Annotated in this window: 51 protein-coding genes, 1 tRNA gene and 2 pseudogenes (2 of these 54 running past the window's edge); 17 read left to right on the top strand and 37 right to left on the bottom strand. The window is 69.7% G+C overall.

What is annotated here, in order from left to right; translation table 11 throughout:
- The 11 genes from ETAA1_RS12885 to ETAA1_RS12835 form a co-directional block, all read right to left on the bottom strand.
- Positions 1-333: the 5' end (the start) of a hypothetical protein gene (locus ETAA1_RS12885; protein WP_145238612.1), read on the bottom strand. It extends 855 nt beyond the left edge of the window; 333 of the gene's 1188 nt are visible here — the first part of the coding sequence; the start codon lies at positions 331-333; the stop codon falls past the left edge of the window.
- A gap of 27 nt (positions 334-360) precedes the next feature.
- Positions 361-1692, bottom strand: coding sequence for a DUF2252 domain-containing protein (locus tag ETAA1_RS12880; protein ID WP_202920860.1), 1332 nt, complete (start codon positions 1690-1692; stop codon positions 361-363).
- 458 nt (positions 1693-2150) lie between these two features.
- Complete coding sequence (locus ETAA1_RS12875) at positions 2151-3854, bottom strand: FAD-dependent oxidoreductase (RefSeq protein ID WP_145238606.1); 1704 nt, start codon at positions 3852-3854, stop codon at positions 2151-2153.
- Positions 3851-4525 carry a carboxymuconolactone decarboxylase family protein gene (locus ETAA1_RS12870; RefSeq protein ID WP_202920859.1) on the bottom strand — a complete coding sequence of 225 codons (675 nt, stop codon included), beginning with the start codon at positions 4523-4525 and terminating at the stop codon, positions 3851-3853. The genes ETAA1_RS12875 and ETAA1_RS12870 overlap by 4 nt, the downstream gene beginning before the upstream one ends.
- Positions 4526-4569: 44 nt before the next feature.
- On the bottom strand, positions 4570-5253 hold the full coding sequence (locus ETAA1_RS12865) for a hypothetical protein (protein WP_145238600.1): 684 nt from the start codon (positions 5251-5253) through the stop codon (positions 4570-4572).
- An 82-nt stretch (positions 5254-5335) separates the two neighbouring features.
- Positions 5336-5734 carry a cupin domain-containing protein gene (locus ETAA1_RS12860; RefSeq protein WP_145238596.1) on the bottom strand — a complete coding sequence of 133 codons (399 nt, stop codon included), beginning with the start codon at positions 5732-5734 and terminating at the stop codon, positions 5336-5338.
- 144 nt (positions 5735-5878) lie between these two features.
- On the bottom strand, positions 5879-6475 hold the full coding sequence (locus ETAA1_RS12855) for a rhodanese-like domain-containing protein (protein ID WP_145238594.1): 597 nt from the start codon (positions 6473-6475) through the stop codon (positions 5879-5881).
- Between the two features lie 360 nt (positions 6476-6835).
- The gene (locus ETAA1_RS12850; RefSeq protein ID WP_145238591.1) at positions 6836-7408 is read right to left on the bottom strand and encodes a hypothetical protein; all 573 of its coding nucleotides are present in this window, start codon (positions 7406-7408) and stop codon (positions 6836-6838) included.
- Complete coding sequence (locus tag ETAA1_RS12845; RefSeq protein ID WP_202920858.1) at positions 7405-9912, bottom strand: DUF3854 domain-containing protein; 2508 nt, start codon at positions 9910-9912, stop codon at positions 7405-7407. Before ETAA1_RS12845 ends, ETAA1_RS12850 begins: the two co-directional genes overlap by 4 nt.
- 103 nt (positions 9913-10015) lie before the next feature.
- Positions 10016-10372, bottom strand: a complete 357-nt coding sequence (locus ETAA1_RS12840) for a DUF1580 domain-containing protein (RefSeq protein WP_145238585.1) — start codon at positions 10370-10372, stop codon at positions 10016-10018.
- A gap of 104 nt (positions 10373-10476) precedes the next feature.
- Complete coding sequence (locus tag ETAA1_RS12835) at positions 10477-11820, bottom strand: helix-turn-helix domain-containing protein (protein ID WP_145238582.1); 1344 nt, start codon at positions 11818-11820, stop codon at positions 10477-10479.
- Positions 11821-12237: 417 nt separating this feature from the next.
- Here ETAA1_RS12835 and ETAA1_RS12830 point away from each other — a divergent pair.
- A pseudogene (locus tag ETAA1_RS12830) lies at positions 12238-13167 on the top strand (N-6 DNA methylase); the annotation flags it as partial.
- 58 nt (positions 13168-13225) lie between these two features.
- Here ETAA1_RS12830 and ETAA1_RS32875 read toward each other — a convergent pair.
- Positions 13226-14345 (bottom strand): IS3 family transposase gene (locus tag ETAA1_RS32875; RefSeq protein WP_390621242.1). Its coding sequence is split into 2 segments (ribosomal slippage): positions 13226-14066 and positions 14065-14345, totalling 1122 coding nucleotides; the frame shifts between segments, so codons are not numbered across the junction.
- Positions 14346-14559: 214 nt separating this feature from the next.
- Between ETAA1_RS32875 and ETAA1_RS12820 the strand changes: the two genes are divergently transcribed.
- Entirely contained in the window at positions 14560-15591 is a 1032-nt protein-coding gene (locus ETAA1_RS12820; RefSeq protein ID WP_145235399.1) for an IS630 family transposase, read from the top strand.
- A 20-nt stretch (positions 15592-15611) separates the two neighbouring features.
- On the opposite strand, the gene ETAA1_RS12815 is transcribed toward ETAA1_RS12820, so the two are convergent.
- From ETAA1_RS12815 to ETAA1_RS12790, 7 genes and pseudogenes are all read right to left on the bottom strand, one after another.
- Complete coding sequence (locus tag ETAA1_RS12815; protein ID WP_145238579.1) at positions 15612-16361, bottom strand: hypothetical protein; 750 nt, start codon at positions 16359-16361, stop codon at positions 15612-15614.
- The gene (locus ETAA1_RS33815; RefSeq protein ID WP_390621241.1) at positions 16358-16657 is read right to left on the bottom strand and encodes a DUF6788 family protein; all 300 of its coding nucleotides are present in this window, start codon (positions 16655-16657) and stop codon (positions 16358-16360) included. Before ETAA1_RS33815 ends, ETAA1_RS12815 begins: the two co-directional genes overlap by 4 nt.
- Positions 16658-16762: 105 nt before the next feature.
- A complete protein-coding gene (locus ETAA1_RS12810; protein ID WP_145238577.1) occupies positions 16763-18049 on the bottom strand; it encodes a multidrug effflux MFS transporter in 1287 nt (428 codons plus the stop codon).
- A gap of 80 nt (positions 18050-18129) precedes the next feature.
- Positions 18130-19323, bottom strand: a complete 1194-nt coding sequence (locus tag ETAA1_RS12805; protein ID WP_238389433.1) for an MFS transporter — start codon at positions 19321-19323, stop codon at positions 18130-18132.
- An 80-nt stretch (positions 19324-19403) separates the two neighbouring features.
- Positions 19404-20180, bottom strand: a complete 777-nt coding sequence (gene xth / locus ETAA1_RS12800) for an exodeoxyribonuclease III (protein ID WP_145238570.1) — start codon at positions 20178-20180, stop codon at positions 19404-19406.
- Positions 20181-20191: 11 nt separating this feature from the next.
- Positions 20192-20652: pseudogene (locus tag ETAA1_RS12795) on the bottom strand (DUF1810 domain-containing protein).
- A 66-nt stretch (positions 20653-20718) separates the two neighbouring features.
- Complete coding sequence (locus ETAA1_RS12790) at positions 20719-21744, bottom strand: LLM class flavin-dependent oxidoreductase (protein ID WP_202920856.1); 1026 nt, start codon at positions 21742-21744, stop codon at positions 20719-20721.
- Between the two features lie 232 nt (positions 21745-21976).
- Here ETAA1_RS12790 and ETAA1_RS12785 point away from each other — a divergent pair, with 232 nt between their 5' ends.
- The gene (locus tag ETAA1_RS12785) at positions 21977-22261 is read left to right on the top strand and encodes a hypothetical protein (RefSeq protein ID WP_145238565.1); all 285 of its coding nucleotides are present in this window, start codon (positions 21977-21979) and stop codon (positions 22259-22261) included.
- Positions 22262-22531: 270 nt separating this feature from the next.
- Positions 22532-22816, top strand: a complete 285-nt coding sequence (locus ETAA1_RS12780; protein WP_145238562.1) for a hypothetical protein — start codon at positions 22532-22534, stop codon at positions 22814-22816.
- A 48-nt stretch (positions 22817-22864) separates the two neighbouring features.
- Here the strand turns inward: ETAA1_RS12780 and ETAA1_RS12775 are convergent, their stop codons facing one another.
- Together ETAA1_RS12775 and ETAA1_RS12770 are read right to left on the bottom strand one after the other, a co-directional pair.
- Positions 22865-23068, bottom strand: a complete 204-nt coding sequence (locus ETAA1_RS12775; RefSeq protein ID WP_145238559.1) for a hypothetical protein — start codon at positions 23066-23068, stop codon at positions 22865-22867.
- 2 nt (positions 23069-23070) lie between these two features.
- On the bottom strand, positions 23071-23283 hold the full coding sequence (locus tag ETAA1_RS12770; RefSeq protein WP_145238556.1) for a hypothetical protein: 213 nt from the start codon (positions 23281-23283) through the stop codon (positions 23071-23073).
- 246 nt (positions 23284-23529) lie between these two features.
- Between ETAA1_RS12770 and ETAA1_RS12765 the strand changes: the two genes are divergently transcribed.
- A complete protein-coding gene (locus tag ETAA1_RS12765) occupies positions 23530-23922 on the top strand; it encodes a DUF2147 domain-containing protein (protein ID WP_202920855.1) in 393 nt (130 codons plus the stop codon).
- Positions 23923-24096: 174 nt separating this feature from the next.
- Here ETAA1_RS12765 and ETAA1_RS12760 read toward each other — a convergent pair whose 3' ends face one another.
- Together ETAA1_RS12760 and ETAA1_RS12755 are read right to left on the bottom strand one after the other, a co-directional pair.
- Positions 24097-25293 (bottom strand): tyrosine-type recombinase/integrase, encoded by a 1197-nt coding sequence (locus ETAA1_RS12760; RefSeq protein ID WP_202920854.1) that lies wholly within the window; start codon positions 25291-25293, stop codon positions 24097-24099.
- A gap of 125 nt (positions 25294-25418) precedes the next feature.
- A tRNA-Pro gene (locus tag ETAA1_RS12755) sits at positions 25419-25492 on the bottom strand.
- 129 nt (positions 25493-25621) lie between these two features.
- On the opposite strand from ETAA1_RS12755, the gene ETAA1_RS12750 reads away from it, so the two are divergent.
- Together ETAA1_RS12750 and ETAA1_RS12745 are read left to right on the top strand one after the other, a co-directional pair.
- Positions 25622-26497: a HEAT repeat domain-containing protein gene (locus ETAA1_RS12750; protein WP_145238550.1), complete on the top strand. Its 876-nt coding sequence runs from the start codon at positions 25622-25624 to the stop codon at positions 26495-26497.
- Positions 26498-26560: 63 nt separating this feature from the next.
- A complete protein-coding gene (locus ETAA1_RS12745) occupies positions 26561-27304 on the top strand; it encodes a DUF4013 domain-containing protein (RefSeq protein ID WP_202920853.1) in 744 nt (247 codons plus the stop codon).
- Between the two features lie 2 nt (positions 27305-27306).
- Here the strand turns inward: ETAA1_RS12745 and ETAA1_RS12740 are convergent, their stop codons facing one another.
- The gene (locus ETAA1_RS12740) at positions 27307-27609 is read right to left on the bottom strand and encodes an HNH endonuclease (RefSeq protein ID WP_145238544.1); all 303 of its coding nucleotides are present in this window, start codon (positions 27607-27609) and stop codon (positions 27307-27309) included.
- A 77-nt stretch (positions 27610-27686) separates the two neighbouring features.
- On the opposite strand from ETAA1_RS12740, the gene ETAA1_RS12735 reads away from it, so the two are divergent.
- Positions 27687-28721, top strand: a complete 1035-nt coding sequence (locus ETAA1_RS12735; protein WP_145238541.1) for a TolB-like translocation protein — start codon at positions 27687-27689, stop codon at positions 28719-28721.
- Between the two features lie 244 nt (positions 28722-28965).
- On the opposite strand, the gene ETAA1_RS12730 is transcribed toward ETAA1_RS12735, so the two are convergent.
- Positions 28966-30279, bottom strand: coding sequence for a Gfo/Idh/MocA family protein (locus ETAA1_RS12730; protein ID WP_145238538.1), 1314 nt, complete (start codon positions 30277-30279; stop codon positions 28966-28968).
- A 108-nt stretch (positions 30280-30387) separates the two neighbouring features.
- Between ETAA1_RS12730 and ETAA1_RS12725 the strand changes: the two genes are divergently transcribed.
- The 3 genes from ETAA1_RS12725 (at position 30388) to ETAA1_RS12715 (ending at position 33435) form a co-directional block, all read left to right on the top strand.
- Positions 30388-31194, top strand: a complete 807-nt coding sequence (locus ETAA1_RS12725; RefSeq protein WP_145238535.1) for a 3-keto-disaccharide hydrolase — start codon at positions 30388-30390, stop codon at positions 31192-31194.
- 73 nt (positions 31195-31267) lie between these two features.
- Entirely contained in the window at positions 31268-32164 is an 897-nt protein-coding gene (locus ETAA1_RS12720; RefSeq protein WP_145238533.1) for a ThuA domain-containing protein, read from the top strand.
- A 5-nt stretch (positions 32165-32169) separates the two neighbouring features.
- Positions 32170-33435, top strand: coding sequence for a glycerate kinase type-2 family protein (locus tag ETAA1_RS12715; protein ID WP_145238530.1), 1266 nt, complete (start codon positions 32170-32172; stop codon positions 33433-33435).
- 50 nt (positions 33436-33485) lie between these two features.
- Here the strand turns inward: ETAA1_RS12715 and ETAA1_RS12710 are convergent, their stop codons facing one another.
- Entirely contained in the window at positions 33486-34058 is a 573-nt protein-coding gene (locus tag ETAA1_RS12710) for a hypothetical protein (protein WP_145238527.1), read from the bottom strand.
- Positions 34059-34620: 562 nt separating this feature from the next.
- Here ETAA1_RS12710 and ETAA1_RS12705 point away from each other — a divergent pair.
- On the top strand, positions 34621-34827 hold the full coding sequence (locus ETAA1_RS12705; protein ID WP_145238524.1) for a hypothetical protein: 207 nt from the start codon (positions 34621-34623) through the stop codon (positions 34825-34827).
- 33 nt (positions 34828-34860) lie between these two features.
- Here ETAA1_RS12705 and ETAA1_RS12700 read toward each other — a convergent pair whose 3' ends face one another.
- The 3 genes from ETAA1_RS12700 to ETAA1_RS12690 all read right to left on the bottom strand — a co-directional run bounded on the left by ETAA1_RS12700 (position 34861) and on the right by ETAA1_RS12690 (position 38351).
- Entirely contained in the window at positions 34861-35418 is a 558-nt protein-coding gene (locus tag ETAA1_RS12700) for a GNAT family N-acetyltransferase (RefSeq protein WP_202920852.1), read from the bottom strand.
- Between the two features lie 235 nt (positions 35419-35653).
- On the bottom strand, positions 35654-37924 hold the full coding sequence (locus ETAA1_RS12695; RefSeq protein ID WP_145238521.1) for a DUF11 domain-containing protein: 2271 nt from the start codon (positions 37922-37924) through the stop codon (positions 35654-35656).
- A 46-nt stretch (positions 37925-37970) separates the two neighbouring features.
- Entirely contained in the window at positions 37971-38351 is a 381-nt protein-coding gene (locus tag ETAA1_RS12690; RefSeq protein ID WP_145238519.1) for a nucleotide pyrophosphohydrolase, read from the bottom strand.
- A 245-nt stretch (positions 38352-38596) separates the two neighbouring features.
- On the opposite strand from ETAA1_RS12690, the gene ETAA1_RS12685 reads away from it, so the two are divergent.
- The gene (locus tag ETAA1_RS12685; protein WP_145238516.1) at positions 38597-40288 is read left to right on the top strand and encodes an SGNH/GDSL hydrolase family protein; all 1692 of its coding nucleotides are present in this window, start codon (positions 38597-38599) and stop codon (positions 40286-40288) included.
- Positions 40289-40345: 57 nt separating this feature from the next.
- Here the strand turns inward: ETAA1_RS12685 and ETAA1_RS12680 are convergent, their stop codons facing one another.
- The 3 genes from ETAA1_RS12680 to ETAA1_RS12670 all read right to left on the bottom strand — a co-directional run bounded on the left by ETAA1_RS12680 (position 40346) and on the right by ETAA1_RS12670 (position 45053).
- Positions 40346-41653: a DUF1552 domain-containing protein gene (locus ETAA1_RS12680; RefSeq protein WP_145238512.1), complete on the bottom strand. Its 1308-nt coding sequence runs from the start codon at positions 41651-41653 to the stop codon at positions 40346-40348.
- A gap of 29 nt (positions 41654-41682) precedes the next feature.
- Positions 41683-43989 (bottom strand): DUF1592 domain-containing protein, encoded by a 2307-nt coding sequence (locus tag ETAA1_RS12675; RefSeq protein ID WP_145238509.1) that lies wholly within the window; start codon positions 43987-43989, stop codon positions 41683-41685.
- A gap of 242 nt (positions 43990-44231) precedes the next feature.
- Positions 44232-45053 (bottom strand): CPBP family intramembrane glutamic endopeptidase, encoded by an 822-nt coding sequence (locus ETAA1_RS12670; protein WP_145238506.1) that lies wholly within the window; start codon positions 45051-45053, stop codon positions 44232-44234.
- Between the two features lie 85 nt (positions 45054-45138).
- On the opposite strand from ETAA1_RS12670, the gene ETAA1_RS12665 reads away from it, so the two are divergent.
- Together ETAA1_RS12665 and fdhD are read left to right on the top strand one after the other, a co-directional pair.
- Positions 45139-47415: an FdhF/YdeP family oxidoreductase gene (locus ETAA1_RS12665; RefSeq protein ID WP_145238503.1), complete on the top strand. Its 2277-nt coding sequence runs from the start codon at positions 45139-45141 to the stop codon at positions 47413-47415.
- Positions 47412-48251, top strand: coding sequence for a formate dehydrogenase accessory sulfurtransferase FdhD (gene fdhD / locus ETAA1_RS12660; RefSeq protein ID WP_145238500.1), 840 nt, complete (start codon positions 47412-47414; stop codon positions 48249-48251). The genes ETAA1_RS12665 and fdhD overlap by 4 nt, the downstream gene beginning before the upstream one ends.
- Here the strand turns inward: fdhD and ETAA1_RS12655 are convergent.
- Complete coding sequence (locus ETAA1_RS12655) at positions 48194-49411, bottom strand: sulfatase-like hydrolase/transferase (protein WP_145238497.1); 1218 nt, start codon at positions 49409-49411, stop codon at positions 48194-48196. The two genes, fdhD and ETAA1_RS12655, sit on opposite strands and share 58 nt — an antisense overlap.
- A 77-nt stretch (positions 49412-49488) precedes the next feature.
- Here ETAA1_RS12655 and ETAA1_RS12650 point away from each other — a divergent pair, with 77 nt between their 5' ends.
- Together ETAA1_RS12650 and ETAA1_RS12645 are read left to right on the top strand one after the other, a co-directional pair.
- Complete coding sequence (locus tag ETAA1_RS12650; RefSeq protein WP_145238494.1) at positions 49489-51294, top strand: ABC transporter permease family protein; 1806 nt, start codon at positions 49489-49491, stop codon at positions 51292-51294.
- A 39-nt stretch (positions 51295-51333) separates the two neighbouring features.
- Positions 51334-52470 (top strand): C45 family autoproteolytic acyltransferase/hydolase, encoded by a 1137-nt coding sequence (locus ETAA1_RS12645; RefSeq protein WP_145238492.1) that lies wholly within the window; start codon positions 51334-51336, stop codon positions 52468-52470.
- Position 52471: 1 nt separating this feature from the next.
- On the opposite strand, the gene ETAA1_RS12640 is transcribed toward ETAA1_RS12645, so the two are convergent.
- From ETAA1_RS12640 to ETAA1_RS12625, 4 genes are all read right to left on the bottom strand, one after another.
- The gene (locus ETAA1_RS12640; protein WP_145238490.1) at positions 52472-54037 is read right to left on the bottom strand and encodes an acyl-CoA carboxylase subunit beta; all 1566 of its coding nucleotides are present in this window, start codon (positions 54035-54037) and stop codon (positions 52472-52474) included.
- Positions 54038-54044: 7 nt separating this feature from the next.
- Positions 54045-54230: a hypothetical protein gene (locus ETAA1_RS12635; protein WP_145238486.1), complete on the bottom strand. Its 186-nt coding sequence runs from the start codon at positions 54228-54230 to the stop codon at positions 54045-54047.
- Between the two features lie 64 nt (positions 54231-54294).
- The gene (locus ETAA1_RS12630; protein WP_145238483.1) at positions 54295-55338 is read right to left on the bottom strand and encodes an NAD-dependent epimerase/dehydratase family protein; all 1044 of its coding nucleotides are present in this window, start codon (positions 55336-55338) and stop codon (positions 54295-54297) included.
- 21 nt (positions 55339-55359) lie between these two features.
- On the bottom strand, positions 55360-56049 hold the 3' portion of the coding sequence (locus ETAA1_RS12625; RefSeq protein WP_202920850.1) for a class I SAM-dependent methyltransferase. Its footprint extends 147 nt past the window's final position; only the last 690 of its 837 coding nucleotides appear in the window; its start codon lies beyond the right edge, outside the window; its stop codon occupies positions 55360-55362.

Here is a 56049-nt window from a genome sequence, read left to right as displayed (position 1 = left end):
GACCAGGCCGCCGTGCACGAACTGTAACCCCGCCCCCCGGAGGCGCGGCCCCACGACCAACTCCGCGATGATGAGGAGGGGCACGGCCACGAAGAACCGCACGTACGTGGCGAAGTCCTGGAGCAGTGACTCCTTCGGCGAGGCGCCGAGGGCGCGGCCCTCAATCAGGGCGAACAGCAGTAGCGGGACCCAGGTGAGGACCAGGAACCCGAGGATACGACCGCGGAGGGTCAAGTCCACGCGCAGGCGCAGGGCGAGCCGGTGGAAGAACCGCTGGACCGGCCCGCCCCGGTCGAAGTACAGCTCGGCCTCGTTCGCCAGGACGCCGCCCATGTCGGTCCCTCTCACCCCGGCGCCACGCTACCGCCCCTCTTCGACGACGACTTCCAACTTGCCCGCGCGTGCCGCCTTCACCAGGATCTCGTGGTCGCGTTCGCTCTGGTCGGCATACGCGGCCGCGAAGTCGGCGACGGCCTCGTCGAACTTGTCGCCCTTCCCCAGGTAGCCGCTGATGGCGGCGGGCTCGCCGGAGCGGGCGTGCGCGTGGGCCAGCGCCCAGCCGCAGAAGTCGGCGTACTGCACCATGACGCCCGGCGTGAAGGCCTCGACCACCGGCTTGATCTTCATGTCCCGGAGCTGGCGGACGTAGTAGTGCCGCCCGGCCTCCCCCTTGACCCAGCCCAGAAAGGTGTCGCTGGCCGACTGTAGCATCCGGCAGCCGTGCACGACGCGCTCGCCGTGGTTGGCGTGCGGGTCCTTACCCGCGTAGGGTTCGAGGACGGACGGGCGGGCCTGCTTGACCTGAAGGAACAGGGGGTCGTGCTCGCCCGCCATCAGCAGTAGGACGGCACAGTACGTCCCGACACTCCCGACCCCGACCACCTTCGCCGCCGCGTCCTTGAGCACGAACCGGTCCAGGAGGAGCCGTCGGTCCTCCCGCAGGGACGCCCGGTAGCCGGCGAAGTGCTTCTCGGCGCTGGCCATCAGCTCCTCGCGGGCCCGGTCCGGCGGGTGGAAGATCAGCGGGGGGTTGTCCCGGATCGTCGGGGCCGGGCCGGCGTCTGTCGCGAGCTCCGGGAAGTCGTGTTCCAGGACGCTCCGCTCGCGGGCCTTCGCCAGCCGCTTACGGAGTCGCCTGGAGGCCTCCCTGTCGTCGATCACCGCGAGCAGTTTCTCGACGTCGATGCTCGCGTACCACACGTCCAGCACCCGCATGTCGCCGTACTCGGCCATGCGCTCGCGGTACGACCGCACGCAACTCAGCGCGGCGTCGCGGGCGGCGTCCTCGCGGAAGCCGTTGTCACGGCAGGCGAGCACGAAGCTGGCGGCCAGGCGCTTCACGTCCCACTCCCAGGGGGCGGGAAGGGTCTCGTCCAGGTCGTTGAGGTCGAAGATGACGCGCCGCTCGGGGGTGGCGTACGCGCCGAAGTTACACAGGTGGCAGTCGCCGCACGCCTGCACGCGGAGCCCGGTCGAGGGCGTGCCGGCCAGGTCCGCGGCCATGTTGAGGGCCGCGCCGCGGTAGAACGTGAACGGCGAGTGCAGCATGCGGCCGTGGCGGACCGGGACGAGGTGGGGCATGCGCCCCTTGTTCGACTCCTCCAACAGGGCGAGCGGGTCGGGCCGATCGGCGGCGGGCCGCCAGGCCGCGTGCGACTCGCGCGGGCACTTGTCCCGCAGGCTCTTCCCCATTGCGCGGAGCTCTTCTCGGGTCGGGTGCGGCCGGGGCGACGGGCCGATTTCAAGGGTGGGTCGGGTTCTGGCCGCGACTCGGACTTTCGCCATGGTGACGACTCGGATCCACACGCCGCGCGATGATCGTCGGCCGGTTCGTGGGGGTGGGGGTGACTGGTCTACCGCCGGACCGGTGGACGCCGGTCCGGGGTGTGGTTCGACTGACGCCAGCCAAAGTCAATAATGATCTCGATCCAAGTATTGAATCATCCCGTGACACCGGGCGGCAGGGCGGACGGTGGCGGTGATGCTGGTGGCGAGGGAGCGGACCGGCGGTCGCACCGGTTCTGCCGGCTGTGCCGTGCCAACAAGGGTCTACCGAACACGACTAGCGGGACCTTGCGAGCCGCACCGGATCACCAGGACAGCGACAGTGGCGCGAGTGCCACTCGCGTGACCGACCGACACCCCCGCCGTTACTTTGCTCCGGCAACGGCCTTCACGGCGCGCGACAGCATGCCCCCGCCGAGCGTCCGGGCCGTGAAGCCGTTCTGCAGGAGCACGCGGGTGGCGTAGTACGCCCGCTGGGCGGAACGGCAGATGACGTGGATCTCGCGGTCGCGCGGGAGTTCGCCCAGCCGCGAGCGGAGTTGCGGCAGCGGGATGTTGACCGCGCCCGGCACACTCTCCAGCACCAGCTCCGCGGGGTCGCGCACGTCGAGCAGCAGGCGACCCTCGGTCTCACCCCAGTGGCTCAGCGGCATGTCCCCGCGGAGGACGTTCGCGGCGACCATCCCGGCGAAATTCACCGGATCCTTCGCGCTCCCGAACTGGGGCGCGTAGCACAGCTCGGCCTCCTCGAGGTCGTAGACCGTCCCGCCCAGCTGGAGGGCCATCGCCAGGGCGCTGATCCGCTTGTCCACCGCCGGCCCGTCCTCGCCGATCGCCTGCGCGCCGAGGAGGCGACCGTCGGACTTCCGGAAGATGACCTTCAGGTGGATCGGCTTGGCCCCGGGGTAGTACCCGGCGTGCGAGTTCGGGAACAGGTAGACCTTCTCGTAGTCAGTGTCGCCGAGCCTGTTGAGGGTCTTCTCGCTGACCCCGGTCCAGGCGGCGGCCCCGCCGAACACGCCGATGATCGACGTGCCCTGGGTGCCGCGGTAGCGGGAGTCGCGGCCGGCGATCACGTCGGCGGCGATGCGGCCTTGCCGGTTCGCCGGCCCGGCCAGCGCCACGAGGCTCCACCGGCCGGTCACGAAGTCCTTGACCTCGATGGCGTCGCCGACGGCGAAGATGTCGGGGTCGCTCGTCCGCATGTGCTCGTCGACGCGGATGCCCCCGCGTTCGCCGACCTCGATCCCGGCCGACTTGGCGAGTGTCGTGTCGGGTCGCACGCCGATCGCGAAGATCACGACGTCCGCCGGGAACGTCTTGCCGGAGAGGGCCTGGACTTCGAGTGTGCCGTTCGCGGCCTGTTTGAACCCGGCCGCACCGTCGTTGAGCACGAGCTGTACGCCGTTTCGTTGCAGGTGCCCTTCGAGGAGGCAGGCGATTTCCGGGTCCAGCGGCCCGAGGACGTGCGGCGGCTTCTGAAGCACCGTGACCTCGAACCCGGCGTGGACCAGGTTCTCCGCCGTTTCGAGGCCGATGAACCCGCCGCCGACCACCACCGCCCGGCGCTTCGGCTTGACCATCTGGATGCCGGTGTAGTTGCTCATCCCGGCCAGGAACGCGGTGCCCTTCTCGATCCACTCGCGGATGGCACGCGCGTCGGGCACGGTGCGGACGTGGAAGATGCCCGGCAGGTCAATCCCCGGCAGCGGTGGGCGGAAGGACGGCGCGCCCGGCGAGAGGACGAGTTTGTCGTAGGACTCGGTCGTCACCGCGCCGGTCTTCGTGTCGCGGAGGTCCACGGTCTTCTTGCTGCGGTCGACCGCGACGGCCTCGCAGTTGGTCCGGCAGTCGATCGCGAACATGTTCCGGAACATGGCCTCGCTGGCCACCAGCAGGCTGGACTCCGTCTTGATCACGTCGCCGACGTAGTACGGCAGCCCGCAGTTCGCGTACGAGACGTACGGGCCGCGTTCCACCATGACGATCTCGGCCTTCTCGTCCAGTCGCCGCAATCGTGCCGCGCAAGATGCTCCGCCCGCCACTCCACCGACAATGATCACCTTCATTTGGGTTCCCCATTTTCTGCGCGTGGTCGGTGGAGACGGGCCCGCAGTTTGGCGAGGCCCAGTTTCTGCTCGATCTTGGCAGCCAGAATCACCGCGAACAACACCGGCGCGAGCGCAAGACCCATCACGCCCTGGAAGAAGCTGATGGGTTGACCCTTGCCGCGGAGGCGGTCGAGAACCGCGTCCACGGTGTTGCCGCTCAGGTTGGTCAACGTAATGAAGCGGACGTAGGCGAGGATCTCCTTCACCTGGGCGTCGCTGAAGTACTGGCGCAGGTTCTCGATCGACGCCGGGTCGTACTTGTCGTGGTACTCCGCGTAGTGCTGGGCGAAGAGCATCGCCGCGGCCTCGGCCGGGTCCTTCGCGGCCATCGACTCGTTCTGATGCCCGAGGATCTCGTTGACTTCTTCCAGGGGCACCCCGTGTGCCATCGCCCAGTGCGTGTGCCCCCACGCGCAGAAGCGGCAGTCGTTGATCGCCGTCACGGCGAGAAAGACTTTCTCGCGCAACGCAAAGGACAGCTTTGGCCTGATGAACGCCCTGAAAAGGACGGGGGACGAGGCCGCGACGCGCGCGACCGTCCTGAAGAAGTTGCCCGGTGTCAGCGTACGCTTGGCCTTGCCGGAGTGCTTCGGCGGCGTGCCGGTCGGCTCTTCGGTACTCGTTGTCACGGTCGTCCCCTTCTTCCCCATTGAGTGTGCCGGCAGCGGGCGAGCTACGGCACGTAGTTGGCGCTCGTGTCGGCGCCGTAACCACAGCCCTGGTAGGTGCAATGCAACTCGTCGCGCATGATGGCCGCCCAGCCGTCGCACCGGGCGGTGTTGAGCGATAGCTCCTTCGTGAGCACCTTGGTCTCGAAGACCCAGCCCTTGGGCAGGCTCATCAGCTTGCCGCCCACCTGGTGCAGGTTGTCGAGCGTCAGGCTCGGGTCGACGTCCTTCGTGTACTCCTGCATCACCCACACCGTGCCGTTCGGCTCGCGAATCAGGTGCACCGGCGTGCCGGCGTGCCAGATCCAGTTAGTGTTGCGGTAGATCAGGTTGGGCGCATACGGCGTCTGCATCTGGGCCGTCATCTCGGCCGCGGTCATCTCGCCGCCGTAGAGCAGATTGACGCCATCGAAGTTCACGACGTCACCGCCCTGGACATCCTGCTCGTCCATCAGCCAGTAGCGGCCACCGTTGACCATGCACATGTCGACCTCGAACTGCTTGGCCAGTCGCGCCCCGTCCATCCTCTTGTGGCTGTCTATGGTGATCTCGTCGAGATTGGCCGCCGTGTAGACATGGGCCCGTTGGGTCGCGCCCGTTCCGACGAAGGCACCGAGCCCGCAGAACGGCCGTCCGCGCGTGTTCTTGGCAGTGCGGCGATCACCGTGCAATGCGATTCTGAGTTTCATGGAGATTCTCCTTTTGGGTGATCGGGGCGCGGAAATACCGCGCCCCGATCATGGCTTTAAGGAATGCAGATCGCATCAACACTTACTTCTTCATGTGGCTCGCGACATACTCCTTGATTCTCTTGCCCTGCGCAGCCAACCCTCCGTCGGTGCTGAACTGGATGATCTCGGCTCCTTCCTTCGACTTGAAGTTGTGCGGAGCCGGCCAGAAGCACACTTCCCCAGCGCGGCATACCTCAATGGTCCCGTCAAGGTAGATGACCTCCACCGTGCCCTTCAGAACGTAAGCCCAGTGTTCGACCCCGCACAGATCGTGCTCCAGTCCCTTGCCCTTCAGGATGTCGGTGAAGTCAGTACCCGGGGCAAAGACGTGGTACGCGCACTGCATGCCGCCCCATCGCTCATCCCAGATCTTGAGGCCCGGGGTGTTCTGGGTGACGAAGTCGTCCACCGGGTTCATGTCCGTCAGTTTCTTGTGCATTCGATTCCTCCGACTTGTGCCTCACCGGACCGGCGGTGATGGCGAGTTGTTGAGAGCCAGACCCGGTCGCCTGGACAAACCGAGTTACCATCGCGGCACGGATTGCGTGCCACACACTGTCATTCGAGTGGCCCGCCCTTGACATCAAGGCTTGGGGAGCCGCATCTGCTCCGGTTCGAGGTCGTACGTCCAGGGGAGTCCGGCGTTCTTCCAGCCGTTCTTCATCCGCTTGCCGAAGAAGGCACTGTCCGGGTCCTCGACCGTGTCCCCTTCCATGCCGTCGACGATGTTGTGGACGTTCGTGAAGCCTGCCTCTGCCAGGGCGTTCACCGCCATCGCGCTGCGGCCCCCGGAGCGGCACATGACCAGGATCGTGTCGCCGGGCTTGGCCCACTCCTTCACCCGGGTGACGAACTCGGCGTTCGGCCTCACGGCGAGTTCCTTCTTGCCCGCCACCCACTGGTAGGTCTGGAGGGCGAGGGGGATGTTCCAGGCCATCTCCGCGTGGCCGACGAACACGTACTCTTCGGGGGTCCGCACGTCGAGGACCTTCACCTTCTTGGGGTCCGCCTTCCACTTCTCGTAAGCCTCCTTCGCCGTCAGGTAGAGGCGCAGGGTCGTCCGCTTCTCCTTGGGAATCTCGCGCCGGGGCGTCGATGCGGGTTCGTCACCGACGGCCGCACCGGCGGCAAACACAGCGGCCAGGGTGAAGGCAAGGCGGGCAGTCGTGGGTCCCGTCATGATCTCGCCTCATGCGCTCGCCGGGATTCGAACTGTCGCACGCTTGCACCTTGACGGCAGCGATGTTCGAACAGTCACGGCACCTGCCCGAATCGTGCGAAGCCCGGTACTGACGCGCAACAACCACAGTCCCGGGGTGAACCCCCGGGACTACGGTCGCGGCTCCCACAAGATCCGATCGCTGTGACAGAAGCCGGGAAAGGCACGATCTGTGCCGAACAAGGACTGCGAGTGTCATTCGGGGGCGCGGAACCGGATAAGCCTTCGAGAAATACACAACTATCGTGCAGTATGACTGGGGCAGGAGCACCGCATACGGCGACGAGTGGGCGGATTCGCCCACTCGTCGGTCCAGGTGTGTCAGCTTGGCGCAACGAGGCCCGCCACACGGCGGACTTCGTCTTCGAACCTACGGGCCGCGAGCCGTACCCCGTCCAGGTCGCGAGCCCGGTAGGCGATCGTAAACATCTCGGCAGCGCGCTGGATGGCTGGATCGCTCCCGGACACATCGAGCCGCTCGACGAGATCATCCCCGGCGTTCAGTAGGGCGATCGCCGCAGTCGCGTCCCAGACGGGCGGCGTGCCGCCGAGGCGGGTTGGTCCCGACTCCCTCGGTTGAACAAACAAGTCCGGCGCGCCGCTCCTCGCGCTTGCCGGGACCCTGTCCCAGCTAGAATCGCCTTCGACCCGCAGGAGCGTGACGCTTGGGGGGATCGGCTTCGCCGGGTCGAGAGCCACGATGGTTAGACGGTCGCGGGTGACAGCTGCCCCGCCCTGCCACCCCCGGCCGGACAGGACTGCCCGTACGCCGGTGTGCAAGATCTCAAGTCGGGCCACTAACCCCGCTGGCGGGTCGAGCTCAACCACGAGCTCGCCGTCCTCGACGATCGGTCGGTACGGGGCCAGCGATTCGAGCAAGGCGACCGCGGTCATTTCGCCCCCCGCTGGTCGTGCTCGCGGTCGTCGTTCTTGAACCGGCGGCGGGTCGGCTTCGCGCCCTTCGCGTTCCCCGGTTGGGCCGGATCATCACCAGTATCACCAGCATCACCAGTCGGGGCCGGTGCTGGTGATGCTGGTGATACTGGTGATGATCCGGCCCGCGCTGGCCCGCCAACGGACTTGACAATCCACCGGGCCGAGTTGTTGGAGCTGACGCCCGGGGCGCGGTCGATCATCCTCCCGCCGAAGTTGCGGCGGGCGAACGCCCGGAACCGATACCCCAGGACGCGGCCGTCCAGCTTGCCGCAGAGCTCCTCGACCGCGCTCTTGAGGTCCTCGAACCACTCGGGCGGGCGGTCGCTCGGCTTGCGTACGGCGTCGATGATGCCGGCGGCCGTCAGCCCCTTGCGGTCGGGGTCCATCCGCTCCATCGCGTCGATCATGGCGGACATCGTCATCGCGTCGCGGTCGGCGGTCGTCTGCAACGCGAGCCGGGTCTCGCCCGGGTCGGGCAACCCGGCGAACACCACCGCCTCGCGGACGACGCCGGACCACCCCTCGAACGACCCCCACGGGGCGAGGTTGTGGCGGGGCGTCCCGGCGGCGAACCACCCCCGGAGGATAGTGAGGGCGGCGGACAGCAGCGGGCCGCGGTACTCGCGGACGTGGGCCCGCAGGTCCTTGTACTTCACGTCGTCGCGCAGCTCGGGGCGTTCGTGCTGCGTTTCGATGCGGCAGTGGGAACACCGACGGGACGTGTCGGCGTGGAGCTGGACGTTGTTGCCGGTGGCGTACCACGCGACGTTCAGCGGGCCGTCGAACACCTTGTTGACACCCAGCACCCGGTCCTTCCACCGGTCGGCGGTCAGCGCCATGTCCAGCACGTCGTTGCCGACCGCGCCGGCCAGGTTGTCGAGCAGGACCAGCCGCTCGCCCTCCATCGCCAAGGACGTGATCTTCTTCCGCAACTCTTCCTTGTCGGCGGTGTACGACATGACCGGGAACCGCCGGCCGGTGACGATCAGCGCGATCACGTCCGCCAGCAGCCCCTTGCCGCAGCCGCGGGTGTTGCCGTCGATCAGGAGGAGCGGGGCGGGGCCGTCGAACGCGAACCACGCCAGCGGGGTCAGCAGACCGGCGAACCACGCGGCCCGGTGTTCGGGCTTCTCGAACGGGAAGTTCTGGATCACGTCGTCGATGGCGGCGACGGCGGCGGCCAAGTCCGCAGGGGTCGGCCGATCGGGGACGGTGATCCTCAGGCCGGCCGGCACCGACACCAGCAGCTGCGACCGCGGGTCGTACCCGTTTGCTCCGAGGATCGTGCCGTCACGCAGGATCACCGGGTGATCGACGACGGCCTCGAGGTGGCGGATGCCCGGCCACCGCTCCCGGACGTGGACGGCGGACACGCACCACTCCGGCGGATGGGCGGGGACTTCCTCTTGTTTCTCCGGTTTGCCCCTTAGCTGCACCCAGCGGGCGCAGCGGGTGAACAACTCCCGCAGCAGCGGCGGGGGCAACGGACGCACCACCGGCGAGCCCGGCGGCCGGCGGACGACGGCGTTCGGGTCCGGGTCGGTCTCCGTCCGCACGGCCCGCACCAGCATGTTCCCGCGCTGGTACACGTTGGCGCCGGCGGCAAGGGCGGCGATCGCCTCGGCATTCACCCGGTACTGGTCGGTCCCGATGATGATCTTGGGGCGGTCGTCGCCGCCGGTAGGCCGCGCCGGCGCCACCGCGGCAGCGACGAGCTTCCGCAGCTCGTCGGGGCCGTGGAGGACGAGGTAATCGTCCAGCCCGTTCTTCGAGCCGTCGGGTTCGGCCGGCAGTCGGACGACCCGGACGTCGGCCCCGCACTGGCGCAGCACGTCGGCGAGGTGGTACTCGGCCCACTGCACGTCGAGCTTGTCGGTCAGATCCGAGTCGAAGGTGATGAACACCTTCCGCCCCGGCCACGCGACGCCGTCCAGGTCGGGGATCAACTCGCGCGGCCCGGTCCCCTTGCCGTCGGCGTCGCGGTCTCGCTTCTTCTGCCACGCCCACACCCCGCCGAGCCCGACGCACGGGAGCCCGTGCTGGTCGGCGCAGAGGGCCTTTTTTTCACCCTCGGTGATGAGAAGGGCGACGGTCGGGTCCGCGAGCGCGGCCCGCGTCCACGGCGGGAGGTACGCGCGGCACGGCCCGGCCGCCGGCGACTCGTACTTGATCTTGCGGTCCTTGTTCTTCTTGTCCGTCCGCGGCGCCGACGGCTTCAGCCGCACGAAGGGGTGTTGCGTCCCGTCGCCGTTGGCGAACGTCATCGGCTCGCCGGCGGCGTCGAGGTACGGGAACGCCAGGCACGCGCCCATCTTGTTCGCGGTCGTGCGGCTCAGGTAGTCGCCCAGCAGTTCCCGCACCCGCGAGCTGTCGAGGATGCTGTGGAGGCCCGCGGCGATGATGGTGGCGTCGGTCAGCCCGCTCTTCGCGAGGTCGGCGCGGTGGCCGGGCGTCAGTGACACCGGGTTGTCACCCGGACGATTCGGGGGTATCATGCGGTTGGTCCTATGGTCTGATGGTGGGTTCACGCTCCTCGCGCCCGGCAGTTCGCGCTGCCGGGCGTCTTCACGCACCCTGGTCGATCAGCGTCTTGATTGCGGCCTTCGCCCGGCGGGCCGGGTCGGTGGTTGGGGCGATCGGCGCTGGGGCCGGCGGCGGGTCAACAGGGGTCAGTGCGGCGACGAACCGGGCCACGGCCTGGGAAGAAGTTAGCCACCTGTGGCCGACGCGGACGGCCTCCAACTTGACGGTTCGCCCGGCGAGGTTGAGCCCCTTCGTTGCCCACCTGAAAACTGTGCTCGGATCGACGGCCGGCCCGCCCCGGTGGCCGGGGAACTGACGGCCGACGCCGGACAGGGACATCCCCCCGCCGGCCCGGATCTCGGTCAGGACGAGTGGAACTTCGGAAACGCCATCGGCCATGCTGAGCCTCCCTCGCGGTTGCGACGGGGTTCAGCATGGCCGATGCGTTGCAGGGCTGGAATTGGCGTGGTGATGGCATCTTTCACGCCATCATCACGCCATCGTCACGCCACCGTTGGCGGGGCGTCGGGGCGGTAATACCCTCCGACCTTTCGGTCATTGGCCACTCGCCCGAGCTTCTTCAGAGGCGTCAGGTGGTCGCGATGGAGGCGGGACTTGTCACAGTCGAGCCGAGTCGCGAGTTCGTCGAGAGTCAAGGCCTTGGCGTCGAGTGCTCTCAGGATCTCTCGTTGTTTTTCCGTCAGTGCCTGGGGCGTGGAATCGGCCGGTGGTGTGGCGTTCTGGGGCGGATGGGCGACCGTGGTGCTGGTCGCTGGCGGGACGCGGGCCAACTGGTCGAGCATCCGGTCGATGATGCCCCTCCCTTCGACCCGGGCGAACAGTCCCGCTCGCTTCGTGTACAACCCGGTGATGGCTGCGTTCAACCCGTCCCGCCGTGGGTTCGGGTCGAGCGGGGCGCGGCGGTGGACGGTCAGCACGTCGTTGAGCGCTTCGAGGATCGCGTTCGGGTCGCCGGCGCGCCTGAGGAGGACGTCAACACTCCGGTAAGCGGCCCGTGCGGCGGCGGCAGACTCGGCCACGCGCGCGGCCAGGCGGCGGTACTGGTCCAGGTTCGACCAAAGGTAGGGGACCGAGGCGATCAGCCGAGTACATTCTCGGATGCCGACGGCGACGGTGGTAAACGCTTCGGCCAGCTCCGGGTCCAAGTGCGGGGGCGGCTCGACGCACAACTTTGACACCTGCTCGTCGATCGCCTTCGCCCACACCGGTTGCGACGGGCGAATGTCGGCGGTGTAGCACGGCGCCACGCCCGTCGCGCACTCGTCCCAGTCGTGCATGGCTGCAAGGGTATCGCTCGACAGCCGGATGTCGCACCGGTGGAGCCGGAGGCAGAGCAAGGAGCCGTCCATCTCCACCGCGTTGAGCATCCGTCTGTAGGCGGCGGTAAAGTTTGGCGCGACGCGCTCCTTGTGTACGTACAGGAGGTTGGAGAGCGCGGCGCAGACCTCCTGTCCCGCGGCCCGGGGAACGAAGGAGTACTGGTCGAGCGTGGTGAAAAACGTGACCGGCGAGGAGCCGTCGGCGATCGCGGCGGCGAGGGCGGCGAAGAACGCGTGTCCCGCGAACGCGTTACCCGGCTTCCCGTTGTCGAACTGGATGGCCCAGCGCCCGGCGCCCTGCCGGCTCGCAGGCACGTCCCCGAGACCGTTCTCCGCCAGCCGCCGTGCCAGGGCCACCACCGCGGCCGCCCACTTCTCGCGGTCGTCGAACGAGGCATCCGCGACGGCCTGGAGCGCGTCATACACGGGCTTCAAGGCGGCGTGGTAATCGGCAGCGAGTTGCTCGATGCTCGCGGCGGCGGCGCGGAGTTGGTCGAACTTGCTCACCGGGGAGCCCCCGGTGGATGATGGGCCGATCGACATGGCGTAGTTCCCGGCCGGCGGGCCAGGGCCGGGCGACGGGGGGAACTACTCACCCGCCGCCACGGCCCCGGATTTCGGCGGGTAGCTACTCCCGTCAACCGGTTGAATGGGTAGTGTACACCCGAACGGTAGCACCCGGAAGGCCGGTTACGACCCTCTCCTGGCTACCGCTCCACCCGGAGCCGGTGGCCGAACAGCTGCCACCCGCGGGTCGGTGGTCGCCGTACCTATCGGGTGTCAGGTTCCCCTGCGAAGCGCCCACTTCGCACCTTTCAGGGTCGGCGCGGTTGGACTAAACTACTTCCCCGCGACAGATTCAAGCAGGCGCGACTGGGTGTGCCCGGCGCCGCGACGGCCACGCGACCACACCGGGTTCGCCCCATGTTCGAGCAGGCGTTCAAGAACATCGACGACGCGCTTCGGAAAGAAGCCGGCTGCACGACCGAGCTCGACTACACCGAGCAAACGTCGTGGCTCCTCTTCCTGAAGTACCTCTACGGGCTGGAACAGGACCGGGCGGACGAGGCGGCGCTGGAGGGCAAGAAGTACGCCTTCATCCTCGACAAGCCGTACCGCTGGGAGAGTTGGGCCGCGCCGAAGGACAAGGGCGGGCAGATCGACCACAACAAGGCGCTCGGCGGCGACGACCTGCGGGACTTCGTGAACCAGAAGCTGTTCCCGTACCTGCACGACTTCAAGCAGAAGGCGAGCGGGCCGAACACCATCGAGTACAAGATCGGCGAGATCTTCGGCGAGATCAAAAACAAGATCCAGAGCGGGCACAACCTCCGCGACATCATCGACCACATCGACGAGCTGCGGTTCCGGTCGCAGACCGAGAAGCACGAGCTGAGCCACCTGTACGAAGCCAAGATCAAGAACATGGGCAACGCCGGGCGGAACGGCGGCGAGTACTACACGCCGCGCCCGCTCATCCGCGCCGTCGTGCGGGTCGTGAAGCCGAAGATCGGCGAGCGCGTCTACGACGGGGCGGTCGGGTCGGCGGGGTTCTTGTGCGAGGCGTTCGAGTACCTGCGGGCGAAGCCTAACCTGACGACGAAGGACGTGAAGACGCTCCAGGAGAAGACGTTCTACGGCAAGGAGAAGAAGCCGCTCGCCTACGTCATCGGGATCATGAACATGATCCTGCACGGGATCGAGGCGCCGAACATCGCCCACACGAACACGCTGAGCGAGAACGTCGCCGACGTGCAGGACAAGGACCGGTTCGACGTGGTGCTGGCGAACCCGCCGTTCGGCGGCAGCGAGCGGAAGGAGGTGCAGCAGAATTTCCCGATCCGTACCGGCGAGCGGTACAGTGGACCCCATTGTCTAGACCAAAAAGTGGCGATCCTTCGCTACTGTTTCGTCAGGCCGTCTTGGCCCCGACGCCGTACACCTCGGCCGGGGTGCGGTAGTCCAGGGACTGGTGCCGCCGCTCGGTGTTGTAGAACCCGAAGTACGCCCGCAGCCCGCCCTCCAACTCCGGCACCCGCTCGTACCCCTTCAGGTACACGTCCTCGTACTTCACGCTCCGCCACAGCCGCTCGACGAACACGTTGTCCAGGCACCGCCCCCGACCGTCCATGCTCACCGCCACCCCGGCCCGCTCCAGCCGCCCGGTCCACGCACCGGCCGTGAACTGCACCCCCTGGTCCGTGTTGAACACCTCCGGTCTGCCCCGGCCCAACGCCTCCTCCAGCATCTCCTGGCAGAACGCCCCGTCGAGCGTGTTGGACAGCCGCCAGGCGACCACGTACCGGCTGAACCAGTCGATCGTCGCCGCCAGGTACATGAACCCACCCGGCAGCGGCACGTAGGTGATGTCGGCACTCCACACCTGGTTGACCCGCTCGACCGCCACGCCCCTCAGCAGGTACGGGTAGACCTTGTGCCCACGGCCTGCCAGCGACAGTTTCGGCTTGGGGTAGATGGCCTCCAGCCCCATCACCCGCATCAGCCGCCGCACCCGCTTGCGGTTCACCTCGTGGCCCCGGCCGATGAGCCACTGCGTGATCTTTCGGCTCCCGAAGAACGGGTGGGCCGTGTACTCCTGGTCGATGAGCCGCATCAACTCCAGGTTCTCGGGCGTCTCCGGGGTCGGCTCGTAGTACCGGGTCGAGCGGTTCAGACCGACCAACTCGCACTGCCGGCGGATGCTCAGCTCGGGGTGATCCTCGTCGATCAACGCCCGCCGGGCGTCAGCCGAGGGGGGCAGATTTTTTTTTCACCCAGTCGAGTTCGACCTTGAGTCGCCCGATCTGCTCGAACAGCTCGGCCGTCTTGTCCTCCGGGGGTCCGGTGGTCTTGGCTCCCGAGGCGAACACGGCCTCGACCCCGGCCAGGAGTTGCTTCTTCCACCCGTGGATCAACGTCGGGTGGACGCCGTAGTGGGACGCCAGTTCGTTGATGGTCTTGTCACCCTTGACCGCCGCCAGGGCGACCTGAGCCTTGAACGCCGCCGAGTGGCTCTTCCGCTTGCCCGCCATCGGTTCCCCTTTCCTGGCTCGCCGGTGTAGCTTAACCGGCGGTCCAGTTTTCGGGGTCCACTATATACACCGCCATCGCTGACGCCGTCACCGAGCTTGGCAAGCCCGACGAGATTGGGAAGGCGTTCGCGGGGTTCCAGCGCTTCCTCTACGAATGGGAACCCGCTGCCTGATGCGACACTAAGCAGTTGGCCCCGATTGCGTACCATGTTTCATGATCCGCGTTCACCTCACCGTTGCGACGCAGTCCGAGTTGCAGGCTCTCCGGCGGGACCCCCTCCCGCCCCGGGTACGGGATCGGCTGGAGATGGTCCTGCTGTCCGACGCCGGGTGGTCCCCGCCCCGGATCGCCCGGCACCTCGGGTGTGACCCGCAGACCGCCCGGGCCGTGATCCACGGGTTCAACGCCCGGGGGGTGCCGGCCCTCTACCCCGGCAAGCCCGGGCCGGCCCCCAACTACGCCCGCCGGGATCAGGTGGCCGCCCGGCTGACCGACCTGCTCGGCCAGGACCGGACGTGGACGGCGGCCCAACTGGCCGACGCCCTCCGCCCCAACGGGATCCGGCTCCGTGCCCGTCAGGTCCGTCGGTACCTCGCCCGACTGCGGGCCGGGTACCGGCGGACGGCCTCGACCCTGGAGCACAAGCAGAACCGGCCCAAGGTCGCCCGGGCGGCGGCCGTCCTGGGCGGCCTGCAACGGAAGGCCCGGGAGGGCCGGCTGGTCCTGGACTATCTCGACCAGTGCGGGTTCGCCCCGTCGCTGCCCGGTGGGTACTCGTGGTGCCTGCCGGGCCAGCGGAAGCGGGTCCGGTACGAGTACCCCCAAGGTCGGCGGGTCAACGTCCTGGCCACCTACGAGCCGCTCGGCCCGGCCCCCCGCTTGGATGCCGTGCCGTTCGAGCGGACGCTCACGTCGGACGACCTCGTGGCCTACCTGCGGGGGAGGCCCGCGGTCGGGCGACCCCGGGTGGTGGTTCTGGACAACGCCCCGATCCACACCAGCAAGGTGGTCAAGGCCGCCCGGCCCGAGCTGGCGAAGTCGGGGGTCTACCTGTACTACCTGCCGGCGTACAGCCCCGAGTTGAACCGGATCGAGGCCGTGTTCAAGCAGGTCAAGCACCACGAGATCCCGACCCGCAGTTACGCCACCCGGTCCGATCTGCGGGCGGCCGTCGAGCAGGGCTTCAACTCATATGCCCAAAAGCTCCGCCCAGAACCTGGGAAACAACTACGGCCGGCTGCTTAGAAGCGCACCTCACACCGCGCCTACAGCGTTGGGCAGCCTTTGGGCTCGGCAACCACGTTCACCTGCTGCTGCGCCACGTTCATCTGACCGCCCTTCTTGACGATGACGGGGCCGCTGTGCCGCCGCATGTCGCACAAGGCGCGGAGGGTCCGCAGGAAGATCCGGTTGAACCGGTCCATCATCGTCGCGGCCTGCTCGACGGCGTCGGCATCGCTCTGCCGCGGCGGCCCCCACTTCCCCTCGTCCTGGTGCCGCCGGTCGTTGGTGACGCTCTCCAGACTGGTGCGGATCGTTAACGTCCGCAGCCACGTCAGAAAGCCATGCTGCGCCTGCGCCATGCCGTCGATGAGCTGGCGCTCGACGCCGTTGCGGGGCTGCCACTCGGCCGACAGCTCCGCCCGCAGCGCCAGGAACTGGGCCCGCTGCCAGGCGTCGTCGTTGACCGTCTCGACGGCGACGGCGGCCCGGTGGCCGGTCCGGAGTTCGTCCAGCGCGGCCCGCTTGACCTCCTCCCAGCGGGCGGTCGCGCGGTCGGGGTCCGTACTGGTGAGGGCGTGCAGGTCGAACCAACTGACCTGATCGGGTGGCCCGTGCAGCGCTCGCTCGCCTTCGTCCGCCGGTGATTCGGCGGCGCGTTGAAGCGCTTCCCCCCGCGATAGGCGATAGTGCTTCTCGTAGCTCTGCACCATCTGGCCGAACGAATTGACCAGTTCCCCGGCGATCACGCCGGCCTCGCTCGGCGCCGCTGCTGTGGTTGCGACCGCGCTCATACTGACACCTCCCGCACGACGGCCACCAGGTTCCGCCACTTACGCCACGAGTCGGCAAGCTCCTGGCGCTCCCGCTGACGGGCCGCACAGGCGGTCCGCACCGCCGCCAGGTCGGCGCGTCGGACGTAGCGCTTTCGCAGCCGGCCGCCCTCACGCCAGAACCGATAAAAGGCGAGGTGGCCTTGCCCGTTGGCGCAATGGCAGCCCGGCTTACCGCAGCGCACTCGTTGGGCGCAGACCACACCCGGCAGCGTCTTGGGTAACGGTTCCGGTGTTTTAGTTCTGCCCTGACTCACGACTGTCCCCGAACGGGTACGCTTGCGGCTCTCGGCCGATACGGCATCATACCGCCTACCGATCACACCTTGAGCACCTCGTCGCGGTCGAACTGTAGACACCCCCTACACGCGGCAGACCTCGCACTCGCCCGCCACGTTGTTGTGCTGGCAGGCCGGCTCTTCCAGCTCGGCGGGCGGGGCCAGTTCCTCCGCCACCGGGCTGGCCTCCGCCCGCCGCCGGCCCACCTGCAGAATCGTCAACCCGACCGCGGCCGTCACCCCGAACACGGCCACGATCGGCACCCGGTCGCCCGGGCTGGCGGCGCCGATCGCCGTCGAGATCACCGCCCCGGTGCCGAGCTGGAAGAACCCGAGCAGGGCCGACGCGCTCCCGGCGTTCCGCGAGAACGGGCCGATCGCCAGGGCCGACGCATTCGGGTTCGTCACCCCGACGCAGCACAGGAACCCGAACAGCACCGCCAGCGTCCCTCCGAGGCCGAGTACCCCGGCCCAGGTGCCGATCAGAAACACCGCGCCGAACACGACCTGCGCCGCCAGGAAGGCGAGGAATAGCGTCTCGCTCCGCCACCGCCGGAGCAGTACGACGTTCACCTGGCTCGCGCCGATGAACCCGCCGGCGAGCAGGGCGAAGATCAGGCTGTAGGTGCGGCCGTCCACCCCGAACCCGTCCATGAACAGTACCGGCGACCCGGCCACGAACGTGAAAAGCCCGGCGAACGAGAACGCCCCGGCCCCGGCGTAGGTGTGGAACCGCGGGTGCCGCAGGATCGACAGGTACTCGGCCACGATCGGCCCCGGCCGCAGCGAGATGCCCGGGTCCGGGGTGTGCCCCTCGGGCAGCAGCGTGAGTACGAGCGCGAGGATGCCGGCCACCACCACCGCCAGTGAGACGAACGCCGCCGGCCACCCGCCGAGCCCGATCACCAGCGTGCCGACGGTCGGGGCCAGCAGCGGCGACACGGCGATGAACAGGAACAGCCGGGACAGCACCCGGGCCGCCTGGTCGCGCGGGAAGAAGTCGCGGACCATCGCCACCGACGCCACCTGCGCCACGCACCCGCCCAGTGCCTGGACGAACCGCAGTGCGATGAGCGTGTACACGTCCGGGGCGAACGCACAGCCGACCGACGTGACGACGAACAGCGACAGCCCGACGACCAGCGGCGGCTTCCGCCCGAACCGGTCGAGGAGCGGGCCGTACACCACCTGCCCGAGGGCCAGCCCGATGAAGTAGCTCGACAGCGTGAGCGCGACGGTCGTGCTCGGCACCCCGAACCCGGCGGCCAGTTCCGGGAACGCGGGGAGGTACATGTCGATGGCGAACGGGCTGACAACGCTCAGGGCGCCGAGCAGCGAGATGACGAACAGGCCGGATCGGGTCGCGCGCAAGGGTCGGCACCTTCCGTGGGTGAGGGCGTTGGCAAATACGGCGGGGAGATTCCGGGGATAGGCCCGCCGGCGGCCGGACCTTACACGGGCCGCCGGAGGTTCGGCAGGAGCGCCGTCAGGAGCCCGATCAGCGGCAGGTACGCGCAGACCTCGTACACGAACCGGATGCTCGTCTGGTCGGCGAGCCAGCCGAGCGCGGCGGCCCCGATCCCGCCCATCCCGAACGCGAACCCGAAGAACAGCCCCGCCACGAGCCCCACCCGACTCGGCAGCAACTCTTGCGCGTACACCATGATCGCGGAGAACGCCGACGCCAGGATCAGCCCGATGGGCACGGTCAGCACGGTCGTCCAGAACAGGTCGGCGTGCGGCAGGATCAGGGTGAACGGCAGCACCCCGAGGATCGACCCCCAGATCACCGCCTTGAACCCGACCCGGTCCCCGACCGGGCCGCCGAGGAACGTGCCGGCCGCGACCGCCCCGAGGAACACGAACAGCCGCAGCTGGGCGTCCGCGACGCCCACGCCGAACGTGTCGATCAGGTACAGGGTGTAGTAGCTCGTCAGGCTCGCCAGGTAGAAGTACTTCGAAAAAATCAGGCACAACAGCACGCCGACGGCGAACGCGGCCCGGCGCGGGGACAGCGGCGACGGCGTCGCGGTCGCTCTCTTCGCGGCCCGGTCGGCCAGGTGCGCCTTGTACCACCGCCCGACGCCGACCAGGAGCAGCATCGCGGCGACGGCCGCGACGGAGAACCAGGCCAGGCTGCGCTGCCCCCACGGCACGACGACGAACGCCGCCAGCAGCGGCCCGAGCGCCGACCCGCCGTTCCCGCCGACCTGGAACAGCGACTGCGCCAGCCCGTGCCGCCCGCCGGACGCGAGGCGGGCCATCCGCGACGCCTCCGGGTGGAACACCGCCGACCCGACGCCGACGAGCGCGGCCGCGGTGAGGATCAGGGGGAAGCTGTCGGCGACCGACAGGAGTAGCAGCCCGCCGAGGGTAACGCCCATGCCGAGGGCGAGGGAAAACGGCTGCGGACGCCGGTCGGTGGCCAGCCCGACCAGCGGCTGGAGCAGCGACGCGGTGCACTGGAAGGCGAGGGTGACGAGCCCGATCTGGGTGTAGGTGAGGGCGTAGGTGTCCTTGAGGACCGGGTAGACGGCCGCGATCAGGGACTGGATGGTGTCGTTGAGCAGGTGCGAGACGCTCAGCGCCACAAGAATCGCGACCGCCGTCCCCCCGCCCGCCCGCACCGGTTCGTTCGACCCCACCACTATCCTCCTTGACCCGTCCCGTGTTCCCTACGGACCCGCCCCGGGACGCACGGGCTCACCGCAACCCACCCGCGCGCCTACACGTCCCGCAACTCGACCCACGTCGGGGCGTGGTCGCTGGTCTTCTCCCACCCGCGGACGTGCCGGTCCACGCCCGCCGCGACGAGCCGGCCCGCGGCGGCCGGGTTCAGCAGCAGGTGGTCGATCCGCAGCCCGGCGTTCCGCCGCCACGCCCCGGCCGTGTAGTCCCAGAAGGTGAACACCCGCTCGCCGGGGTTCAGGTGACGCAGCGCGTCCGTCCACCCCTGGGCGAGCAGCCGGCGGTACGCCTCGCAAGTCTCCGGGCGGAACAGCGCGTCGGCCTCCCAGCCCGCCGGGTCGTACACGTCGAGTTCCTCGGGGATCACGTTGTAGTCGCCCGCGAGGACCACCGGGTCGGGCGAGGCCACCAGTTCCGCCGCCCGCGCCGCGAACCGGTCCATCCAGCGGAGCTTGTAGTCGAACTTCGGCCCCGGTGCCGGGTTCCCGTTCGGCAGGTAGAGGCAGCCGACCCCCACGCCGCCGACCGTGCCTTCGAGATACCGGCTGTGAAAGTCGTCCGGGTCGCCGGGAAGGCCGCGCCCCGTCTCGGCCGGCTCGCCCGCCCGCGCCAGGATGGCGACGCCGTTCCACGCCTTCTGCCCGTGCCAGATGGCGTGATACCCCGCCTCCCGAATGGCCTCGGTGGGGAACTTCTCCTGCACGGCCTTCAACTCTTGCAGGCACGCCACGTCGGGCCGCGTCTCGGCGAGCCACCGGAGCAGCACCGGCAGCCGGGCGTTCACGCTATTCACGTTGTAGGTGGCGATCTTCATCGGCGGGTCCGTCAGGCCGGGTCGGGCGACGTGCCCAGGAGCCGGAGCGTCGCCGGGTCACTCTCGCCCGGGAAGTACCGGTCGAGTACCCGCTCGAACACCGAGCCGGCGGGCGACACGGCCGCGAACAGCGTGGCCGACGACCGCAACTTCAGGTCATCGGGCGAGCCGAACACGTCGAGTGCGGACGCGGGCATTGGCACCGCCGCGGCCGTCTCGGCGCACGCCACTAGCCGCGGCCCCAGGACCGGGTGCGCGAGGTACGCCTCGGCCTCCGCCCGGTTCCAGATCGCGTACCGGCGGGCCATCGAGCTGAAGCCGAGGCCGTCGATCTGCGGGAAGACGAACCACATCCAGTGCGACCGCTTCCGCCCCGCCCGCACCTCGGCGAGCGCCCGGTCGAGACGCCCTCCTGCGCGTCCACAAAGCGGGCCAGGTCGTGCGGGTCACCCGCAACGGGTTTGTCGGCCAGGGTCCCCTCGGTCGGCGGGGGTGAGGGCGAGGAAGTGGGGTCGATGTACGCCGCCCGGCACGGCGGTCAAACGCCGGCCGCTTCCCGACCGAGGCCGGCATGAACGTCAGCCGCGATCTCGAACGACCGGAGGCGGGCGGCGTGGTCGTAGATCTGCCCGGCCAGGATCATCTCGTCCGCCTGTGTCTCCTCCGCGAACCGCTCCAGCCACTGGCTCACGGTCTCGGGCGACCCGACGGCCGAGCACCGGGTCATCCGCTCGACGTGCTGCCGCTCATGCGGGAGCCATACCCGTTCCATCGACTCGACCGGCGGCGGTAGCAGCCCCGGGGTGCCGCGGACCAGGTTCAGGAACTGCTGCTGCGCCGAGGTGAACAGCCGCAGGGCGGCGGCGTCCGTGTCGGCCGCGAACACGTTCGCCGCGACCATCACGTGGGGCTTGTCCAGGCGCGCCGACGGCTCGAAGTGCCGGCGGTACAGCGCGAGGGCCTCGTGCAGGAGGTCCGGGGCGAAGTGCGACGCGAACGCGAACGGCAGGCCCAGCTCGGCCGCGAGTAGGGCCGAGAAGTCGCTCGACCCGAGGAGCCAGACGGGCACGTCCAGGCCCTCGCCCGGGACGGCGTGGACCCCGTTCCCCGGCCCGCCGGCGCGGAAGTACGCCATCAACTCCTGCACGTCGTGCGGGAACGTGTCGCCGCTGCTCCCGAGGCCCCGCCGCAGCGCGCGGGCCGTCGGCATGCTCCCGCCGGGGGCGCGGCCGAGCCCGAGGTCGATCCGGCCCGGGAACAGCGACTCCAGCGTGCCGAACTGCTCGGCGATCACCAGCGGGGCGTGGTTCGGGAGCATGATCCCGCCGGACCCGACGCGGATCGTGGACGTGCCGCCGGCGACATGGGCGATGACCACGGCCGTCGCGGCACTGGCGATGCCCGGCAGGCTGTGGTGCTCGGCCAGCCAGTACCGGTGGAACCCCAGCCGCTCGGCGTGCCGGGCGAGGTGGAGGGTGTCGCGGAACGACTCGGCCGCCGTTCCACCTTGGCAGACGGGCGACAGGTCGAGGACCGAGAACGGGATGTCGGACATTACTTTCATCACGGTGCCCCGGGGTGTGCGCCACCACGAAAGATACCGGCAGGGTCGCGCCGGGTTACACCACCGCGGGCGCGGCGACCGACGCCGGAGTCGCAACCACCCACGCGGCCGATCATCACCAGACGTGAAACCCGAATGAGGCACGGCGCCGGGCGACGCAAGTTGGCCGGGGCACTCGTTACTTCGGCGTGAAGGGAGGAACTAGACGGGACACCCGAGAGGAGACCGAGTCATGCTCCGGAAAATGATCCTGACGGCCGTGGTCGCGACCGGGACCGCCGTCGGGCTGACCAATTCCCCTGCCACCGCCTCCGCCCAGCCGCCGTTCCCCGGCCTGAAGGAGCCGCACGGCCCGGGCTTCCCCGACCGCGACGACTATTTGGTACTGGTCCGGCACCACGGGCACTGGGACCGCTACCGGGTGTTCGACGACTGGGACGACGCCCAGCGGGCGGTCTGGCGGCTGGAGCGGCAGGGCCGGGACGCCAGCATCGAGGTGGTCCGCCGCCACCGGTAAACGAAAAGACCGGCCGCGCCCCTGACTGTCGCCTATTCAGTCAGAGAGACCGCGGCCGGCCCGTCAGAGATACCTGTCCAACCCCGCGCTACTTACACGGTTCACAGGGGTGTGTCACATCCCCTTGCGATCACGTGTGGCACCGCGGTACGCTCCCGCCCGACGGGCGAGAACCGGTCGACGACGGAATCCTCCCGGCATTGACGCCATCTACAACGTGACACCTGCCTGCCGCCCCCCGTGCGGCGGAGACCATACCGGAGTGACGCCATGAGCACCATGACCACACCCCCGCCGGCGGAACCCGGGATCCCGCAGCCGGAGCCGACGTGCCGGACGCGTTCGGACGGCATCCGGGCCGAGGTGCTCGCGAGACTCGGCCGCCCGGCCGAACTGTACCGGGTGACGGTCGCTCCCCTCTGGGGGAACCGCTTCCGGGTGAACGTGATGACCGGGAGTGCGGCCGGGGTCGAGATCCCGAACAGCTACTACGTGACGGCCGACGACTCGGGGACTATCCTCGGGGCGGAGCCGCCCCTTCGGAAAGAGTACTGACCCGACCCACCGGCGCGCCGCACCCGAGATCGCCCTCGCGTGCAGTACTCACGCCGCCGCAGCGGGCCGCAAGTCCTTCATGGACTTGCCCGCCTTCCGCAGGGCGGTCGCCCTCGCCAACACCGCCCACCGTGGCACGTTCTTCCCACCCACCAACTCCCTGACCCGCTGTACCGCCTCGTCCAGAGATCCGGCCCCATTCCACGCCGCCACGAACGCCTCCTCGGGCACCTGCCACGCGCGGTCGTGCATGGTCACCCCACCTTCCGCGAGAGTGCCTGCAGCCATAGCCACACGAACGGCGGCTGGTCCTCGGTTCCCACCAAGAGGTGCCGCTCGTCGCCGATCGTGACCTGCTGGCCGGGCACCATGCCGAGCCGCTCCCAGTCGTCCAGCGAGACCCGTAGCCGCCCGCCCTCGGCGTAGGCGAACACCGCCACGCCGTTGATCCGCACCTGCTCGCTCATGCCGTCCCTCCGCGGAGCGGCTATGGTGCGGCGGGCGGCAGGTCGTCGCAAGGTGGCAGGATGGGCGAGTGCTGCGCGAGCTCGTCGCGACGGCGGTAGGGACGGAACAAGCCGGACGGGCTGAACCGACGGTCGATCATGCGAACCACCGTGCCCGCGCCGTCGCGGGGCACGCCGCCCTTTTCCGGTGGCGGTATAACAGCCCCCCCGCGGCCGGGGCGGCCGCACCCCCACGGAGGAACGATCGTGAAGCATCTCGCACTCGGACTCATGGCGGCCGGCCTGGTCGTCATGACCGGCACCACCCAGGCCCAGGACCAGGCGGCCGACCCGACCGGCACGTGGACATGGACGGTCGAGCGGAAGGGGGAGAAGCGGGACGTCACCCTCAAGCTGGCGAACGCGGGCGGGAAGCTGACCGGGACGGTGTCCACCGGCAAGGACGGCGAGTCCAAGATCGAGGACGGGACCTTCAAGGACGGCGAGGTGCGGTTCAGCGTCACCCGCGAGCGCGGCGGCGAGAAGTTCACGAGCAAGTACAGCGGCAAGCTGAGCGCGGACTCCATCAAGGGGTCCTACGAGACGACGGTCGGGGGTAAGGAGCAGAAGAAGGATTGGGAAGCGAAGAGGGCGAAGTAAGGGCGGCGACACGCGGGAAGCAGAGAACGCCCTGGTGTCGGTCGGGGCGTTCTTCGTTTCTCGGCCACGGTGCCCACGATCGGCGCTGGCGAGGGCAAGGAAGTTGAGTACCGAGGGTGGGTGACCGCGACCACGGCTGGGGGTAAGCGACTCCCAGCCGTCCGACACCAAACCTTACCCGATCTTCGCGGCAACCGTCGCGGCGAGTGCCCCGTCCCGCTCGGCGTAGACCTCGGTGACGCTCATCTTCGAGTGCCCGAGGGCAGCTCCGGCGTGCTCCAGCGAAAACATCTTCCGGGCCTTGGTGGCGTAGCTGTGCCGTAACTGGTTCGGGTGCCAGTGGGGCACGCCGGCCTTGATCGCGGCCTTTCTGACGGCCCGTGCGTAACTCGTCGCGTCGTACGCGTCCTTCGGAGTACGCTTCGGGAGCTTAACCCGCTTGGCCGCGTTGCGGGCCAGGTGCGACGGCCAGCGGGGCGTCTTCCGGGCGGCGGCCCGAGCGGCCCGCACCTCCTCAGTGGCCCGCATCGGGCTGAACAGCGGGGCGTCGAGATTGGGGACGAAGAATTCCCGCAGAAGCGCCTGCGCCTTCGGCCCGATGGCTACAACTCGGGACTTGCCGCGGTGGGAATTCTTGTGGCGCCGCGGCGTATACAGCCACACCTCGCCCCCCGTGTCGATGTCGGTCCGGCGGACCCGGCAGGCCTCGCCCGGCCGACAACCCGTCAACCGCTGGAACTCGACGAGCCCGCGAACGAATCGGTTGAGGTACGGGAGCGTCGCATCGACGACGTTCTCCTCGACCGGCCGGACAGGGTCGAGGTCGGGCGCCGCGGTTCGCCCGCGCTGGAGCGCGGCGACGGCGGCGAGCCTCTGGTAGACGGCGGGCGGGATCAGTTCCTCGGAGACCGCCCACTTGAAGATGCGGCGGACGATTCGCACCCGGCGGTTGCAGCCTGTGCGGGCGAGCCCCTCGTTGACCCACAGCTGCCGAGCGGTCTTTAGCGCCAGCGGCCCGAACTCGGCAGCGGGGGTTTCGGCGTGCAGCTCGCGCACCGCCCGGATCACGCCCTTGAGCACGCTCACTTCACTGGTCGGCGTGCCGTCCGGGTGGCGGTAGTGCTGCTTGGCATGTTCGAGGAAGGCGGCCAACACTTCCGCGACGGTGAGGCCCTCGCGGGTCGCCACGGCAGCGGTCGGAGAGACTTCCAGTTCGAGCTGGAAGCGGACGAACGCGGTCCGAGATTCAGGCGAGTTGAACAGCCCGGGAAGGAGTCTCTGCTGCCGGTTGCCGGCGGCGTCGTACCAGATGACGCGGCCGCGGCCGGACTGCTTGTGAAGGACGTACGTCGGGAAGGGATTACGGTTCACGCTCGGGCTCCGATGCGATTGTGGAATGATTCCACAGTTCGCTTGGTTCGGAAGCCGCACCCAGCGGAAGCTGGGGTAAGCGAAAAACGCTTCGGCTGCAAGGCAATCGTCACTGACCAACCGAGTCGGGGCGGCCGGATTTGAACCGACGGCCTCCTGCTCCCAAGGCAGGCGCGCTACCAGACTGCGCTACGCCCCGATACCCGCCCATCCTACCTACCACCCCGGACACCCGCCACCCCGTTCCGGTTCGCGGTTCCGGTTGACCCCCGCTCGCCACCCCGGTATGCGGCCGCGAAACCGCGTCGGGCGCTGACGGGAGGGGACCGTGCTCCGGGTACTGCCGATCGCCGGCGTCGTGGGAACGTGCGTCGCCCTCACCGGCTGCGCGTCCACCCTCGACACCGTCACCAGCCGCACGTTCCGCTCCTCCCCGTTCGACACCACCGTAAAGATGGTGCGGCCGGAAGACCCGCTCGTCGTGCTGCGGGCGAACCCGCCGCGGTCCGGCGACGACCGGGCGAAGGCGATGCTGCGGCTACAAGAGCCGCTGACCAACGGCGGCAGCCAGGCCGACCAGGACGAGATGATCGACACCCTTGCCCGCGCCGCGACCAGCGACCCGAGCCCCGTACTGAGGCTGTCGGCGATCGAGGCGCTCGCCCGCTTCCAGGACCAGCGCGCCGCCGGCGTGCTGATGCTCGCGTACCAGAACGCCCACGGCCGCAGCGAGGACGCGACCGTGCCGACGGCGCGCGTCCCCGGCGCGCGGCCGCCGCTGGCGGTGCCGACCGGGTTCGCCCCCGACACGGTCACGACGATCCGCTGCCGCGTCGTCGAGTCGCTCGGCCGCGGCGGGCGGCCGGAGACGATCGCGTTCCTGGCGTCGATCGCCGGCAGCAGCGCGCCCGGGCAGGGGCCCGAAGGCTCCGAAGACCGCGACGTACGACTCGCGGCCGTTCGCGGTCTCGGCCAGTGCCGGCACCCCGAGGCGGTGACGGCGCTGGCCCAGGTGATGACCGCCGAGCACGGCAAGGACGCGGCCGTGGTCGGTCGGGCGCACGACGGCCTCGTCAACCTGACGGGCCAGCGAATCCCCGCCGACCCGGCCCGGTGGAATCAGGTGGTGCAGGCCGGGGCGACCGTGGTGCCGGAGCCGAACGTCGTGGACCGCGCCGTGAACTGGGTGCTCGGCCCGCCGTGAGGCTGGCCGGACGGGGCGGCGGCGGGTAGCGTGGGGGCGTACCCTACCACGCCGGGGGCCGCCGTGCAGTACCAGCTCGCGTTCGGATTCTTCATCGGCCAGAAGCCGAACGGCTGGACGAATCTCCTCCTCGCCACCGTCTGCCTGTTCATCCCCGTCGTCGGCCCGCTCGTGCTCCTCGGCTACCAGGCCGAGATGGCCGAGCGCCTCGTCCGCGACCCCGACCTGCGGCGCTACCCCGACTTCTCGTTCGACCGGTTCGTCGAGCTCCTCACCCGCGGGTTGTGGCCGTTCCTTCTCAGCCTCATCGCGGCCCTCGTCTTCATTCCGGTGCTGATTGCCGCCGTGTTCGCGGCCGTCGCGGTCGGCGCCGCCGCGAACTCGCCGGGTGTCGGGGCCGCCCTCGCGGTGGCCGTGTACTTCTTCGGCATCATCGGCGTGAACGCGATCATGATCCCGGTCCAGTTCTACGCCGAGATGGCGAACCGCTTCGACCTCGGCGGGGCGGTCCGATTCACGCTGTCGTTCATGAAGCTGGTCGGTGGCCGAGCGGTCGTCGCCCTCCTGGTGCTGATGCTGCTGACGGTGCCACTGCTTTTCCTTGGCATGCTGGCGTGCTTCGTCGGCGTCTACCCGGCGAGCATCGTCGGCATGATGGCGGGGCAGCACCTGATGGTGCAGCTGTACCTCGACTACCTGGACCGCGGCGGCGAAGAGATCGTGAAGACGCCGACGGATGCCGAACGCCGGCGGCGCCGCCGGCGTGAGGAAGACGAAGAGGACGAACTGTACGACGACGAGCGGTGACCTCACACCTTCCGGCGCCGCTCCTTGTTCCGCTTCCTCCGCGACGGCGGCTGCTTCCGCACCCACGTCCGGAACGGCCCCAGCTCCGGCGCCGTCCGCAGCTGGTCGATCGTCGGGTACAGCACCGCGAGCGTCGTGTTCGTGAACGTGGCGTGAACCATGCCATGGCACTGCGAGCAGACCAGCTCCACGTCCTTGGTCGTGCCGCCCTTCGCCTTCGGTTTGCAGTGGTGCTTCGTCAGCCGGTCCGGCGGGAACGGGCGGCCGCACAGGCGGCACGGCTCCGGAGGCTTCGGCGGCGGCATCAGGGCGGCTCGCGGTGGCCGGGCGGGTCGGACAACGCAAGAATGATAGACGACGCCACCACACGCGAGGAACCGCGATGACGCCTTTGGTTCTGGCACTGACGTTCGCCCCCGGCCAGCCGCCGGCCGCGGACTGGCAGATGGCCGAGTCGCCGTACCTGAAGAACATCAAGCAGGTGACGAGCAACTTCGTCCGCGCCGGCGAGGGGTACTTCTCGCCGGACGGCAAGCAGGTCATCTACCAGGCCGAGGAGAGCGACGCAGGGAACCCGTTTTACCAGATTTTCGTGCAGGACCTGGCGACGGGGAACCGCCGCCGCATCAGCCCCGGCGTGGGCCGCACCACGTGCGCCTACTTCCGCCCGGACGGGAAGCGGGTCATCTTCGCCAGCAGCCACGAAGACCCGGACGCGAAGAAGCACCAGATCGCCGAGTTCGTGCAGCGCGAGCAGGACAAGAAGAACAACGTCCGCCGACGATACGCCTGGGACTTCGACCCGTTCATGAAGATTTACGAGGCCAACCCGGACGGTACCGACCTGAAGTGCCTGACGCCAGACTCGAAAGTATACACCGCCGAAGGGAGCTACTCGGCCGACGGCAAGAAGCTCGTCTACAGCGCCGGCACAGCGGGGAACGTGCAGCTGTTCACGATGAACGCCGACGGCACGGGCGCGAAACAACTGACGAACGTTGCGAACTGTTACAACGGCGGCCCGTTCTTCAGCCCGGACGCCACGAAGGTGGTGTTTCGCGCCGACCGCAAGGAAAAGGACCGGCTCCAGCTGTTCGTCATCAACGCCGACGGCACCGGCGAAAAGGCGTTGACCAGTGACGACAAGTGGGTGTACTGGGCGCCGTACTGGTACAAGGACGGCAAGCACATCATTTACACGGCGGCCGACCACTCGAACGAACTCGCGCGGCCGAACTACGACCTGTACTGGATGAACGTCGAGACGGGGAAGACGACCCGCATCACGCACGCCCCGGGGCAGGACGTGCTGCCGGTGTTCAGCCCGGACTACACGAAAGTGATGTGGACCACCAGCCGCGACGGCCGTAGCCCGACACAGCTTTACATCGCGGACTTCACGCCGCCGAAAGAGTGAAGAAGCGGCTCACGCAAAGGTGCAAAGCCGCCAAGAGCACTAAGGGCTGTGTTCTTGGCGGCTTTGTGCCTTTGCGTGAGCTTGCGTTGTCTTAGCGCCGACCACGCTGACCGTTCCGCGACCAGCCTTGAAGTAGAACGAGTCGCCGGGGTTGCCCCCGACGGCCCGCCTGCCTGCGACCGACCGACATCCCGCTGATGCCCGACGGAAGCCATGCGGGTGCCGCCATGCACCCCGTGTGCCGTTACATGCCGGGCACGTCCCACCCGCGGCGGTACTCACGCCGCACGAACCGGTTCGCCGCGTCGTTGTTCGTCACCCGCAGCGCCTTCGTGTCCCACGTCAGGTCCGCCTGCGGGAAGCGCGTCGCCAGGCAGCCCAGCAGCACCATCTCCGTCAGCGGGCCGGAGTAGCTGAAGGGCGCGCTCGTCGTGCCGTTGCCGCGCACGGCCTCGACGAACTGGCGGTAGTGGTCGTCTCCGGTCGTCGCAGGCATTCGGTAGTCGCGGAACTTGTCGGCCGGTAGAAGCACCGGCGGCCCGATGTACGGCGAGTACATCACGCCCGCCTCGCCGATGTAGATGGAACCCTGGTCGTTCAGCTTGCGGTCGCCGATCAGCGCGGCCACGTCGGCCGGCGGACGGGCGTTTCCGTTGTACCACGTCAGCGCCACCCGCTCGGTCGTGTGCCGGGTGCCGGGGAACACGTAGCGCACCTTCACGTCCAGCGACCAGTTGTACGCGTTCGGCCCCGGCAGCTCGGAGCGGATCGTCAGCGGGTTGCCGACGCCGAGGGCGCCGAACACCGGGTCGAGGATGTGGCAACCCATGTCGCCGAATGTACCTGTGCCGAAGTCGAGCCGCTTCCGCCAGTTGCCCGGGTGGTAGTAGCCGTTGCCGATGAACGGCCGGTCCGCCGCCACGCCGAGCCACTTGTCCCAGTCGAGCCCCTTCGGGATGTCGTCCTTGCGGTCCGGCTTCGCGGCCGTGTCGCCCCACGACTTGCCGCTCCAGGAGTGAACCTCCTTCACCTTCCCGATCGCGCCGGCGTGGACGAGCGCCACCACCTGCTTGTGGACCGGGTGCGAGTGGATCTGAATCCCCATTTGCGTGATGAGCCGTTTCTCGGCCGCGACCTCGGTCAGCCGGCGGGCCTCGTGGATCGTCTGCGTCAGCGGCTTCTGGCCGTAGACGTGCAGGCCGCGCTGCATCGCCGTCATGGCGATCGGGGCGTGCATGTGGTCCGGCGTCGAGACGTTCACCGAGTGCAGGTCGCGCTCGCGCTCCAGCAACTGCCGGTAGTCGGTGTAGACGCGGACGTCGGGGAAGCGGCGCTTCACGTTCGCCAGCCGGGCCTCGTCCACCTCACACACGGCAACGAGCTTGAGGTGCGGGCTGGCGGCGAGCGACTGGATATCGGACCATGCCATGCCGTCGGCGCCGAAGCTGGCGTGCAGGACGGTCTCGCTCGGCCGGGCCTGGGCGAAGTGGCGGAACACGAACGGCGCGGCGAACCCGGCCGCGAGCGCGGCGCGGCGGGTGGGACGGGGCGTCGGCATGAGAGACTCCGGAGGGGAACGCGGGCGGAACCCAGAGCGTAAGGGAGGGGCTGGCGGCACGCAACCCCGCGGTTTACGCTATTCACACCCGCCCGGAGAACCCACCTCATGCGCGCCCTCGCAACCTGCACCCTGTTCGCGGTGGCGGCGTTTGCACTCGCCCAGGACATCCCGCCGCCGCGGCTCGTGAAGAAAGAACCGGTGAAGTACCGGGCCGGCGACATGAAGCGGCCCCGGCCCCCGGTCGTGGAGCCGCCGGGCTGGGGGAGCGACGACGCGCCCGGGAAGCCGCCGGCGGATGCAACCGTGCTGTTCGACGGCACCAACCTTGCGGCGTGGTTCAAGTCGGGGAAGAAGGCCGGCGACCCGGACGCGGTGCCGCACTGGAAGGTCGAGAGCGGGTACGCCGAGGTAACCCGCGGCGGCGGCATCACCACGAAAGCGAAGTTCGGTGACGCCCAACTCCACATCGAGTGGGCGACGCCGAAGGAGGTGAAGGGCAACGGCCAGGGCCGCGGCAACAGCGGCGTCCACCTCGGCGGCTTCGGCGAGATTCAGGTGCTCGACTCGTTCGGGAACGACACGTACCCCGACGGTCAGGCCGCGGCGTTGTACAACCGCTTCCCGCCGCTGGTGAACGCAAGTCGCCGCCCCGGCGCGTGGCAGACTTACGACATCATCACCCGCCTGGCGCGGAAGGACGACGCCGGAAAGGTGACGAAGCCGGCACTGATCACGGTGCTGCACAACGGCGTACTGGTTCACCACGCCGTCGAGTTCGGCGGGAACGCCAACGAGTTCCAGTTGCACCTCTCGGACCACAGCAACCCGGTGCGGTACCGCAACGTGTGGGTGCGGAAGTTGAAGGACTACGACGAAGACGGCACCCCGCCGCCGGAGCCGAAGAAGCCGTGACCCCTGGCAACCATCGCGGGGGCGGGATAGGCTGTTCCCCGTGCCCACCCTCCCCCCTGCCCCGCGGACCCCAATGACCCGCCCGCTCGTCGCCGCGGCACTCGGACTCGTCGCCGCCGCCCTCGTCAGCCTCTCCGCGTCCGCCCAGCCGCCGGACCAGCTCGCCAAGGTCGAGGCGGCACTGCCCGACAAGGCGCCCGCCACCCCGAAGGCGCCGCGGAACATCCTGATCTACAGTCGCACCGCCGGGTTCCGACACAGCTCCATCGCGATCGGCACGCGTGCCATCATCCTGATGGGCGACAAGACGAAGGCGTACACCGCGTTCGCCACCGAGGACGAGTCGTTCTTCGAGCCGGAGAAGCTGGCGAAGTTCGACGCCGTGTTCATGCTCAACACCACCGGCAACTGCCTCCGCCCGAAGAGCGGCGACAAGGCCACGCAGGACGCCCGCGAGGAGGCGCTCAAGAAGAGCCTGGAGGCGTTCGTGGCGTCCGGGAAGGGGTTGATCGGCGTCCACTCGGCGACCGACACCTACGGCGGGTGGAAGGCTTACAACAAGATGATGGGCGGGGCGTTCGACGGCCACCCGTGGAACGCAGGCGGTAAGGTCGGCGTCAAGAACCTCGACCCGACGCACCCGATCAACGCCTCGTTCAACGGCGGCGGGTTCGACATCACCGACGAGATTTACCAGTTCCGCGCCGACACCGCCGTGCAGGGCGAGCGCCGCTACCTGCTGGCGCTCGACGGGGAGAAGACGAACCTGAAGATCGGCAAGCGGGCGGACGGGTTCTACCCCATCAGCTGGGTGACGACCTACGACAAGGGGCGCAACTTCTACTGCTCCCTCGGCCACAACGAGGCGATCTTCTGGAATCCCGCGGTGCTGCGGCACTACCTGGCCGGCATCCAGTACGCCCTGGGCGACCTGGAGGTCGACGCCACGCCGACGGCCGCCAAGAAGTGAGCGCGGTGCGCGACGACGCGCTGGCAATCTGGTCGGCGGCTGTCCGCGCCGCCGACCCCGAGCGGCTCGTGCGGGAATCGCTGGCGCGCGAACCGCTCCCGCCAGGCCAGCGGCTCCTCATCCTCGGCGCCGGCAAGGCCGGGGCCGCGATGCTCGCCGGCCTCGGCGACTACCTCGACGCCGCAACCGGCATCGTCAACGTCCCTGCCGGCCAGGAGGGGATGCGGGGTAGCGTTCGATTGCACGCCGCTCGCCCGGCGGGCGTGAACGAGCCGACCGCGGCGGGTGTAGCCGGTGCCGAGGAGATGCTGAAACTCCTCGCCGACGCCGGTCCCGATGACGTGGCCGTGTGCCTGCTGTCGGGCGGCGGGTCGGCGCTGTTGCCGGCGCCGGCAGCCGGTGTCACACTCGACGACAAGCTCGCCGTTACCCGGTTGCTCCACCGGAGCGGGGCGACGATCGACGAGATGAACTGCGTCCGCAAGCACCTGTCGCGGGTGAAGGGCGGACGCCTCGCGGCCGCGTTCCGCGGCAAGCTCCTTCTCACGCTGATCGTATCGGACGTGGTCGGCGACCCGCTCGACGTGATCGCCTCCGGCCCGACCGCACCCGACCCCACCACCTTCGCCGACGCCGTTGCCGTGCTGGCGCGGTACGGCCTGACCAAGCACGTGCCGCCGGCGGTGAACCAACTGCTCGCCCGCGGCACGTCCGAGACACTGAAAGTGCTGCCGCCGCACGTTGTGAACCGCGTCATCGGCAGCAACCGCGTCGCGCTCGACGCCGCGGCCGCAGAGGCCGAGCGGCGTGGCTACCGCGTCCTCGACCTCGGGGCATTCGTCGAAGGCGAGACGGCCGCGGTGGCTGCGGCCGTCGCCGGCGTGGTTCGCAGCATCCGCCGCGACGCGAAGCCGATCGCCTCTCCGGCGTGCGTCCTGATCGGCGGCGAGACGACGGTGACCCTCGGCGACCATCCTGGGAAGGGCGGCAGGAACCAGGAGTTCGTTCTCGCTCTGATGCTAAAGCTCGCCGCGACGCCCGAGGGGATGGCAGGCGTGACCGTGCTCAGCGGCGGCACCGACGGAGAAGACGGCCCCACCGACGCCGCCGGGGCGGTGGCCGACGCCGGCACCCTGGAGCGCGGCCGAGACGCCGCCGAGCACCTTCGACGACACGACGCCTACCCTTACTTCGCCGCAACGGGCGACCTGCTGAAGCCCGGCCTGACGGGCACCAACGTCATGGACGTGCGGGTCGTGCTGGTGACATAAAAAAGCCCGGGGACGGCCGTCCCCGGGCTTCGCGGCGACTCGGATTGATACTACTTGATCCGCAGCGTCACCACCTCGCCGGGGCGGATGGTGCTGCGGGTCGGCGCCGCGGCGGTGTTCGCCGACAGCAGTTGGTAGCTGAATTCGCCGGACACGACGGCGATGTCCTGCGTGGCGTTCGGGGCCACGCGGTGCGTCCGGCCGTTGACCACCATCGTGATTTCGACCGGGTACTCGTTCACCACGCGCACCGTGCCCTGTTGAGGGGCGGCGGGCGCCGGGTTGCCACCCGGCATCTGGTTCGGCACACCGGGGATCGCAGGTCCGGTGGCCGCCGGCCGCAGCGACGTGGACTTCAACGTCTCGAACTGCGACTTCAACGACGCCACTTCGTCACGCAGTTCCTTCAGCTGCCGCACGACGCCGGGGTCGGACGGCAGCACGACGCCGGTCTCGTCCTTCTTGCCCTCCAGCATCTCGGTGAGCTTGGTGAGCGACTTCTGGATGTCTTCCAGCTTCTGGTCGGTGGTCTTTGCGGCGCCCTTGTCCTGGGCGGCGGCCGGTTGCGGGAGCATCAGGGCGCCGCCGAGGACGGCCGCGGCGGCGGTCGACTTGAACATCATGGGGTCGGCTCCGGGTGTCGTCGCTACGGGTACGGCGGGCGGGGGCACGGGCAGCGCGGGTGCCACCGGGCCGGCGACCGGGACCGGCATCGGAGGCATCGTAGGCGGTGCCACCGGGCCGGCGACCGGCGCGGGAACCGGTACAGGTGCTACCGGGGTCGGTGCCGGCGGCGGGGGCAACGCGAACACGTCGCGCTCCGACGGTGGCACTGGCCCCTGAGCCGGCTTGGCCCGGTCCGCGACGCGGGGCGTCGGTGCGACCGGCGGCGCGGACTTCCACGCGGCGTCTGTTTTGACACTATTCCCCGTATCAGCCGGACGCAAGGGTGAAACCGTCTTCGACGGGGTCGGCGGTTCTGCCGGCGGGGCCGACTTTGCGGGTGGCGCGGGCGGGGTAAGCGGGAGCACCGGCGCGATCGGCGGTACGGCGGGTACCTTCGGCGCGACCGGCGCTTTGAAATCGAGTTGCACCGGCGGCGGCGGAACCGGGGGCGTCCCCGGCAGCGCGGGGAGCGGCGGGACTGGCGGTTGAAGAGCGGCGGGCAGCACGGCACTCGCGGGAATGATTGCACCCGGCGCCGGCGGAAGCGGCGTGCTTGCGGCGGCGGCTGGCGACAGCGGCGACGACGACCGCATCCACTGCGGCGGGGTCTGGGCCGTCGCGCGGCGGTCCGGGGCAAGCAGCGCGACGCCGCACGCGGCCACCACGACCGCCACAGCCGCCTTCCACCACCGCCGCGTCACCGTCCGCATGGGCGTCCCTCCCTAGACCGAAAGCCCGGGGCGGCCCCGGGCTCGGTTCCTAGCGCTCCTCGTACTGGGCAATCCGGTTGACCGGGCCGTCGTCCTCGTCGGCGTAGTCGGACGGCGCCCAGAGCTCCATCTGGAAGGCGTCCTCGCCGCTGTCCTCGTAGTAATTCCGCAGCACCTTGGTGGCGCGGAAGTCGTGGTCGCGGAAGAACACCTGGGCGTCGATGTTCCGCTCCCGCACCGCGAGCGTGATCTTGAGCCGGCGGTGCGTCGTGAGCTTGTGGACGAGCTTGCCGAGCATCTGCCCGCCGATCCCGTTCCGCCGGGCCAGCGGGTGGACAGCGAAGTTCAGGATGTGCAGGCGGGTCTTGTGGAGCTCGTAGATCATGAACCCGGCCACCCGCACGCCGGGGGCGGGGCCGACCGGGTCGTCGCTCTCGGCGACCATGCCGATGCAGTTCCGCTGGCGGAGGCAGCGGAGGAAGTCGTCCTCCGTCCACGCGTACTCGAAGCTGGCCCGCTCGGCCGCGAGTACGTCCGGCATGTCGCGCCGGATCATCCACCGGATGTGCAGCTTCTGCCGCTGGCGCTGCGCACGTCCTACGCTCATGAACGGGCTCCTTCCCCCGCCCGGGCACAACCCGGGTCGAAAGCCGCCGGATGGTATCCTTCACCCCCGCCAACCCGCAACCCCGCCCCCCAGCGGAGGTGCGCTTCCGTACTGCTCTACGTCATGCGGTGACGCGTACGTCACCGGGTTCCCGAGAAGACAGGAGGCAGGACACGGGAGACAAGAAACCCTCGGATCATTCCGCCTGGTTCCTGTCCCCTGTCTCCTGTCCCCGTCACCGCTGCTCCATGTAGAACGTCGTGCTCTCTTCCTTGACCAGCGGCGCCCGCAGCTGGTCGGACGACAGCTGCACGCGGAACGGCAGGGCGCCCGCGGCGTTCGCCTTCACCCGCACGCGGTACACGTGGTCGGCCCGGGCGCCCAGGCTCGGGATCACCTCGAACGTCACCTGCTGGCCTTGCGCCCGCACCGCCGCGGCCTGGTTCGTCGCACCGGCGGTGGCGCCCATGAACTCGGTGCCGTCGGCGAGGACCGCCACCAGTTGCACGTTCTGGCACGGGCCGGTGCCGCGGTTCGAGACCTTGATCTCGTAGGTCGCCTCGCGACCGACCATCACCGGGTTCTCCAGCACGGTCACGTCGAAGCGAACGGCGGCGACACCCTCGGCGACGATTACCGACTCCGTTCGCGCCTCCAGCCCGCGGCCGGCCGGCCGCACGGCCACGCCGGAGGCCGTCGCCCCGGCCGGCGTGACCTCGCCCGGCACCGACTGGGCCACCGTCCGCAGCGGGCTACCGTCGGTCGCGGTCGTCGCCCGCAGCCGCAGCGTCACCTTCTTGTTCCCACCGGCCGGCAGGCCCGGCAGCCGCCACGACACCGTCCGGGCGTTCCCCGTCGCCACCGCCCCGCCGTCGCTGGCGCTGGCGAAGTCGAACCCGTCGGGCAGCACCGAGTGCAACTGAACCGGGTCCGTCGCCGCGGTGCCGGGGTTGGTCAGTTCAATCTCGAAGGTCGGGTCGGTGCCGCCGACCAGGCACTTGCCCGGCCCGGCCTGCCGGACCGCCAGCATCGGCTCGATGACGTTCATCGCCGCCTTCGCCGTCGCGTCCGGGCTGCCGTCCGCGGCGGTAACGATCTGCAGGCTCTGGAGGCCGGACTTGGCCGCACCGAGCTTCAGTTCGACGGTGCGCGTCTCGCCGGCCTTCACCATCGGCAGCTCGGCCTCGATCAGCCCGCCCTTCTGGGCCTGGGCGTGGTAGAGCCCGTCGGACAGCGTGGCCTGAACGAGCACGCGGTTGGCCGGGCCGGAGCCGCTGTTCGTGACGTTGATGACGAACCGGGCGTCGTCGCCGGCACGCGCCGACTCCGGCCCGCGGACCGTCGTGGTGAGCCGCGGCCGGGTTACGTGCGTGCGGCCGGACACGGCGGCGGAGAACGTCACCGTGGCGCGGGTACGGGCCTCGCCCTCGTCTCCGGCCTTCACCTTCACCGTGAAGTGCCGCTCCGCACCCGCGTCGAGTGAACCTAGCGACCACACGAGGCGGTCGCCGTTCAACTCACCCTGCGGCTCGCAACCGACGAAGCGGGCGCCGCCGGGCAGTTCGTTCTCAACGCGAACGTGGGCCACGGCCCCGCTGCCGCCGTTACGAACGATCAGCTTGTACTGGTACTCCTGGCCGAACGACACCGATTCGGGGCAGACGGTCTCGACCACGACCGAAGGTGTGGCCCGCGGCGGCAGGGCTGCGGCCGGCGTGGCGACCGGGGCAGCGGCCGGCGGCACGGCGACGGCAGGCGTCGGCCGCGGTGTAAAGGCCGGGTTCGTGGCCGGCGGTGCTACCGGTGTGATCGGGGGCGCGGTCGGTGCGGCACCGATGGGCGGCACCAGCGGCGTGGCGACCGGCGGCACGACGGCGGGTGCCGGCGGCACGACCGGGGCCGCCTGTCCGACCGGCGGTAGCGCCGCGGGAGCGGGAATCGGGAGGGGCGTCACCGGCGCCGCCACAGGTGGGACCAGCGGCGGGGCTGGCAGTGCGACCGGGGTCGGTACGACCGGCGGCGTGGCCGGGGCGCGGCCCACCGGCGGCACTACGGGCACCGGCGGCTTCGGGTCGTCGGTCGTCGGAAGCGGGCCGAACTTCGTCAGGTTCGGCTCGGCCGTTGACGGCGCGGTGCCGCCCTTGAAGTTCGGAATATTGAGATTCGGCGGCGGCAGGTCGAATCCGCTCGCGGGACGGACACCGTCGGCGCCAGCCATCACCGGCGTGGTGAGGCGGCCCTTGTTGCCCGCCTGCGACGACTGGAGGTAACCGGGGGGCGTCGGGAGCACGCCGCCGGCAGGCTGAACGCCGCTCTGCTTCGGCGTGAAGCCCCCGGGCGGGGCGGGCGTCGGCGACCACTCACCGAACGGCCGCACGGTGGTAGCCGGCTGCCCGGCGGGCGGCAGCTTGCCGGTCGGCGGCTGCTGGGCGGTAACCGTCCCGAAGGCGGCCAGCCCGACCGCGGCGGCCGACACCGCGGCGCGGAATAGGGTTCGAGAACGCACGGCCTGGTCCCCCTGGGCGAAAAAATCCCTGTCCCCGAGTGCCGCGTCAGCCCGCGGCCGGCGTGTCTCCCCCGGCCCCGCCGCCTTCCCCCGAAGGCGGCGGGGCCGGGTACTTGATCGCGTTTTTCGCCGTCTTCGCCCGCACCGCGTCGCTCAAGTCGATGCCCGTGTGGACGCTCAGCAGGAACAGGCAGTTGGCCACGTCCGCCATCTCGTCGGCCACCGCCTCGCGTAAGCCCGGGGCGTCGTCCAGCCGCCGCGACTCGTCGGCCGTCAGCCAGCGGAACACGGTACACAGCTCGCCGACCTCGCTGGCGAGGGCCATGACGAGATTCTTGGGCGAGTGGTACGGCTCCCACCCGCGGGCGTCGGCGAACCGGCGCATGTTCTCTTTGAGCGCCGCCACCGGGGTGGTCGCGTCCGACATTGCGGGCTGTCCGGGTTAATCGGCTTCTGCGGGGTCGCCGCCGTACAGTTTCCCCCTGCGGCGGCGACCCACGTTCAGGCCGGGGACCATACCGCGGCTGCGGGTCGTGTCAACGGCTTCCGGAGCGTTCGGGCGGATCGGCGCGACTGGAGGTAGCCCGACCGCGTGAAGCGGCGCAGACTACGGGGGACGGATCGCCCACGCGGCCAGGACGCGCCCATGCCTCACCCGGCCAGGACGCGCTCATGCCCCGTCCGCCGCTCACGGTCGAACTGCTCGAAGCTCGTGAGGTTCCCGCCGCCGCGTTCGAGACGCTGCCCGTCGTACCGGCCGACGACGCGGCGGTCATCGACTCCGTACGTGCGATCGCGCTGCGGGGGCAACTCGCCGGCCGCTCCACGACGTCACTGTTGGTCGCCGGGGACAGTAACTCGGCGACGATCGGCAGCTACTACAGCGGCTTCCTGGCCGGGTACGGCAAACCGTTCTACAACCCGGCCGGCCTCGCCGCCGTGCGGCCGGACCTGGTGGCCACCGTGACCGAGTTCCGCGCCGGCGGCTCGTTCGTGCGGCCGACGACGAGCGCGGTCCCGGGCTTTCGCGCGACAGACCTGGCGGCCACGATCCCCGGCGCGTTGGCGTCCTCGAACGTCGGCGTCGCCCTGGTGATGATCGGCACGAACGACCTGTTTTGGAATCAGGCCGAGGCGTACCGCGAGCAACTGCGCGCCATCGTTCGGACGCTCACCGCGGCGGGCGTCGTGCCGCTGCTGAGCACGATCCCGCCGAACACGTACAACGGCGGCGTGCTCGCGGGTCGCGTACTGGAGTTGAACCAGATCGTCGCCGACGTGGCGGACGAGTTCCGCGTGCCGGTGTGGAACCTGTGGCGCGGCGTCGCGTCGCTGCCCGGCGGCGGCCTGGCTCCGGACGGCGTTCACCTCGTCTACGAGGGCGACGGTGCCAGTGTGAACGGGGCGTCGCAGAACGTCCGCAACCTGGAGGCGCTCGACGTCCTGGCTTGGTTCCGCCGCGTGGTGACGGCCCCGGCCGACGTGCCGGCCGCGCGGGCCTGGTCACCACTGGCAAAACATGAAGCGGTGTTTGCCACCGGTCGGGACATCGGGCAGGCCGCAGTCGTAAACGTGTTCGACGCCGCCGGTCACGTGCGGAACGAGTACCTGGCGTTCGGCCCCGACTTCACCGGCGGCGTCCGCGTGGCGACGGCCGACGTGACCGGCGACGGCGTGCCCGACATAGTCGTCGGGGCGGGCCTGGGTGGGGCGCCGGCGGTGAAGGTGTTCAGCGGCGCGGACGGCTCAGAGGCGGCAAGTTTCTTCGCGTTCGAGTCGTCGTTCCGCGGCGGCGTCAACGTCGCGGCCTCGGACCTCGACGGCGACGGCGTCGCCGAGGTCGTAGCCGGCGCGGGTGAGGGCGGCGGCCCGGCGGTGGCCGTGTACCGCGGCGGCGACTTCGCCGAAGTGGCCCGCTTCTTCGCGTACGAGTCGTCGTTCCGCGGCGGCGTCAACGTCGCGGCGGGTGAGGTGGATGGCGTTGGCCCGGCGATCGTGACGGGGGCGGGGAACGGCGGCGGGCCGGTCGTGAAGGTGTACCGCCTGGGCGAGTCGCGGCCGGTGTTCAGCTACGCCGCATACGACGCCGGAGTGCGGACGGGCGTGTGGGTCGCGGTCGTGAACAGCGACGTGGCCACTGCCCCGGTTTCTGGGGCACCGCACGTCAAGCTGACGGACGCCGCGACGGGTGCGGAGCGGGCCAGTTTCTTCGCGCCGGTGGCAGGCGCGGTGCGACTCGGCGTGCTGCGTGAAGCGGCGGACGTGTTGCTGACGGCGGGGGCGGCGCGGACGTACCGCGGCGAGCAGGGCGACGTGTTCGGGCTCAACGACGCCGGGCGCAGCTACGGGGTGTATGTGGGCTGATGGTTTTCGCCGCCTGCGGCGTAGCACCGCGGTGCTACGCCGCAGGCGGCGGAAGAGTTAGCTCAGGTTCAGCGCACCCGCGCCGCAGAACTCGCCGCTGCCGAACCGCTCGACGCGGTGCCCGAACCCGTGGGCCAGGCTCATCAGCAGCCGATTGTGTGCGACGCGCGGGAACTTCAGTGACCGGCCCGTCTTGAAGTCGAGCCCGCCGCCGACGAGCAGGAACGGGATGTTGTCCAGCGTGTGCGAGTTCCCCTTCCCCAACTCGTTCGTCCACACGATGACGGTGTTGTCGAGCATGGTGCCGGTGCCGCCCGGCTCGGGGGTGTCGGCCAGCTTGCGGGCGAGGTAGGCCAGTTCCCCGGCGAACCACTTGTTGATCCGCGTCAGCTTGTCCACCGCCGCCTGGTTGGTGTCCGGCTCGTGGCTCAGCTCGTGGTGCCCCTCGGTGATGTCGAGCCACCGCATTCGCGCCATGCCCACGGAGTTCGTGTACTGGAGCGTGGCGACGCGGCTGAAGTCGGCCTTGAAGGCGTTCACCATCAGGTCGATCTGCATCCGGCTGATCTGCGGGATGCGGTCGTTGTCCTTCCGCACGCCGGGTTCGAGCCGCGGCACCTCGTGCCCGGCCGCGGCGCGGGCGGCCCGTAGCTCCTGCTCCATCTCACGGACGAACGTGGCGTGCTCGTCGAGGAGCCGGCGGTCGGCGGCGCCCACGGCCCCCGCGACGCGGTTCAAGTCGGCGCTGACGTCGTCGAGGACACTGCCGAGCAGCTCACGGTCCTTGGTGCGGCCGTAGAGCTTGTTGAACATCTGGTACGGGTCGTCGATCGGCGCCACCGGCTTGTTCGCGGCGGTGTACACCATCCGCGTCCACGTGTCGGCGCGGTCGGGGACCATGACGCCGAACTCGAGCGAGCCGAACCGCGTGCGGGTGGCGGCGTCACGCTGCAAGAACGTGCGGATTTCCTGATCGATGGAGTTGCCGCTGGCCCAGCCTGCGGGCGTGTGCGAGCCGCCCTGGATGTTGCCGGGGAAAAGCTCGACGCCGGTGAGCAAACAGCCGATGCCGCGCATGTGCGCGTCGCCGTCGCCGCGGACGCGGTCGCAGACGCCGTTCAGGATAAGTGTCTTGTCCTTGAACGGGGCGAGCGGCGTCAGCGACTCGGGGAGAGTGAAGTCGGCCCCTTCCTCTTTCGGCCAGAACGCGCCGGGGATGACGCCGTTCGGGCTGAACATCACGACGAGGCGCTGCTTGCGGCGCGTCTGGTTGGCGAACCCGAGGCCGGGCAGGTTCCCGACGAACGGGAGCGCGGCGGCGCCGACCCCGAGGTCGCGGAGGAAGTCGCGGCGCGAGTGGACCATCGGGGGCTCCGGGCTTGGGGCTGTGGTATTTATTGTTTCGGGGGAACGGGCGGCGGTAAAGCCGAAATCACGGCGGCCCGCACAATCAGCTTCCGGACGCTGAACCCGTCACGGCTCAGGGACGCGCCGAGTTCGTCGGGCGTGCGCGGGCCGTAGGCGCGGGTCGGCTGCTTCGCCAGGTGGTGGAACAGCTGCTCGGCGAAGGCCGTGTGAACCTCCGGGCTCGTCGCCAGGAAGCGTGCGAGCTCCCCGGGGCCCGCAAAGGTCACGTCGGCGCCGGCCCGGGTGTGATAGCTGCCGCTCGAATCGACTGCCTTGCCGGCGTCGCGGTCGCGGTGTCGGCCGATGGCGTCGAAATTCTCGAGCGTGAATCCGAGCGGGTTGATAACGCTGTGGCACGTCACGCACGCCGCGGGTCGCGTTTGCAGCGCGGTCCGCTCGCGGGTGGTGAGCGTCGGGTGGAGCTCGGCGGCGAACGGGGCGAAAGCGTCCTGCGGCGGCCGCAGCGTCAGTCCGAGTACGCCGCGGGCGATGAAGACGCCGCGGTGGATCGGGGCGCTGTCGCTGGTGTAGCCGAACGTGGCCATCAGGTACGGGTGCGTCAGCACGCCGAACCGCTTGCCGTCGTCGAGCCGCACCGGCCGGAAGCCCACGTCGTCGGCGGCAGTGCCCCCGTACAGCTTGGCAAGCCGAGCGTTCAGCGGCACGGTGTCTGTCAGGAATAGCTTGCGGAAGTCGCTCTCGGGGCTCCAGACGACATCGTCGAGGAACAGCTCCAGCGACGTGCGCAGGTCCGCGGCCGCGGCCTCGTCAAAGCCGGGGAAGCGGAGCGGGTTCTTGCTCACGTCGTGCGGCTGGTCCACGCGCAGCCACGTCAGCAGGAACTGGCGAATCTTGGCCCGCGCCCGTGGGTCGTTCAGCATCCGCTCGGCGTGGGCTTGCACCTGGCCCGGGGTCGCCAGCTGCCCCGCGGCGGCGGCCCGCAGTAGCTCGGCGTCGGGGCCGCTGTCCCACAGCGCGAACGCCAGCCGCGACGCGACTGCGTAGCCGTCGGTGGTGCCGCCGACCTCCCTGTACAGGAACCGCGGCGACTTCAGCACCAGTACGATGACGCGCTTCGCCGCCAGCTCGGCGTCCGGCGTACCGCCGAACTGCGAGTCGATGTAGAGCTTGGTTTCTTCCGTCGTCAGCGGCCGGCGGAAGGCCCGCTCGGCGAACTTGGCCGCGAACGCCTTCAGCTTCGCGGCGCGGTCGGGGGCGTCGTCGCGGGTGCCGGCCAGCTCGTTGAGCCGCGTCGCGAGGTACGAGACCGTTTCGAGCGCCGCCTCGGTCGCCGCCGCGTCCCACTCCTTCGACACGGTCGTGCCGCGTTCCCAGCCCAGGCTCCGATCGTCGGGCGGGAACGCGGTCGAAACTACGTAGCTCTCGGCCGTCCGCGCCGGCGATAGGTGCCGCGCCGGAATCACGGTCACGGCCCCGTGCGGGGGCTTCCAAAGCAGCGTCATCGACGCCGGCAGCAGCGGCGGGTTCGGGTTCTTCTTGGAGTCGTCGACACCCTGCTTGGCCTTCGAGAATTCGAGTCGGATCGGAACCGCCCGCCCGGCCAGCAGGTGCAGCGCGCCGCGGAACTCGGTGTCCTTCCCGGACTTCACCCAGGCGTCGATCAGGGGCGTGCGGGTGTCGTTGACGAACAGCTTGACCGCGTGCTCGGTGCGGACGACGAACTCGTAAACGCCCGACTCCGGGGGCACGACCGAGCCTTCCCAGCGGACTGCGAACGTGTGCGGGGCGTCGAACTTCTCGCCGGGCGCGGCCTTCCCCCAATCGAACTTCACCTCGGGGTCGATGCGGTCGATGACCTTCTTGTTCCCCTGGAAGTTGCGGGCGTTGTAGTACTCGCCCTTGAGCCCCTGCTTGCCGTCGAGCTTCGCGGCCGGGCGGAAGCCACCGACGACGTCGGCGACGGCGTTGCGGTACTGGCCGACGGTGAGGCGGGCGAGGTCGATGCGGGCCGGGCGAACGCGGGCTTGAGCCGTGGGCGAGTAGAAGGCGCCGTGGATGTACTCCGCGACGCGGGCCGACTCCGCGGCGTTCAGCTTGTCCGGGTCGTCCTCCGGCATCGTGTCGTCGATGACCTTGGCGAGTTGGGCCACCGACTTCTCGCCGGCCAGCGGCGCGATCGTCTTCTTGGCCCCCTGCCCGTCCTTGCCGTGGCAGCGGACGCAGTGCTCGACATACAGCTGCTCACCGCTCTTGGTCGCCTGCGCGACTGCGCCTGCGGGGCACGCCAGGAGCGCGACCAGGACCGCGAGGGTGTGGGAGGTGCGAAACGGCATCGTGCAGACGACCCGGAGGCGGGTGCGGGCGGGGAGGCTAGGGATAAGCATCGGCCACCAGTGAGTGGAAGTCAAGTCCGTCCATCTTGTTGGGAGGAGCAACCGAGGACAGACGTGAGCGGATCGGCGTCGTGACAGGGTTCCGGGGGCCGAGAATTCGGCCGGTTGCTTGACGCCACCAGAAACGTAATATACATTTGTACACTATTCAAGCGTGACGACCACATTTTTCTCCCTGCGCGTCAGAACAACATCCCCCGCCGCACCAGTACGGACGTGTCCATCCCCCAGGCCACGAGGATGTGCAGCCCAGCACCCGGCCACACCGACTTCGTTACCAGGCTGACCACACCGAGAGCCACGCCAGCGATGATCGACGCGAAGCACTCCGCGACCGGCTTGTGGAAGTGGATCATGCAGTACGGGATGACCATCAGGAACACCGAGTACGCGCCGAAGCGGTGCTTCGTGCCGTGGACCAGGAACCCGCGGAAGAAGAACTCCAGGCCGATGAACTGCAGCGCGTACGCCAGTTCCCAGCGGATCAGGCCCGCGTCCACGTCGGCCCGCGAGCCGACGCGGTAGAACGGGTACACTTCTTGAAACCGTGGAAGGGCCGAGCACAGGTACACCAGCGGCACCATGACCGCCGCGAACGCCAGGTACACCGGCCAGTCGGCGGCCACGCCGCGGACGCCGACGCCATAGTCGGTCAACCTCTCGCGGAACGCCAGCGTGACGACGAGACCCGGCAGCACGGCGTAGGTCGTGAACGCGCACAACGCGAACCACATCAGGCGGGCCGACTGCGACGACTCCCACCGGAACAGCGTGTCAATCACGCTATCGTCCGAGGCGCCGAGCCACCGCAGCGGCGCGATCAGGGTGCCGGGGCCGCTGTAGTAGTTCTGCACCACCAGGCTCACGGCCGCGACCACAACGACGGTGACCGTCTTGCCGTCGAACCCGGTCGCCGTCTGCCGGTAGGCGAGCGAGTCGGCCTCGACGCGGCGCAGCGGCCCGGCGAACCACCGCTCCCAGGCGCGAACCAGCCACGACGCCATCGCTATCCCTCGGGCCACCCGGCGAGTGTATCCGCCTCCGCCCGGACGGGCTACGATAACAGAACCCCTCCCTCCGGACCGACCGATGAGCGACCCGTCGCAGCCGAACCCGCCTCCCTACCCCAGCCCCGCAGCCGGGTTGGGGGCGCTGGTGTCGAGCCTCAAGCACGTCGTGCAGAACCGCGGCGTCGTGCGCAACTTGCGATCGCTACTCCGCGTCAACCAGCCCGACGGGTTCGACTGCCCCGGTTGCGCCTGGCCGGAGCCGAAGGACCCGTCGCGCGTCGGCGAGTACTGCGAGAACGGCGTGAAGGCGGTCACGTTCGAGACCACGGCCAAGCGAGTGACGCCCGAGTTCTTTGCGCGTCACACCGTCGGCTGGCTCCGCGGCCAGACGCACCACTGGCTCGAAAACCAGGGCCGCCTCACGCACCCGATGCGGTACAACCCCGCCACGGACCACTACGAACCGGTGACCTGGGCCGACGCCTTCGCGCTCGTCGGCGGCACCCTGCGCGGGCTCGACTCGCCCGACCGGGCCCTGTTCTACACGTCGGGCCGCACCAGCAACGAGGCGGCGTTCCTGTACCAACTCCTCGCCCGCCGGTTCGGCACGAACAACCTGCCGGACTGCTCGAACATGTGCCACGAGTCGAGCGGCACGGCCCTCGGCGAGCAACTCGGCGTCGGCAAAGGGACGGTGACGCTGGAGGACTTCGACCACGCCGACCTGATCCTGGTGATCGGCCAGAACCCCGGCACGAACCACCCGCGGATGCTGGCCGAGCTCCAGAAGGCGGCCGAGCGCGGGGCGAAGATCATGACCCTCAACCCGCTCCGGGAGCCGGGACTCGTGAGCTTCGTCCACCCCAAGCACCCGGTGCGGACGCTCCTGAACCGCGGCACGTCGCTGAGTACGCACTACTACCAGGTGCTCGTCGGCGGCGACCTGGCTGCCCTCACGGGCATCTGCGCCCACCTCCTGTACGCCGAGGCGGCCGACCCCGGCAAGGTGATCGACCACGACTTCATCCGCCATCACACCGACGGCTTCGAGGCGTTCGCCGCGCAGGTGAACGCCGCCGACTGGCCCACCATCGAGCGCGAGTCGGGACTGACGCGCGACCAACTCCGCGAGGCGGCCGAGGTGTACCGGCAGGGCAAGAAGGTGATCGCGTGCTGGGCGATGGGCCTGACGCAGCACAAGCACGCCGTCGCCACGATTCAGATGGTTGTGAACCTGCTGTTGATGCGGGGTAACGTCGGCCGGGAGGGGGCGGGGGTGTGCCCGGTGCGCGGCCACTCGAACGTGCAGGGCGACCGCACGATGGGGATCAACGAGAAGCCTCCGGCGGTGTTTCTGGACGGGTTGCAACGGGCGTTCGGCTTCGACCCGCCGCGCGGGCACGGGCACGACACCGTTGGCGCGATCAACGCGATGGCCGACGGTTCGGCGACCGTGTTCATCGGCATGGGCGGCAACTTCGCCGCCGCGACGCCGGACACCGAGTTCACTGAGGAGGCGCTGCGGAAGTGCGCCCTGACGGTCCACGTCAGCACGAAGCTGAACCGCAGCCACCTGTGCCCCGGGAAGGACGCGCTGATTCTGCCGTGCCTCGGCCGCAGCGAGCGTGACGTGCAGGCGACGGGCCCGCAGCGCGTGACCGTCGAGGACTCGATGAGCATGGTCCACGCCTCGGCCGGAAGCAACCCGCCGGCGTCCGAACACCTGCTGTCCGAAGTCGCGGTCGTGTGCGGCATCGCGGAAGCGACCTTCCCCGACGGCGCCGGCATCGACTGGGCCGGGTTCCGCGCCGACTACCGCCGCGTCCGCGAGAAGATCACCGCGACGTTGCCCCAACTGTTCGACGGCTACGAGGAGAAGTTGCAAACTCCCGGCGGCTTCTACCTCGGCAACGCGGCCCGCGAGCGGCGCTGGAACACGGCCACCGGCAAGGCGCGGTTCATGCCGCACCCCGTCCACCCGATGGCACTCCCGGCCGGGCAACTGCGGCTGATGACGATCCGCTCCCACGACCAGTTCAACACGACGGTGTACGACCTGCACGACCGCTACCGCGGCGTCCACGGCACCCGCATGGTGGTCTTTATCCACCCTGCCGACCTGGCCGAGCGCGGGCTCAAGGACGGCGACGCGATCGACTTGCACAGCCACACCATCGAGGACGGCCTGACGCGCACCGCCCGCGGCTTCCGGGCCGTAGCCTACGACATCCCCCGCGGCTGCGCCGCGGCTTACTTCCCCGAGACGAACGGCCTGGTGTCGAAGGACAGCTTCGCGCACCGCAGCCGGACGCCGCTGTCGAAATTCATCCCGATCACGATCGTGGCGGGAGCATGAGTGTGGGCGAGACGACCGACGTGCGTGTCACCCGCTTCCCCGGCGGCATCGCCGACGCCGATCGGCTGGCGACCGAGGAGCCGTTGGAAATTCGAGTGGACGGCGAACCCTTCGTCGTGACCATGCGGACGCCCGGCCACGACGCCGAGCTCGCCGCCGGGTTCTGCCTCACGGAAGGACTCATCGATCACCCCGACGAGTTGGAGCGCGCCGAGCCCTGCACCCTGTCCGACTACGGCAACGTGGTGAACGTCACGCTCGCCGGCCAAGCCGCCGTTCGCTGGCCCGCGCAGTGCAACGCGGCGCGGCGCGAGCTGTACCTCTCGAGCTCTTGCGGCCTGTGCGGCACACGCACCATCGACCGCATCCATCGCCGAATCCCGGACTTGGCTGGCGGTTTCGTGATGGGTCCCGACGTGCTCGTCGAGCTCCCGCGACTGCTCGCCGAAGCACAGGGCGTGTTCGCGGTCACCGGCGGGCTGCACGCCGCCGCGCTGTTCCACGCTGACGCTCGGGTGCGGCTCGTCCGCGAGGACGTGGGCCGGCACAACGCCGTGGACAAGGTGGTGGGGGCGTTGCTCTTGAGCGGCCAGTTGCCGGCGGGACCGGGCGTGCTGCTCGTGTCCGGCCGGGCGAGCTTCGAGTTGGTGCAAAAGGCGGGACGTGCCGGGATCGGCTTCCTCGCCGCGGTCGGGGCGCCGTCGAGCCTGGCCGCGGATGCCGCCCGGCGGTTCGGGATGACGCTGGTCGGGTTCCTGCGGGGCGGGCGGTTCAACGTCTACACCGGTGGCGAGCGGGTCGCCGAGTGCAGCCGCGCTTCCATCTCGTCCGCCTGATCCAGAAACGCTGCTCGCACGTCGTTCGCCTCCCAGCGGTCCTCGGGCTTCACGTACAGCTGCACCGGCCGCTCCTCGCCGTGCGGTTGCGGCCCCGGCAGAAGCAGCGTGCGGTCTGCGGTGTGGAGCGCCCACTCGCCGACGCCGTTCACGACCCAGCCCGAAACTGCCTCCGGCCGCACCCGCCCCTCCCCGCCGGAGGCCAGCGGGAGCAGGTCGAATCCGTCCCCAGGTTCGACGCGGGCGCCGAACAGCGACAGCAGCGTCGCCGTCAGGTCCGCCGGCTGCGTCAGCACCCCGACCCGCCGACCCGCCTCCTGCGCCCCGGGCAGTCGAAGCAGAAGCGGCACCTGCACCACGGTCTGATGGAGCCACGGCCGGTGCGGTCCGACCTGGCCGTGCTCGCCGAGGGGGTAGCCTCGGTCCGACGTGATCAGCCACGCGGCCGTGCGGTCGAGTCCGCGCGAGCGAAAGGCCTCGAACGCCCTGCCGAGTTCGTCGTCGAGCTTCGTGACGACCGCGGCGAAGGTGCGGTGCAGGAAGTCGAGCGCCGACGGGTCGGAGCGGTCGAACAGCCCGGTCGGCGGGTCGGCGAACGGCGACACCGGCTCGGCGTCGTCGGGCGCCTCGGTCTCGGCCCCGTCGTCGAGGTACGCATCGAAAACGTCCTGCGGCACGTCCCACGGCGGTACGCAGCGGTCCGTATCCACCCACAGCAGCCAGCGGCCGTCGGCGGGTAGGCGGTCCAGCACGCCGGGCAGCTCGCGGAGAAGGGCGTCGAGCGGGGAGGCGTCGTCGGCGTCGGGCCGGGCGTCGAACACTTCGGCCCAGCCGGCGTAGTAGGAGGGTGGGCCGTCGGTGTCGGGGTAGTTCGCGCGCACCAGCACCGTGCGGACGCCGGCCTCGGCGAGTGTTTCCAGTAGTACAGGGCGAGCCTCGGGCGTCAGCCCTGTGTTCCCGTCCATCGGCGGCACCTGTTGCCGCCCGCTCAGCCAGGCCCGGCCGGCGGCGTCCGGGTCGGGGCAGTCGGACAGGTGGCGGTCGAAGGTGACGCCCTCGGCCGCGAGGCGGTCGAGGGTGGGGGTGACGACCCACTCGTTGCCGTAGGGGCCGAGCCACCAAGCCGGCAGGCCGCGGGCGGCGAACACGATCACACTCATGCCGTCCGATTCTACCGGGTCGCCGCCGGCGCGGCGGGGAATACGCTGAACCTGAACCCGCCGCGAAAGGACCGCCCTTGCTCGGCCCGATCTTCAACCGCGAGTTGGTGACCGTCCCGCGCCGGTCCGGCCACTACGCTGGCCGCGCCGCCGTGGTCGGCCTCCTCGCCATCCTCGGCGTCACCACCTGGCAGGCCACGGTCGGTTTCGCCCGCGACGCCACCCTCGGCGAGACGGCCGCGTTCGGGCTGCTCCTGTTCCAGATCGTCGTCTTCGTGCAGCTGCTGCTGACGATCTTCTTCGCCGCGCTGTCCGCGGCCAGCGCCGTGTCGCAGGAGAAGGACCGCCGCACGTTCGTGCTCCTGCTCATCACCGACATGCGCGACTACGAGATCGTGCTCGGCAAGCTGCTCGGGGCGCTGCTGCCGATCAGCGTGCAGTTGCTCGTGACGGCGCCGGTACTCGCGCTGTTCCTGTTACTCGGCGGCATCGATCCCGAGCAGGTTGTGCAGGCGGTGCTGGTGCTGGCGGCGTCGGCGGTCGCGGCCGGGTCGCTCGGCGGGCTCGTCGCGCTCTGGCGGGAACGTACCTTCCAGGCGCTGGCGCTCGCGGTGCTGTTCCTGGTTCTGTACGTGAGTGCGGCCCAGGCCGTCGGCGTGATCGTGACCCCCGCGGCGCAGGCGTGGCTCGACCCGTTCGCGGCGATGCAGTCCGTCCTGGAAGCGGCTCCGACGGCCGGCCTCGCCCCGGCCTACGGGTTCGTGCTCGTGATGCTCGGCTGGGCGGTTCTACTCAACGGCGTGGGCATCGCCCGGCTGCGGGCGTGGAACCCGAGCGGCGAGCCGATCATGCAGCGCGAGGGGCCAGGCGTCGCGGCCGCGGCGAACGAGACGGAGGAGATCGAGAAGCGGGCGAAGGCCCACGCCGCACCCGGGGCGGCGCGCGAGGTGTGGCCCAACCCGGTGCTGTGGCGCGAGATCCGCACGCTGGCCTACGGCCGCCGGCCGCTGCTCGTGAAGCTGGCCTTCGGCGTTGCCCTGGCCGCAATCCTGTACTTCGCCGTCAGCGAGTTACAGCGTCCCGGCGGCCGGCCGTCGTTCGCCGCCGCGTACGGCCTCGTCCCCGTAGCGGTGCTGAGCCTACTCCTCGTGTCCGCCCAGGCGGTAACGGCGGTCACGTCCGAGCGGGACGGCGGGGCGCTGGACGTGCTCCTCGTCACCGACATCTCGCCGAACGAGTTCGTGTTCGGGAAGCTGCTCGGCGTCGCGTACAACACGAAGGAATATCTCCTCCCACCGTTCCTGCTGTCGGTCTATTACGCCGCCATGGGGGCGCTCACACGCACGCCCGCGGACGTGGGCGCGGGCACGGCGTTCGCCATCAACTTCGGCCCCTTGCTGGCTGTGCTGGTGGCACTGGCCGTACTACTGGCCTTCGCCATGATGCTCGGCCTCCACGTCGCCCTGCGTGTGACCGCCAGCCGGCTGGCAATCGTGCAGACGCTCGGCACCGTGTTCTTCCTGTCGGTCGGCACGCTCATCAGCATCTACCTCATCGTCATCAACGGCGGCAGCTTCGGCAGCCAGTGGGTGAGCTTCGTGTCGTTCCTGGTGCTCGGGATCGGCGGCCTCATGTACGTGCTCAACGCCGACCGCCCCTCCTGGGCGCTCAGCCTCGCGGCGACGGCGTGTCCGTTGGCGATGTTCTTCTGCGTCGTAAACATCCTCATCGCGAAGCCCGGCACGGAGGAGTCGGCCGACCCGCTCGGGCCGTTTGTGGTGCTCGGCGGGGCGTTCGGGTTCGCCATCGCGGCGATGTTGGTGCCGCTGCTCAGCGAGTTCGACGTGGCCCTGGGCCGGACGACCCTGCTGGCCGATGAATGATACCGTGTGAAGCCGACCGGCCGTGTTTCCGGAGCCGACATGACTCGCCGCCTGCTCGCGCTCGTCGCAATCCTTCTGCTCGCCCCGGTCGCCCGCGCGCAGGACGTGAAGCGCTTCCCTTCCGGGAAACACGGCGCCGGCGAGCTGCGCTACGTCGAGGGGGTCCCCGTGCTGACCGTCCGCGGGAGCCCCGCCGAGATGGGTGAGCAGTTCGGCGCGCTCGCGGTGAAGCCGGCGCCCGACCTGGACGGCCTCATCCACCGCTTCCTGGAAGACACCGGGCAGAAGGGCCGCTACCCGCTCGTGCTGGCGATGGGCACGCGACTGTTACCCGGCTTCCCGACGCACCACCGCACCGAGATGGAGGCCTGTGCGAAGGCCGGGAACAGTGACCTTGGCCGGCACGTCTTCGCCAACACGGTTGCGGACCTGTCCAGCGGCATGGGCTGCTCCACGATCGTCGTCGAGCCCGAGCGGAGCAAGACGGGCACGCCGCTGTTCGGCCGCAACTTCGACTGGACGCCGACCCGCGGCATCACCGAGCACACGCTCGTGGCCGTGTACCGCGGCACCGGCAAGCGGGCGTTCGCGGCCGTGACCGTCAGCCCCATCAGCGGCGTCGTCAGCGGCATGAACGACGCCGGGCTGTGCCTGACGGTGAACGAGATTCACCTGCGCCGGTCGAAGGACCAGGCCGCGTTCAACTGGAAGGGGACGCCGATGTTGCTGGCCTTCCGACGGGTCCTGGAGGAGTGCAAGACCGTCGCCGAGGCCGAGACGGTGCTACGCGCTATGGAGCGCACGACCAGCTGCTGCCTGACACTCTGCGACGTGAGCGGCGGCGCGGTGTTCGAAATCACCCCGAAGACGCTGGCCGTGCGACCGGCCGAGAACGGCGTGTGCTGCTGCACGAACCACTTCCGCACCGACGACCTGAGCGTCGGCAATAAGTGCTGGCGGTTCGACAAGCTGGCCCCGCTCTACACCGCGGAGGCGAAGCTCGGGGTGACCGACGTGTTCGCCCGGCTCGACGAGGTGAACCAGGGGAAGGCGACGCTGCAAAGTATGGTGTTCGAGCCGCGGGCGCGGGTGCTCCACTTCGCCCACGGCGAGGGGCCAGCGACGAAGCTACGCCCCGTGCGGCTGGAGTTGGGGAAGCTGTTCGACGAGAAGTGAATCACACCTGCAAGACACCCGTCTTGAACGCCCGCCCGTCGTCGTGACGGGTGGCGATTTCCAGCGCCGTCAGCAGCGCCGCCCGCGTGTCCTCGGGGCAGATCACCGCGTCCACCCACAACCGGGCCGCGGCGTACCGGATGTCCGTTTGGGCCTCGTAGCTCGCTTTCACCTTGTCGCGCAAGGCCGCCAGCTCGGCCGCGTCCGGCTCCTTTCCCGCGCGCTTGAGCGCCTGCACCTGCACGTCGAGGAGCGTGGACGCGGCCTGATCGCCGCCCATCACGGCGTAGCGCGCGGTCGGCCACGCCAGCATGAGCCGCGGGTCGAACGCCTTGCCGCACAGGGCGTAGTTGCCGGCTCCGAACGAGCCGCCCGTGATCAGCGTCACTTTCGGGACGACGCTGTTGGAGATGACGTTGACCAGTTTCGCACCCGCGCGGATGATGCCGGCCTGCTCGCTCTCGCGGCCCACCATGAAGCCATTGACGTTCTGCACGAACAACAGCGGCACTCGAAGTTGGTTGCAGTCCATGACGAACCGCGCCGCCTTGTCGGCCGAATCGACGTAGATGACGCCGCCGAACTGCCACGCCCCGTCGGCCGGCTTCACCCGCTTCTTCTGGTTGGCGACAACCCCGACCGGCCGGCCGCCGATCCGGCCGAAGCCGCACACGAGGCTCTGACCGTAGTCGGCCTTGTACTCGTCGAACCGAGCGTCGGCGTCGAGCAGCAGGGCGAGCAAGGCTCGCACGTCGTACTCGCCGCCGGAGGTGAAAGGGGTGAAGTCCGCGGAAGCAGGCCCGACGGCCGCGCTCGGTGGGTGTTGCTCACCTGGTAGCAGCCCGATCAGCCGTTTGAGCCGCTCGATGCACGCCTCGTCGTCCTTCTCGCGGAAGTCGATCGTGCCGCTGACGGCGGCGTGCATCGCGGCCCCGCCGAGCGACTCGTGATCGACCACCTGGCCGATCGCCGCCTTCACCAGCGCCGGGCCCGCGAGGTACAGGCCGCTCCCCTCCGTCATCAAGAGCGTGTCGCAGAGTACGGGCAGGTAGCCGCCGCCGGCGACGCAGTTCCCCATAATCGCGGCCAACTGCGGCACCCCGGCCGCGGATATGACGGCGTTGTTGCGGAAGATGCGGCCGAAGTCGTCTTCGTCCGGGAAAACCTCGTCCTGGAGCGGTAGGAACACGCCCGCGGAATCGACGAGGTACACCAGGGGCAGTCGGTTCTCCAACGCCACTCGCTGGGCGCGGAGCACCTTCTTGGCCGTGATCGGGAAGAACGCCCCGGCCTTTACCGTTGCGTCGTTGGCGATCACCAGCACACGCCGGCCGGACACCGTGCCAATGCCGGTGACGACGCCACCGGACGGGGCGCCGCCCCACTCGGCGTACATGCCCCAGCCGGCCCACAGGCCGAGCTCGAAAAACGGTTCGTCGAGCAGCTTGGCGATCCGCTCGCGGGCGGTGAGGCGGCCCTTCTCGTGCTGGCGGGCGATGGCCTTCGACCCGCCGCCGAGGCGGATCGCGGCTTCGTCCGCGGCCAGGTCAAACGGTGCGCTGCTCATGCCGCGATTATACCCGGGGGAGTCGGTCCGGGACTTCTTGCGCGGCGGAGCTGTACGCCTTCAGCACTGCCGCGAACCAGCCCGGCCGCGGGTCGGCTGCGAGGCGGGCGGCGGCAACCTCGGGGACGTGGATTCGCCGCTCAAGGGTGATGACGGTAGCGGTCCGGCAGAAGTGGAGCCAGTCGAGCAGCAACCTCCGGCCGCGGGGCAGGCCGAGCGACCGCGGGGCGACCCCATGCCCGCGTCTCCGGGGCGGCTCAGGCCGCGGGCCGGAGCCAGAGTCGGTTCAGCCCGCGCGGGGCGACCCGGGTCCGGGCGGCGTGCCACGCGAAGGCGTCGGCCAGGGAATCCGCCAGCGGGCGCGACCGGTAGCCCAGCTCGGCCGCCGCCCGCGCCGACGACGCGAACCAGCAGCGGGTGTTCATCCGCACCATCTCGAACGACGGGAACGGCTCGCGGCCCGTGAGGCGGTGATGCACCTCGGCGCCCGCCGCCAACGTCCGCATCCATTGCGTGATCAGCACCGGCCCGAGCCGCGGGAGGAACCGCCGTCGCAGCCCGGCGGCTTCGGCCAGCGCGGCGAACAGCACGGGGGTGCGGACGTTCTCGCCGCCGAGGACGTAGCGGCGACCGGTCGCCCCTCGTTCGGCCGCCAACAGGTGCCCGCGAGCCACGTCGCGCACGTCCACGGCGTTGATCCCGCCGGGCGGGGCGAACGGCAAGTGGCCGCGCCAGTAGTGCAGGCACAGGTCACCCATCACCGACGGGCCGGGGTCGTCGGGGCCGAACAGGTAGCCCGGGTTCACGACGACCACGTCGCGCCCGGTCGCGGCGAGCGCCACGTCCTCGGCAGCCCGCTTGGCGCGGACGTACTCGACGCCCACGTCTTCGCCGTCGGTGCAACCTTCCGTCAGTACGGCGCCACGGGTGGCACCCAGGGTAACGACGCTGGACGTGAGGACGAGCCGCGCACCGGGTGGTAGAGCGTCGAGGGCGGTGCGGATGACGGCCGTGTGGGCGCCCATCGACCGGGCCTTCGCGCCGCCGACGCCCACCGGGCCCGCGGTCACGAACACGACCATGCCGCCGTCTAGTACGCGGCGCACGGCGTCGGGGTCGGTGGCGTCGCCGGTCACTTCCTCGACGCCGAAAATCTCGAGCGGTGCCCCGCCGAGCGACAGGGTCCGGACGGTCGCGCCCTGCTCGACGAGTTGGCGGACGAGGTGCCGGCCGAGGAAGCCGTTGCCGCCGAGGACGCGGACCTGCCGGCCCGCCCAGAACTCACTGGTCCAGTCGTTCATCACTCCGGCCACCGGGGCAAGCTACTTCCGCATCCAGATGATCGCCGACTCGCGCAGCTCGGGTTCGGGCTTCGGAACCGGAGTGCCGAACAACTGCTGCCCGTCCTCCGCACACGTCCCCTTCAGCAGCGCCCTCAGGGCCTTGCGGGCGAACCGCAGGGAGGTGGCGATGCGGCCCGGAAACGGTGCCGCCCGCGAGGCGGCGGGGCGGGCGTCCAGGTCGGCGACCAGTACCGGCGTCGGTTCGAGGTCGCGGGAGTAGACGCGGAACGACCGGAACCCGACGCCACGCGCGACGTCGATGACGTGCCGCGGGGGCATGTCCTTCTCTGTGACGCCGTACCTGGCCACGTATTCGAGCGTGGGGGCGGAGGTGGCGTGCCCCTCGCCGGGTTCCACGGCGAGGCACACGCCGCCCGGCTTCAGCGCGGCGGACACGCCCGCGAGGGCCGCCCGCTCGTCCTCGGCGTGGTGGAGGGCGTCGTAGAACAGCGCGGCGTCGAACTCGTCCCGGTACGTCATCGATTCGTAATCCGTGACGGCGAACTCGGCCGTCGTCACCCCGTACCGCGCCGCGTTCCGCCGGGCCAGCTCGATGGCGTCGCCACAGATGTCCTGACCGACAACGTGGTACCCGCGGAGCGCCAGGAATACCGTCGTCCAGCCCATCCCGACCCCGAGGTCGAGGACTCGCGCCGGCGGCGGGGGCAG

Origin of the sequence: Urbifossiella limnaea, assembly GCF_007747215.1 — a bacterium.
Lineage (GTDB): Bacteria > Planctomycetota > Planctomycetia > Gemmatales > Gemmataceae > Urbifossiella > Urbifossiella limnaea.
The sequence above is the reverse complement of the archived record's forward strand: the minus strand, read 5'-3'. Positions and strand labels throughout refer to the sequence as shown.

What these genes read in the sequence shown, in the direction of transcription:
- ETAA1_RS12785 (WP_145238565.1), top strand. Translation starts at nt 21,977, where the DNA reads ATGCTCCGGAAAATGATCCTGACGGCCGTGGTCGCGACCGGGACCGCC.
- ETAA1_RS12640 (WP_145238490.1), bottom strand. Translation starts at nt 54,037, where the DNA reads ATGAGCAGCGCACCGTTTGACCTGGCCGCGGACGAAGCCGCGATCCGC.
- ETAA1_RS12675 (WP_145238509.1), bottom strand. Translation starts at nt 43,989, where the DNA reads ATGCCGTTTCGCACCTCCCACACCCTCGCGGTCCTGGTCGCGCTCCTG.
- ETAA1_RS12735 (WP_145238541.1), top strand. Translation starts at nt 27,687, where the DNA reads ATGACGCCTTTGGTTCTGGCACTGACGTTCGCCCCCGGCCAGCCGCCG.
- ETAA1_RS12730 (WP_145238538.1), bottom strand. Translation starts at nt 30,279, where the DNA reads ATGCCGACGCCCCGTCCCACCCGCCGCGCCGCGCTCGCGGCCGGGTTC.
- ETAA1_RS12720 (WP_145238533.1), top strand. Translation starts at nt 31,268, where the DNA reads ATGACCCGCCCGCTCGTCGCCGCGGCACTCGGACTCGTCGCCGCCGCC.
- ETAA1_RS12725 (WP_145238535.1), top strand. Translation starts at nt 30,388, where the DNA reads ATGCGCGCCCTCGCAACCTGCACCCTGTTCGCGGTGGCGGCGTTTGCA.
- ETAA1_RS12665 (WP_145238503.1), top strand. Translation starts at nt 45,139, where the DNA reads ATGAGCGACCCGTCGCAGCCGAACCCGCCTCCCTACCCCAGCCCCGCA.
- ETAA1_RS12700 (WP_202920852.1), bottom strand. Translation starts at nt 35,418, where the DNA reads ATGAGCGTAGGACGTGCGCAGCGCCAGCGGCAGAAGCTGCACATCCGG.
- ETAA1_RS12820 (WP_145235399.1), top strand. Translation starts at nt 14,560, where the DNA reads ATGATCCGCGTTCACCTCACCGTTGCGACGCAGTCCGAGTTGCAGGCT.
- ETAA1_RS12685 (WP_145238516.1), top strand. Translation starts at nt 38,597, where the DNA reads ATGCCCCGTCCGCCGCTCACGGTCGAACTGCTCGAAGCTCGTGAGGTT.
- ETAA1_RS12840 (WP_145238585.1), bottom strand. Translation starts at nt 10,372, where the DNA reads ATGGCCGATGGCGTTTCCGAAGTTCCACTCGTCCTGACCGAGATCCGG.
- ETAA1_RS12850 (WP_145238591.1), bottom strand. Translation starts at nt 7,408, where the DNA reads ATGACCGCGGTCGCCTTGCTCGAATCGCTGGCCCCGTACCGACCGATC.
- fdhD (WP_145238500.1), top strand. Translation starts at nt 47,412, where the DNA reads ATGAGTGTGGGCGAGACGACCGACGTGCGTGTCACCCGCTTCCCCGGC.
- ETAA1_RS12880 (WP_202920860.1), bottom strand. Translation starts at nt 1,692, where the DNA reads ATGGGGAAGAGCCTGCGGGACAAGTGCCCGCGCGAGTCGCACGCGGCC.
- ETAA1_RS12670 (WP_145238506.1), bottom strand. Translation starts at nt 45,053, where the DNA reads ATGGCGTCGTGGCTGGTTCGCGCCTGGGAGCGGTGGTTCGCCGGGCCG.
- xth (WP_145238570.1), bottom strand. Translation starts at nt 20,180, where the DNA reads ATGAAGATCGCCACCTACAACGTGAATAGCGTGAACGCCCGGCTGCCG.
- ETAA1_RS12790 (WP_202920856.1), bottom strand. Translation starts at nt 21,744, where the DNA reads ATGAAAGTAATGTCCGACATCCCGTTCTCGGTCCTCGACCTGTCGCCC.
- ETAA1_RS12770 (WP_145238556.1), bottom strand. Translation starts at nt 23,283, where the DNA reads ATGAGCGAGCAGGTGCGGATCAACGGCGTGGCGGTGTTCGCCTACGCC.
- ETAA1_RS12860 (WP_145238596.1), bottom strand. Translation starts at nt 5,734, where the DNA reads ATGCACAAGAAACTGACGGACATGAACCCGGTGGACGACTTCGTCACC.
- ETAA1_RS12815 (WP_145238579.1), bottom strand. Translation starts at nt 16,361, where the DNA reads ATGAGCGCGGTCGCAACCACAGCAGCGGCGCCGAGCGAGGCCGGCGTG.
- ETAA1_RS12705 (WP_145238524.1), top strand. Translation starts at nt 34,621, where the DNA reads ATGATTGCACCCGGCGCCGGCGGAAGCGGCGTGCTTGCGGCGGCGGCT.
- ETAA1_RS12630 (WP_145238483.1), bottom strand. Translation starts at nt 55,338, where the DNA reads ATGAACGACTGGACCAGTGAGTTCTGGGCGGGCCGGCAGGTCCGCGTC.
- ETAA1_RS12875 (WP_145238606.1), bottom strand. Translation starts at nt 3,854, where the DNA reads ATGAAGGTGATCATTGTCGGTGGAGTGGCGGGCGGAGCATCTTGCGCG.
- ETAA1_RS12775 (WP_145238559.1), bottom strand. Translation starts at nt 23,068, where the DNA reads ATGCACGACCGCGCGTGGCAGGTGCCCGAGGAGGCGTTCGTGGCGGCG.
- ETAA1_RS12680 (WP_145238512.1), bottom strand. Translation starts at nt 41,653, where the DNA reads ATGGTCCACTCGCGCCGCGACTTCCTCCGCGACCTCGGGGTCGGCGCC.
- ETAA1_RS12645 (WP_145238492.1), top strand. Translation starts at nt 51,334, where the DNA reads ATGACTCGCCGCCTGCTCGCGCTCGTCGCAATCCTTCTGCTCGCCCCG.
- ETAA1_RS12865 (WP_145238600.1), bottom strand. Translation starts at nt 5,253, where the DNA reads ATGAAACTCAGAATCGCATTGCACGGTGATCGCCGCACTGCCAAGAAC.
- ETAA1_RS12690 (WP_145238519.1), bottom strand. Translation starts at nt 38,351, where the DNA reads ATGTCGGACGCGACCACCCCGGTGGCGGCGCTCAAAGAGAACATGCGC.
- ETAA1_RS12655 (WP_145238497.1), bottom strand. Translation starts at nt 49,411, where the DNA reads ATGAGTGTGATCGTGTTCGCCGCCCGCGGCCTGCCGGCTTGGTGGCTC.
- ETAA1_RS12710 (WP_145238527.1), bottom strand. Translation starts at nt 34,058, where the DNA reads ATGATGTTCAAGTCGACCGCCGCCGCGGCCGTCCTCGGCGGCGCCCTG.
- ETAA1_RS12740 (WP_145238544.1), bottom strand. Translation starts at nt 27,609, where the DNA reads ATGCCGCCGCCGAAGCCTCCGGAGCCGTGCCGCCTGTGCGGCCGCCCG.
- ETAA1_RS12780 (WP_145238562.1), top strand. Translation starts at nt 22,532, where the DNA reads ATGAGCACCATGACCACACCCCCGCCGGCGGAACCCGGGATCCCGCAG.
- ETAA1_RS12855 (WP_145238594.1), bottom strand. Translation starts at nt 6,475, where the DNA reads ATGACGGGACCCACGACTGCCCGCCTTGCCTTCACCCTGGCCGCTGTG.